This is a genomic window from Bailinhaonella thermotolerans, from assembly GCF_003594875.1.
Lineage (GTDB): Bacteria > Actinomycetota > Actinomycetes > Streptosporangiales > Streptosporangiaceae > Bailinhaonella > Bailinhaonella thermotolerans.
This window is the reverse complement of sequence record NZ_QZEY01000017.1, coordinates 110,733-166,701: the sequence shown is the minus strand read 5'-3', so window position 1 is coordinate 166,701 and position 55,969 is coordinate 110,733. Positions and strand designations below refer to the sequence as shown.

The 55,969-nt window shown below is 73.4% G+C and carries 50 protein-coding genes and 1 pseudogene (1 of these 51 running past the window's edge); 25 read left to right on the top strand and 26 right to left on the bottom strand.

All coding sequences use genetic code 11. From position 1 onward, the window contains the following. Window positions 1–5: 5 nt before the first annotated feature. Window positions 6–956: a hypothetical protein gene (locus D5H75_RS31785; RefSeq protein ID WP_119930264.1), complete on the top strand. Its 951-nt coding sequence runs from the start codon at window positions 6–8 to the stop codon at window positions 954–956. Window positions 957–1,132: 176 nt separating this feature from the next. Here D5H75_RS31785 and D5H75_RS31780 read toward each other — a convergent pair whose 3' ends face one another. The 5 genes from D5H75_RS31780 to D5H75_RS31760 are packed head-to-tail and all read right to left on the bottom strand — an operon-like array spanning window position 1,133 to window position 5,062. Continuing rightward, window positions 1,133–2,311 (bottom strand): protein-L-isoaspartate O-methyltransferase family protein, encoded by a 1,179-nt coding sequence (locus D5H75_RS31780; protein WP_119930263.1) that lies wholly within the window; start codon window positions 2,309–2,311, stop codon window positions 1,133–1,135. Next, window positions 2,308–2,760, bottom strand: a complete 453-nt coding sequence (locus D5H75_RS31775; RefSeq protein WP_202638707.1) for a lasso peptide biosynthesis B2 protein — start codon at window positions 2,758–2,760, stop codon at window positions 2,308–2,310. Before D5H75_RS31775 ends, D5H75_RS31780 begins: the two co-directional genes overlap by 4 nt. Next, the gene (locus tag D5H75_RS31770) at window positions 2,760–3,029 is read right to left on the bottom strand and encodes a PqqD family protein (protein WP_202638706.1); all 270 of its coding nucleotides are present in this window, start codon (window positions 3,027–3,029) and stop codon (window positions 2,760–2,762) included. The genes D5H75_RS31775 and D5H75_RS31770 overlap by 1 nt, the downstream gene beginning before the upstream one ends. After that, window positions 3,026–4,879: an asparagine synthase-related protein gene (locus D5H75_RS31765; RefSeq protein ID WP_202638705.1), complete on the bottom strand. Its 1,854-nt coding sequence runs from the start codon at window positions 4,877–4,879 to the stop codon at window positions 3,026–3,028. The genes D5H75_RS31770 and D5H75_RS31765 overlap by 4 nt, the downstream gene beginning before the upstream one ends. 21 nt (window positions 4,880–4,900) lie before the next feature. Then, on the bottom strand, window positions 4,901–5,062 hold the full coding sequence (locus D5H75_RS31760; protein ID WP_202638704.1) for a lasso RiPP family leader peptide-containing protein: 162 nt from the start codon (window positions 5,060–5,062) through the stop codon (window positions 4,901–4,903). A gap of 354 nt (window positions 5,063–5,416) precedes the next feature. Here D5H75_RS31760 and D5H75_RS31755 point away from each other — a divergent pair, with 354 nt between their 5' ends. After that, complete coding sequence (locus D5H75_RS31755; protein WP_119930259.1) at window positions 5,417–6,589, top strand: DNA polymerase III subunit beta family protein; 1,173 nt, start codon at window positions 5,417–5,419, stop codon at window positions 6,587–6,589. 137 nt (window positions 6,590–6,726) lie between these two features. Here the strand turns inward: D5H75_RS31755 and D5H75_RS31750 are convergent, their stop codons facing one another. Next, on the bottom strand, window positions 6,727–7,464 hold the full coding sequence (locus D5H75_RS31750; RefSeq protein WP_147425335.1) for a hypothetical protein: 738 nt from the start codon (window positions 7,462–7,464) through the stop codon (window positions 6,727–6,729). Between the two features lie 208 nt (window positions 7,465–7,672). Between D5H75_RS31750 and D5H75_RS31745 the strand changes: the two are divergent. Next, window positions 7,673–7,951 (top strand): annotated as a pseudogene (locus D5H75_RS31745) (transposase); the annotation flags it as partial. 218 nt (window positions 7,952–8,169) lie between these two features. Here D5H75_RS31745 and D5H75_RS31740 read toward each other — a convergent pair. Then, window positions 8,170–9,015: an NAD(P)H-binding protein gene (locus D5H75_RS31740; RefSeq protein ID WP_119930296.1), complete on the bottom strand. Its 846-nt coding sequence runs from the start codon at window positions 9,013–9,015 to the stop codon at window positions 8,170–8,172. A 201-nt stretch (window positions 9,016–9,216) separates the two neighbouring features. Here D5H75_RS31740 and D5H75_RS31735 point away from each other — a divergent pair, with 201 nt between their 5' ends. Beyond that, entirely contained in the window at window positions 9,217–9,471 is a 255-nt protein-coding gene (locus D5H75_RS31735) for a TetR/AcrR family transcriptional regulator (RefSeq protein ID WP_119930256.1), read from the top strand. A gap of 312 nt (window positions 9,472–9,783) precedes the next feature. Here the strand turns inward: D5H75_RS31735 and D5H75_RS31730 are convergent, their stop codons facing one another. Beyond that, complete coding sequence (locus D5H75_RS31730) at window positions 9,784–10,554, bottom strand: helix-turn-helix domain-containing protein (protein WP_119930255.1); 771 nt, start codon at window positions 10,552–10,554, stop codon at window positions 9,784–9,786. Between the two features lie 86 nt (window positions 10,555–10,640). Between D5H75_RS31730 and D5H75_RS31725 the strand changes: the two genes are divergently transcribed. Continuing rightward, window positions 10,641–11,498, top strand: coding sequence for an NAD(P)H-binding protein (locus D5H75_RS31725; RefSeq protein ID WP_119930254.1), 858 nt, complete (start codon window positions 10,641–10,643; stop codon window positions 11,496–11,498). A gap of 428 nt (window positions 11,499–11,926) precedes the next feature. On the opposite strand, the gene D5H75_RS31710 is transcribed toward D5H75_RS31725, so the two are convergent. After that, window positions 11,927–12,661 carry a TetR/AcrR family transcriptional regulator gene (locus D5H75_RS31710; RefSeq protein ID WP_119930253.1) on the bottom strand — a complete coding sequence of 245 codons (735 nt, stop codon included), beginning with the start codon at window positions 12,659–12,661 and terminating at the stop codon, window positions 11,927–11,929. Between the two features lie 76 nt (window positions 12,662–12,737). On the opposite strand from D5H75_RS31710, the gene D5H75_RS31705 reads away from it, so the two are divergent. Further along, a complete protein-coding gene (locus D5H75_RS31705) occupies window positions 12,738–13,958 on the top strand; it encodes an FAD-dependent monooxygenase (RefSeq protein WP_119930252.1) in 1,221 nt (406 codons plus the stop codon). 87 nt (window positions 13,959–14,045) lie between these two features. Here D5H75_RS31705 and D5H75_RS31700 read toward each other — a convergent pair whose 3' ends face one another. Continuing rightward, window positions 14,046–15,008, bottom strand: coding sequence for a GAF and ANTAR domain-containing protein (locus tag D5H75_RS31700; RefSeq protein ID WP_119930251.1), 963 nt, complete (start codon window positions 15,006–15,008; stop codon window positions 14,046–14,048). A 251-nt stretch (window positions 15,009–15,259) separates the two neighbouring features. Between D5H75_RS31700 and D5H75_RS31695 the strand changes: the two genes are divergently transcribed. Further along, entirely contained in the window at window positions 15,260–15,553 is a 294-nt protein-coding gene (locus D5H75_RS31695) for a coenzyme F420-0:L-glutamate ligase (protein ID WP_202638703.1), read from the top strand. A 57-nt stretch (window positions 15,554–15,610) separates the two neighbouring features. Here D5H75_RS31695 and D5H75_RS31690 read toward each other — a convergent pair whose 3' ends face one another. From D5H75_RS31690 to D5H75_RS31680, 3 genes are all read right to left on the bottom strand, one after another. Then, complete coding sequence (locus D5H75_RS31690) at window positions 15,611–16,486, bottom strand: alpha/beta fold hydrolase (protein ID WP_119930250.1); 876 nt, start codon at window positions 16,484–16,486, stop codon at window positions 15,611–15,613. 312 nt (window positions 16,487–16,798) lie between these two features. Next, window positions 16,799–17,119 carry a hypothetical protein gene (locus D5H75_RS31685; RefSeq protein WP_119930249.1) on the bottom strand — a complete coding sequence of 107 codons (321 nt, stop codon included), beginning with the start codon at window positions 17,117–17,119 and terminating at the stop codon, window positions 16,799–16,801. Window positions 17,120–17,352: 233 nt separating this feature from the next. After that, the gene (locus D5H75_RS31680; RefSeq protein ID WP_202638702.1) at window positions 17,353–20,712 is read right to left on the bottom strand and encodes an adenosylcobalamin-dependent ribonucleoside-diphosphate reductase; all 3,360 of its coding nucleotides are present in this window, start codon (window positions 20,710–20,712) and stop codon (window positions 17,353–17,355) included. A gap of 427 nt (window positions 20,713–21,139) precedes the next feature. On the opposite strand from D5H75_RS31680, the gene D5H75_RS31675 reads away from it, so the two are divergent. The 3 genes from D5H75_RS31675 to D5H75_RS31660 all read left to right on the top strand — a co-directional run bounded on the left by D5H75_RS31675 (window position 21,140) and on the right by D5H75_RS31660 (window position 25,197). Continuing rightward, window positions 21,140–21,709: a hypothetical protein gene (locus D5H75_RS31675; protein ID WP_119930248.1), complete on the top strand. Its 570-nt coding sequence runs from the start codon at window positions 21,140–21,142 to the stop codon at window positions 21,707–21,709. A gap of 341 nt (window positions 21,710–22,050) precedes the next feature. Beyond that, window positions 22,051–24,600: a DEAD/DEAH box helicase gene (locus D5H75_RS31665; protein ID WP_119930246.1), complete on the top strand. Its 2,550-nt coding sequence runs from the start codon at window positions 22,051–22,053 to the stop codon at window positions 24,598–24,600. 126 nt (window positions 24,601–24,726) lie between these two features. Beyond that, window positions 24,727–25,197: a hypothetical protein gene (locus tag D5H75_RS31660; protein WP_119930245.1), complete on the top strand. Its 471-nt coding sequence runs from the start codon at window positions 24,727–24,729 to the stop codon at window positions 25,195–25,197. 377 nt (window positions 25,198–25,574) lie between these two features. On the opposite strand, the gene D5H75_RS31650 is transcribed toward D5H75_RS31660, so the two are convergent. After that, entirely contained in the window at window positions 25,575–26,147 is a 573-nt protein-coding gene (locus tag D5H75_RS31650) for an NADPH-dependent F420 reductase (protein WP_119930244.1), read from the bottom strand. Window positions 26,148–26,277: 130 nt separating this feature from the next. On the opposite strand from D5H75_RS31650, the gene D5H75_RS31645 reads away from it, so the two are divergent. The 3 genes from D5H75_RS31645 (at window position 26,278) to D5H75_RS31635 (ending at window position 28,919) form a co-directional block, all read left to right on the top strand. Continuing rightward, window positions 26,278–26,769 (top strand): MarR family winged helix-turn-helix transcriptional regulator, encoded by a 492-nt coding sequence (locus tag D5H75_RS31645; protein ID WP_119930243.1) that lies wholly within the window; start codon window positions 26,278–26,280, stop codon window positions 26,767–26,769. A 360-nt stretch (window positions 26,770–27,129) separates the two neighbouring features. After that, the gene (locus D5H75_RS31640) at window positions 27,130–28,047 is read left to right on the top strand and encodes a hypothetical protein (RefSeq protein WP_119930242.1); all 918 of its coding nucleotides are present in this window, start codon (window positions 27,130–27,132) and stop codon (window positions 28,045–28,047) included. Window positions 28,048–28,307: 260 nt separating this feature from the next. Continuing rightward, window positions 28,308–28,919 (top strand): nuclease-related domain-containing protein, encoded by a 612-nt coding sequence (locus D5H75_RS31635; protein ID WP_242454643.1) that lies wholly within the window; start codon window positions 28,308–28,310, stop codon window positions 28,917–28,919. Window positions 28,920–29,071: 152 nt separating this feature from the next. On the opposite strand, the gene D5H75_RS31630 is transcribed toward D5H75_RS31635, so the two are convergent. Beyond that, window positions 29,072–30,220, bottom strand: coding sequence for a DUF2510 domain-containing protein (locus tag D5H75_RS31630; RefSeq protein ID WP_119930240.1), 1,149 nt, complete (start codon window positions 30,218–30,220; stop codon window positions 29,072–29,074). 106 nt (window positions 30,221–30,326) lie between these two features. After that, complete coding sequence (locus tag D5H75_RS31625; RefSeq protein WP_119930239.1) at window positions 30,327–30,770, bottom strand: hypothetical protein; 444 nt, start codon at window positions 30,768–30,770, stop codon at window positions 30,327–30,329. A 191-nt stretch (window positions 30,771–30,961) separates the two neighbouring features. On the opposite strand from D5H75_RS31625, the gene D5H75_RS31620 reads away from it, so the two are divergent. The 4 genes from D5H75_RS31620 (at window position 30,962) to D5H75_RS31610 (ending at window position 33,697) form a co-directional block, all read left to right on the top strand. Continuing rightward, the gene (locus D5H75_RS31620; protein WP_147425333.1) at window positions 30,962–31,870 is read left to right on the top strand and encodes a hypothetical protein; all 909 of its coding nucleotides are present in this window, start codon (window positions 30,962–30,964) and stop codon (window positions 31,868–31,870) included. A 208-nt stretch (window positions 31,871–32,078) separates the two neighbouring features. Beyond that, window positions 32,079–32,549, top strand: coding sequence for a hypothetical protein (locus D5H75_RS31615; RefSeq protein ID WP_119930237.1), 471 nt, complete (start codon window positions 32,079–32,081; stop codon window positions 32,547–32,549). Further along, window positions 32,546–32,686 (top strand): hypothetical protein, encoded by a 141-nt coding sequence (locus D5H75_RS42130; protein ID WP_202638701.1) that lies wholly within the window; start codon window positions 32,546–32,548, stop codon window positions 32,684–32,686. The genes D5H75_RS31615 and D5H75_RS42130 overlap by 4 nt, the downstream gene beginning before the upstream one ends. A 75-nt stretch (window positions 32,687–32,761) precedes the next feature. Next, entirely contained in the window at window positions 32,762–33,697 is a 936-nt protein-coding gene (locus tag D5H75_RS31610) for a hypothetical protein (RefSeq protein ID WP_119930236.1), read from the top strand. Window positions 33,698–33,829: 132 nt separating this feature from the next. Here D5H75_RS31610 and dnaB read toward each other — a convergent pair whose 3' ends face one another. The 3 genes from dnaB to D5H75_RS31595 all read right to left on the bottom strand — a co-directional run bounded on the left by dnaB (window position 33,830) and on the right by D5H75_RS31595 (window position 37,629). Next, on the bottom strand, window positions 33,830–35,224 hold the full coding sequence (gene dnaB / locus D5H75_RS31605; RefSeq protein WP_202638700.1) for a replicative DNA helicase: 1,395 nt from the start codon (window positions 35,222–35,224) through the stop codon (window positions 33,830–33,832). Window positions 35,225–35,498: 274 nt separating this feature from the next. Next, window positions 35,499–36,380 carry a sigma-70 family RNA polymerase sigma factor gene (locus D5H75_RS31600; protein ID WP_147425332.1) on the bottom strand — a complete coding sequence of 294 codons (882 nt, stop codon included), beginning with the start codon at window positions 36,378–36,380 and terminating at the stop codon, window positions 35,499–35,501. Between the two features lie 226 nt (window positions 36,381–36,606). After that, window positions 36,607–37,629, bottom strand: coding sequence for a sigma-70 family RNA polymerase sigma factor (locus D5H75_RS31595; RefSeq protein ID WP_119930233.1), 1,023 nt, complete (start codon window positions 37,627–37,629; stop codon window positions 36,607–36,609). A gap of 632 nt (window positions 37,630–38,261) precedes the next feature. Between D5H75_RS31595 and D5H75_RS31590 the strand changes: the two genes are divergently transcribed. After that, a complete protein-coding gene (locus D5H75_RS31590) occupies window positions 38,262–38,621 on the top strand; it encodes a hypothetical protein (protein ID WP_119930232.1) in 360 nt (119 codons plus the stop codon). Here D5H75_RS31590 and D5H75_RS31585 read toward each other — a convergent pair. Further along, window positions 38,618–41,026, bottom strand: a complete 2,409-nt coding sequence (locus tag D5H75_RS31585; protein ID WP_119930231.1) for a DEAD/DEAH box helicase — start codon at window positions 41,024–41,026, stop codon at window positions 38,618–38,620. The genes D5H75_RS31590 and D5H75_RS31585 overlap by 4 nt on opposite strands. A 102-nt stretch (window positions 41,027–41,128) precedes the next feature. Between D5H75_RS31585 and D5H75_RS31580 the strand changes: the two genes are divergently transcribed. Then, window positions 41,129–41,674 carry a hypothetical protein gene (locus tag D5H75_RS31580; RefSeq protein ID WP_119930230.1) on the top strand — a complete coding sequence of 182 codons (546 nt, stop codon included), beginning with the start codon at window positions 41,129–41,131 and terminating at the stop codon, window positions 41,672–41,674. 9 nt (window positions 41,675–41,683) lie between these two features. Here D5H75_RS31580 and D5H75_RS31575 read toward each other — a convergent pair whose 3' ends face one another. Both D5H75_RS31575 and D5H75_RS31570 read right to left on the bottom strand, forming a co-directional pair. Beyond that, complete coding sequence (locus D5H75_RS31575; RefSeq protein ID WP_119930229.1) at window positions 41,684–42,814, bottom strand: sigma-70 family RNA polymerase sigma factor; 1,131 nt, start codon at window positions 42,812–42,814, stop codon at window positions 41,684–41,686. Window positions 42,815–42,846: 32 nt separating this feature from the next. Next, the gene (locus D5H75_RS31570) at window positions 42,847–43,773 is read right to left on the bottom strand and encodes a DNA polymerase III subunit delta (protein WP_119930228.1); all 927 of its coding nucleotides are present in this window, start codon (window positions 43,771–43,773) and stop codon (window positions 42,847–42,849) included. 92 nt (window positions 43,774–43,865) lie between these two features. Between D5H75_RS31570 and D5H75_RS31565 the strand changes: the two genes are divergently transcribed. Further along, on the top strand, window positions 43,866–44,465 hold the full coding sequence (locus tag D5H75_RS31565; protein WP_119930227.1) for an SLOG family protein: 600 nt from the start codon (window positions 43,866–43,868) through the stop codon (window positions 44,463–44,465). A gap of 342 nt (window positions 44,466–44,807) precedes the next feature. On the opposite strand, the gene D5H75_RS31560 is transcribed toward D5H75_RS31565, so the two are convergent. Beyond that, a complete protein-coding gene (locus D5H75_RS31560) occupies window positions 44,808–45,374 on the bottom strand; it encodes an HIRAN domain-containing protein (RefSeq protein WP_202638699.1) in 567 nt (188 codons plus the stop codon). Window positions 45,375–45,618: 244 nt separating this feature from the next. On the opposite strand from D5H75_RS31560, the gene D5H75_RS31555 reads away from it, so the two are divergent. Further along, on the top strand, window positions 45,619–46,011 hold the full coding sequence (locus tag D5H75_RS31555; protein ID WP_119930225.1) for a RapZ C-terminal domain-containing protein: 393 nt from the start codon (window positions 45,619–45,621) through the stop codon (window positions 46,009–46,011). A 955-nt stretch (window positions 46,012–46,966) separates the two neighbouring features. On the opposite strand, the gene D5H75_RS31550 is transcribed toward D5H75_RS31555, so the two are convergent. Then, on the bottom strand, window positions 46,967–47,914 hold the full coding sequence (locus D5H75_RS31550) for a hypothetical protein (protein ID WP_119930224.1): 948 nt from the start codon (window positions 47,912–47,914) through the stop codon (window positions 46,967–46,969). Window positions 47,915–48,382: 468 nt separating this feature from the next. On the opposite strand from D5H75_RS31550, the gene D5H75_RS31545 reads away from it, so the two are divergent. Both D5H75_RS31545 and D5H75_RS31540 read left to right on the top strand, forming a co-directional pair. Beyond that, window positions 48,383–50,992, top strand: a complete 2,610-nt coding sequence (locus tag D5H75_RS31545) for a DNA polymerase (protein WP_202638698.1) — start codon at window positions 48,383–48,385, stop codon at window positions 50,990–50,992. Window positions 50,993–51,225: 233 nt separating this feature from the next. Next, window positions 51,226–52,476 carry a toprim domain-containing protein gene (locus tag D5H75_RS31540; protein WP_119930222.1) on the top strand — a complete coding sequence of 417 codons (1,251 nt, stop codon included), beginning with the start codon at window positions 51,226–51,228 and terminating at the stop codon, window positions 52,474–52,476. A gap of 91 nt (window positions 52,477–52,567) precedes the next feature. Here D5H75_RS31540 and D5H75_RS42125 read toward each other — a convergent pair whose 3' ends face one another. Next, window positions 52,568–52,933: a thioredoxin family protein gene (locus D5H75_RS42125; RefSeq protein WP_202638697.1), complete on the bottom strand. Its 366-nt coding sequence runs from the start codon at window positions 52,931–52,933 to the stop codon at window positions 52,568–52,570. Window positions 52,934–53,741: 808 nt separating this feature from the next. Here D5H75_RS42125 and D5H75_RS31530 point away from each other — a divergent pair. Next, window positions 53,742–55,025: a helix-turn-helix domain-containing protein gene (locus D5H75_RS31530; protein ID WP_119930220.1), complete on the top strand. Its 1,284-nt coding sequence runs from the start codon at window positions 53,742–53,744 to the stop codon at window positions 55,023–55,025. Between the two features lie 123 nt (window positions 55,026–55,148). Then, window positions 55,149–55,895 carry a DUF6879 family protein gene (locus tag D5H75_RS43660; RefSeq protein ID WP_242454640.1) on the top strand — a complete coding sequence of 249 codons (747 nt, stop codon included), beginning with the start codon at window positions 55,149–55,151 and terminating at the stop codon, window positions 55,893–55,895. Between the two features lie 13 nt (window positions 55,896–55,908). On the opposite strand, the gene D5H75_RS31520 is transcribed toward D5H75_RS43660, so the two are convergent. Continuing rightward, window positions 55,909–55,969, bottom strand: partial view of a helix-turn-helix domain-containing protein gene (locus tag D5H75_RS31520; RefSeq protein WP_119930219.1) — the 3' end only. 815 nt of this gene lie beyond the right edge of the window; the window shows 61 of its 876 coding nt (coding positions 816–876); the start codon falls outside the window, past its right edge; its stop codon occupies window positions 55,909–55,911.

Here is a 55,969-nt window from a genome sequence, read left to right as displayed (position 1 = left end):
GTCGCGTGCTTACCAAGTTCTGGGAGACCTTCGCCGGGAAGCTGGCCGAGCAGTGGACCGCCCGCCTCTTCTCGCCCGCCCTCGCCTTCTGGGCCGGCGGCTTCCTGGCGTGGATCTACAGCAAGCCGAGCACGTGGGCGCAGACCATCACCGAGTTCGGCGCCGTGGTGACGAGGCTGCCCGCCGCGACACAGATCGCGGCACTGCTCGGGGCACTGCTCGTCCTGGCCGGCTCGACGATCATCGTGGAGCGGCTCACCCCCACCCTGCTGCGGCTTCTGCAGGGCTACTGGCCGGACTTCCTGCGGTGGCGGCTGGCCTCGCGCCATCGACGCCGCCACTACGCCCTGGAGATCAAGTATCAGGGGCTGGCGGAGCGCAGGTTCGCCCAGTCCGGCTCAGACGACGGGCCGGGGCTGGGCGCCGACGACGAAGAGATCGAAAAGCTCGGCGAGGAGCTGCGCAAGCTGCCGCTCCCGCACCGGCTCATGCCCACCCGCCTGGGCAACACCCTGCGCATGGTCGAGGACCGCCCCAGGCTGATGTTCGGCCTGGCGAGCGACGTGTGCTGGCCCTACCTGTGGCTCCTGATCGACACCGATACCCGCGCCCAGATCACCGAGGCGCGCGACAAGATCGACAGGGCCGCGCAATCGTGGCTGTGGGGCTTCCTCTTCCTCGCCTGGACACCGTGGGCCTGGTGGGCCGCGCCGGTCGCCCTGCTGGTCATGAGCAGCTCGTACTGGCTGAGCGCGATCAGCGCCGCCGAGACCTACGGCACCCTCATGGAAGCGGCGTTCGCTCTCAACCGGTTCAAGCTCTACGGCGCTCTCGGCTTCCGCGTCCCCGAAGATCCGGTGCACGCGGAGTTCCGCACCGGCAAGGCCCTGAGCATGTACCTCGGCCAGGGCTACGCCACCGAGGAGCTGCGCCGCCTATGGATCTTCGGCGAGTGAGACCGGTCCAGGGCCCGACATGTGAGAGAGGCCCGGCACGCGCAGGCCGCTCCGAACGGCGGCCCACCCTTCACGCGCGAGGCGGGGGTGTCGCACATGGGGAGGGTGCGGCCGGGAAGGCCGCACCCTCGGGGTTGCGATCGGGCGGGCTGCTCGGGTGAGCGGCCGCGCCGGTGTCAGGCGCTCGCCGGGTGGGCGTCCCCGCGGGGGGACTCTCCGGAGAGCGTGTGCCACTCGGTGGGGAGCAGGACCGGCTGGCCGGGCGCGCCGTCGAGGGTGAAGGCGCAGGCCCAGTCGCCGATGGCGGGACGGCCGGCCCTGTCCCACTCGCCGACCAGCGCGCGGAGCCGATCGAGCGGCGACCCCGCGCCGGTGTGGCGGGCGGTGCCGTCGAGGTGGATCCAGGCGGTGCCGGCGCCCGGCTCGTGCAGGGCGCACATGCCTGCGGCCGGGTCCAGCCCCTCGGTCCACGCGCGCGTGGTGCGCGGGTCGCGGGCCGCCAGGTGGAACCACAGGGCCTGGTAGTCCTCCCACTCCAGGGCCGGTCCCGTCCCGGGGACGGAGTCCAGCGCCCGGGCGGGCACCGGCGCGTCGGGCAGCCGGGTGCGGCCCTCGGGCCAGTGGTAGAGCGGCCCGGAGGCGGTCATGAAATCGGCGTGCGAGACGGCTCGCCCGCCGACCCGCCCGCCGGTGTGCGGCGTGGCGGCCGGGACGGCGACCAGCGGATGCAGGCCGCCGTGCGCGAGCGGGACCAGCGCGAACCCTCCGGGGGCGAGCTGGTCGAGCCAGTGCGGGGAGATCCCGGTGACTCCGCAGGTCACGACGATTCGATCATAGGGGCCGCCGTCGCGGTGGCCGTAGTAGCCGTCGGCGTGCAGCGCGGTGGCCTCGGTGATGCCGACACGCCGCAGCGCCCGGGCGGCCTCGTCGGCCACCGCGCGGCTGACGTCGACGGTGACGACCGGCGCGCCGGTGATCGTGGCGATCAGGGCGGCGTTGTAGCCGGTCCCGGCGCCGATCTCGAGCACCCGCTGCCCCGGCTCCAGCCGCAGCGCCTCCAGCATCTTGGCGACCAGCGCGGGCTGGGAGGCCGAGCTGAAGCCGCCGGCCTCGTCGCCGGGGACGTGGGTCATGATCGATCGGTCGGAGTAGATCAGGTCGAGCAGCTCGCCCGGCGGGTTGTCGCCCACCGGGATGCGCTCGCCACGGTCGTTGACGGCGGGGATGAACAGGTGCCGCGGTACGGCCGAGAAGGCGCGCGCGACCGCGTCGGTTCGGACCGCGCCCTTGTCGCGCAGGTCAGCGGTGTATGCCGTGAGCCGGTCGGCGATGGATTCGGTGAGGTGCATGGTCATGCCCCGTTCGTGTTCGAGGTGGACTCGGCGGCGACGCTGAACGCCGGAGTATAGGTCGCGATGTTGCGCGCGTCTTCGCCCACGGGCCGGCCTCCGGCCTCCACCCAGGCGTGCGACTGCATCGGCGGGTAGCGCATCCCGGTCCGCCACGTCGGCCAGGTGCCGCCGGCTCGGCAGTACAGGGCGACGGCGACGGATCGGATCAGGCACTGGGTGTCGCCGCCGCAGCGCGGGCTGATCGTGATGATCACCTTCCAGGCCCGCTCGGCCTCCGGCAGGCCCGCCGGGCGGGCGCCGGCGGCGTAGCCGCGCAGCGCCCGCTCCAGCGAGTCGGGTCGGGATCGGGTGCGGGCCAGGACCAGCCGGGCCGCGCCGAGCGCGGCCAGACCGCGGACGCGCTCGGCGACGGTGAGCCGGATCGGTGGCGGGAGCGCCATGATCGAGCTCATCAGCCGTCCTCTCGCACGATCAGGTGCTGGGCCTCCAGCCGGGTCACCAGTTCGGTGACGTCCGCCGTGGCGCGGGGCAGCCCGATCGCGTGACGCTCGTCCAGATCCCGCGCCAGTTCCGCGACGGTCGTCCCGGCCGCCAGCCGGTTCACCAGCGGGGCGGCCGTGGGGTTGGGCGCGTAGAACGTGCCGGTGCGCTTGGAGAGCAGCACCTGGTGCTCGGCGTTGCCGACGTGCAGGACATCGGAGTGGAGCCGGATGGTGGTCACGTGGTTCCCTTCGGGGTCTGGGCGGCGAGCTGACGGAGCCAGATCTCGCACGCCAGGGTTTCGTTGAGGAACGACGGGGGTGTCCGGGCCGCCTCGGCGGCGCCGATCAAGCGGCGGACACACGCGTCGTCGATCAGTCCCAGGCCGGCCAGCGCCGACCCGTCGAACATCTCCAGCAGGGCCTTTCGGTTGGCGAGCAGGCCGTGCATGATGTCGTGGTTGTAGTGGCCCTTGGTCCGCCGTTCGGGCAGAACCGGGCCCACGATGGGGCCGAGCGCCGCGTGCAGCAGCGGCTTGACCTGCCAGGGGTCGGTCCGCTGCGCGGGGTGGACGGCCAGGCAGGCGGCGACCACGTCCCGGTCATAGAACGGGAAGTGGGCCTGGACGCCGAGCGTTTCCAGCGCGTCCCGGTACAGGGCCGATCGGCGCGCCACCGCGTGCAGGCGCACCAGTTCGTGGTGCCGGGCGGGGGTGGGCGCGAGCGGCTCGGCGCCGGTCGCGGCCTTCCGCAGCTGATCGCGCAGGATCGCGACCGTCTGCCCGGTGGCCCAGACCGGCAAGCGGATGCGGGCCTCCCACGCGGCCACCTCACTGATCCGGTCGCGCTCGGCGTGGATCAGATCCTCGCCGGCGGCCTGGGCGAGCCAGTCCCGGTAGGACGGGGCGTCGGCCAGGGCCGCCAGCAGCCGCCAGGGCGAGACCCCGGACAGGGCGGCGTGGCCGCGGATGCGGCGCCAGGCGTCGCGTGGACGACGCCGCAGCTCCTCGCGCAGGTACGCCACGGGCGCCCCGAGGACCTCGTCGCCGCCCTGACCGTTGAGGTGGACGCCTACGCCCTCGGCGGTGAGCACCTGGGTCAGATGCCGGATCCGGGCCGCGGACGCGGCCGACGGCACAGGCTCGTCCAGGACCGGCAGCGTCAGGCCGGGCAGGCCGGCGTACATCGCCGGATGCTCGGCCGGGTCCAGGACCTGGTGCCGCACTCCGGTGAGGCGATCGGCCACCTCGCGGGCCCACGGCAGGTCGTCGTTGCCCGCGGTCCGCGAGGCGACGGTGACCAGCAGCGTGTCCCGGTCTTCGGCATGCCGCGCTCGGGCGGCGAGTGCGCTCAGGGCGGCCGAGTCCAGGCCCCCGGACAGCTGGCAGCTGGCCGCGGACAACCCGCCGACCCGGGTGGAGACGGCGTCGGCGAGGGCCTGCCCCAGCAGCGGCGCGCCCTCCTCAAGACTCAGGACGGCCTCGGGCGGCTCCCAGTAGCGGGTGCACTCGGCCGTCCGTCCGTCCAGTGTGAGAGTGAGGCGGTGCCCTGGCGGGATGGGCGTGACTCCGTGGTACGGGCCGATGCGCGCGGCCACGGGATAGGGCAGCTCAGGGCTGCCCAGCCGGGCCGCGAGCCACTGCTCGTCCACGCCTGCCCCGGTCACCGACGCCAGGACGCCGGCCCGGTCACTGAGCCACACCCGGCCGTCATGGCGGGCCTGGAACAGGCGCCGCAATCCGGCCGGATCGGTATAGGCCCGCGTGAAGCGCGGGCCGCGGGTCAGCAACAGGTAGTCGCCGGGCAGCCGCGCCAGCGTCTCCAGATCGTCACGGGCGACCGCCTGCTCGACCCGGCGCCGCAGCGCCGCGTCGTCCAGCGGGCAGAACCCGATCAGCACGACCTGGACCGGCCCGGCCTCGATGAGCCGCCATTGCTGCGGCCCGGGGTCGCCGGCCAGCCAGAGCCGGCCGGCGACGTCGCGTACGGTGCGGGCCACCCGCCGCCCCAGGGCGGCGTCCTGGCCGTCGGCCAGGACGCACATCCAGGACAACCCGTGAACAGGGCCGTCGGGGCGGCGGGCGGCAGTCATGTCAGACTGCGTCATCGGGGGTCAGTTGCTGTAGTACTGCCCCGCGTCGGAGTCGTCGGAGCTGCCCACGGAGTAGCTGCCCATCGTGTCGGTCGCGAAGTCGCCGACCTTCTCCACGGCGGGCGGGACGTACCTGTCGACCTCGGAGGCGGGAACCTGCTGGGCCGGGCGGACGTTCTCCATGTTTCTCCTCACATCGTTTACGTCGGCGAATCGCCGCGGGAGTCCTTCACTCCCACGCGCCACCATGAGGGATAGAACGCAAGTTCCAATACCTTTTTGAGGGTGTCCGCAAAGGGCCCAAGCCGGCGCCCCTCACCGGAACCGGCCGGGCGGCCTGCTGGAGGCCCGTCCGTAGCCGGACAGGCCCGGATCGCCTGTGGCGGGTCACCGCCCACCCCTCGCCCGAGCCGCCCGGGCGGCCCGTGCCGGCGCTGCCGCCGGCGGCGCTCACGGGTCGCGCGCCGGGGTGGTTCCGCGGTGCGGCGGGGCGGTCATGGTGCGCGGGGACCGCAAGCCAGAAGGAGGAGGTCACCTGTGCGCATCACCTTCACCCGCCAGGAGTTCCTGGCGGCGCTGCGATGGACGGGACGGGCGCCGGCCGGCGGGCGCGGCCCGATGGCGGGCCAGGTCCTGATCGCCGCTCCCCAGAGCGGGCCCCGGGCAGAGGTGGCGTTCACCGCCCACGCCGATGACGCCACGTGGTGGCGCCATACGGCCGCCGCCCGGGTGTTCCGGCCCGGGGGCGTGACGGTCGAGGCGGACCTGCTGCGGGAGATCGCCGCGGCCCTGCCCGCCGCGCCGCTCACGCTCACCGTCCACGCCGCGACCGTGGTGCTGACGGCCGGAGCGGTCCGGTACGCACTGCCCGCGCTGCCGTCGCGCGAGCCGTACACGCCGGGCGCGGACGCGCCGGGAGCGTGCGTGGTCACGGTGGGCACGGCAGCGTTCGCCGGGGCGGTCTCGCGGGTCGCGCCCGCGGCGGCCACCGGGGAGAGAGACGGTGACCTGGCCGTGCTCGGCGGGGTGCACCTGGCGGCGCGGGACGACGAGCTGAGACTGCAGGCGACCAACCGCTACCGGCTGGCCATCGAGACCATCGCGTGCGAGGCGGCCGGAGACAGCGGCTTGGACGCGGTCGCGCCGGCCCGCTGGATGGCGGCCCTCGCCGCCGGGCTGCCCGGCGAACTCGCCCGGATCCATACCGACGGGCGCATGCTCACCGTGACCTCATCGCACCGCGCCTGCGCCGCGCGCCTGCTGGCCGGCGGCTATCTGCAGGTCGGCCAGTACGTCCCGGAGCAGGCCACGACGCGCGCCGAGACCGACCGGCGGGAGCTGCTCGCCATGCTGGAGCGCGCCGCCTTCGTGCACGACCCGCACAACAACCCCGTCGTGCTCGACATCGGCCGGGACCGGATCGGCATGACCGCCGCCGACGGCGGGACCGGCAGGCTCGAGGACGGCGTCCCGGCCGGCGTGCGCGGGCGCAAGCTCGTCGTCGGTGTCAACGCCGCGCTCCTCAAACAGGCGGTGCTCGCCACCCCCGGGCAGACGGTCACGCTGCACTTCGAGGGAGCCAGGAATCCCCTGAAGGTCACCGGCTCCGGCCCCGAGCGCGTGCTCCACGTGCTGGCCCCGCGGCAGCCCGCCCCCCACCAGGCGGCCACGCAGGAGACGGGAGAAACGGAGGAACCCGCCGCCGCCTGAGCCTGACGTACGGCGGGCGCGGCGCGTTCCCGCCGCCAACGACCGATGCCCCCGCACGATGGCGTGCGGGGGTTCGGCCTGGGAGCCGATACCGGTCGCGGGCCAGGAGCGGATCCGGAAGACCTCGATGGCCGTTGTCAGGCGGCCAGGGCCAGGGTGTGACACCCGGTGATCATTCCGGTGCCGTCCTGGATCAGGCCGTCGGGGTAGACCAGGTCCGGGCGGCCGGAGGCCTCGGCCACGAACCGGTTCACGATGTACCACACGCCGGGGCGCCGCTCCGGCAGGTTCTCGGCCTCGCCGAAGTCCACCTCGTACACCGGCATCGTCCAGCCTCCGGGCACCGGCAGCGCGCTGATCACGCGCCGCCGCTCGCGGCAGCGCGGGGGCGTGCCCCCGGGCGGCAGCACGTGCCGGGCGCCATCGGGGGAGTGGACGACCACGTCGTGCGGGGTGAGGTTGACCAGCTGGTCCAGGTGGATCTCCACCTCCCCGGCCGGGATCGGAGCCGGCCGCCGGACCCGCTCGCCGGGACGGGCCAGCGCCCGCGCCGCGGTGGCGTGCCCTGACTCGTCGCGGACGAGCCGGTCTCGGTACACCAGGTCGCGGCGCGGCGAGGCCTCGGCGACGAAGCGGGACACCAGGGTGAGACCGCCCGCCTGGGGCCGGGGCAGGCCGAGCGCCGGGCCGAGCTCGACCGCGTCGACGCCCGCGCGGGCGCCGCCGGGGAAGACGAGCCGCCCGATCGGGACGCGCTCCTCGCGCGTGAACCCGGCCGGCACGTCCTGCGGGATGTGCACGGTGCCCTCGGAGAACGCGAGGGCTTGCGGTTGACCTGTGGCGTTGCGCAGCGGACTGCGGCGGAATGCGGCCACGTCACCTCCTTGTCGATTGCGTCCGTTCACCGCAGACCATCCGAAGACCCCCCACCCCCGCCCCCAGGTGCCTGCGGTGCCTCAATGCGGCAGCGCCCCCTGAGTCGCAGCTTGTAGTCGGCCAGGACGGCGGCGTGAGGGGCGAAGAGCGGCACACGGCCCGCGACCGGCTCGTGCTTCCGGAAGCCGATCCAGGGCGATTACATGATCGCTAGGCATGGCCATCGACAACCGCACGCCACCCGCAGGGACAATCGTCCACTCCGACCAGGGGGTCCAGTTCGGATCCTGGGCCTTCACCCAGCGGGCCAAGGACTCCGGCCTTCTGCCCTCGATGGGCAGCGTCGGCGACCGCTTCGACAACGCCATGATGGAGTCGTTCTGGTCCCGGATGCAGGTCGAACTCCTCGACCGCCGACGCTGGAACACCCGCATCGAGCTCGCGGACGCGATCTTCGAGTACCTGGAGATCTGGCGCAACCGGCAATGACGGCACAGCAGCCTGGCATGCTCACCTCGATGCAGTTCGAGGGCACACCCACCGTGGCATGACAATCCAGGAACGCGACTCCGCCAGACTCGGGGCGCACCAGGGCCTTCAAGAAACCCGGACCGGTTCAGTCATCCGCGGACGCGATGACCGTTTCGCGCCTGCACTGGTGCCGGGTACGGGCGCGGAAACGGCGGAACGTCACCCCGGGTGGGTTATCTGAAGGCGGCGATGTTGCGGATCGCCCATTCGGCGAACGTGCGGGGCGCGCGGCCGAGGACCTGTTCGACGTCGGGACTGATCCGCTGCTCGGCGGGGGTGGGGTTGCCGATGATGTCGAGGGTGGTCTCGACCACGGGCTCGGGCATGAACTGCAGCATCTGCGCGCGGGCCTCGTCGCGGGTCTGCTCGATGAACCGGATCGGCTCGCCGATCGCGTCGCCGATCACCTCTGCTCGTTGCCGGGGCGTGCTGAGGGCGGGCCCGGTCAACTCGTAGACCTGCCCGGTGTGACCGTCCTCGCGCAGGGCTGCTGCGGCAACCTCGCCGATGTCGGCCGGGTCGATCCACGGCAGCCCGGTATCGCCGAAGGGTGCGGCGGCCGTGCGCTCCGTGCGGATCGTTTCGGCCCACGCGAAGGCGTTGGAGGCGAAGCCGCCGGGCCGCAGGATCGTCCAGTCCATGCCCGACTGCCGGATGGCGTCCTCGATGGACCGTCCTATTTGCCCATGGGAGGACGACTGCGGCCGGGTTGCGACTCCCTGAGAGGACAGCAGGACGACCCGTCGAACGCCACCGGCTTTCGCGACGTCGAGGATGCCCTGGGGGCTCAGCAGGTGCTCGCCGGCACCGCCGTCTTGGAGGAACACCGCGTCAGCGCCGTCGAAAACGGGCCGAAGGCTCTCGGGGGCAGCCAGGTCCACCTGGCGGTACTGGACTCCCTCCGGCACCGCCACGCCCGAGACTCCTCGGGACACCGCCGTCACCTGCTCGTCGGCCGCCGCGAGTGCCTGCACGAGCGGTCGGCCAACGTTGCCGGTGGCTCCCGTTACTACGATCATGACCTTTCCCATCGGTTGTCGTCAGTCATGCCGGGAGCTTTCTCCTAACTGAGTTAGTGGACTAACTGAAGCGCAACCATAGCCAGCCGAACCCGTTGCTGTCCATGGTTAGTTAGGTGACTGACTTGAAGATGAGCGATCGGGCCCCGGCCGCCACAAAGCGGGGCGAACGGGGAGCGGCTGATCGCCGCCGCAGTGCGGATGCTGCATGAGCAGGGCGTGGAGAAGACAACGCTCGCCGATATCGCACGGGCGGTCGACATCCCCGTGGGCAACGTCTACCACTTCAAGGCCAAGGACGACCTCGTCGAGGCGGCCATCGGCACGCACGCGCAGAGCCTGCAGGCAATGTCGCCCCAGCGACAACCATCACCCTGGATGGGAAAGTCCCTGCTCGGGAGTGTGCTGCCCATGACCAACCCGCGACCGTCTCACCCGGCCTCCCCCGATCCTTGATGAGCCTGCCCACGATGCGCGGCAGTACGGCCGGGCGTTGCCGCCGGCCCGCGCCGCGACCGCGTCCGCACGCCACCGCGTCCGCACGCCGAGCCCAGGAATGGAGGCAACCGGCCGTCGTCGGTGCCCACCAAGCCCGGGCGGGCACGTCTCCGGATCATCGATCACCTGCACTCAGGAGGGGCCCACACCACCCCCTGGCTTCGAGCTTAGATAGAAGGCGAGCCGGTGCCGGTCGGAGTGACAGCCAGAGGCCGGACGCACTCGCCGGTGGCCCGGCCCGGCTTCCGGCGGTGATCATCGGCGGCGGTGTCAGCAGGGCCGCAGAGCCGGCGTGCGCCCCTCGAGGAAGGCTCCCGGGGTGACGCCCATCAGCGTACGGAACTCGGCCGTCATGTGCGACTGGTCGTAGTAACCGGTGGCCGCGGCCAGGTCGGCCCAGCGAGGGCCCTGGTCATGAGCGAGGAGCAGCGCCTGTCGGACACGTTCGATGCGTTCGAAGTGTTTGGGCGACAGGCCGATGGCGTCGGCGAAGACGGTGCGCAGGTGGCGCTCGCTGACGGCCAGATGGCGGGCGACGGCGGGCACGGGCGCGCGGCGCCTGCCCGGACGGCCGCTCAGCGCCTGGACGGCGGCCTGGACCAGCTCGCCCTTCGCTCCGTCCGTTGACGTTCTGGTCGGCAGCACGGTCTCAAGGTGCTTGAGCACCAGCGCGTCGTCACCGTCGGCGCGCCGCAGGGTGGCCGTCAGCCGGTCGGCGGGAGCACCCCACAGGTCCCCGAGTCGGACCACGCGGTCGACGACCTCACTCACCGAGACGCCGAGCAACGGCCGGGCGGCGCCGGGACGCAGCCGCAACCGCAGGCAGAACGGGATGTCCTTGCCGGCATGGTACGAGGCGCGTGTGCGCGGCCCGACCACGAGCAGGTCGCCGGCCCCGGCGGAGGTCGTACGGAAGACCAAGGACGTGTCGGTGTCGGGGACGTGCACGAGCGGCTCCCCCTCACTCGCCCGCAGCACGCTCACCGCCTTGACCAGCGGGCGCAAACCGTCCGGCACGGTCATCGGGACCTCGATGCTCATGACCACACGGTAGCCGGGCGCTGAGGTGCCCGCGTGTGCCGAAAGTTCCTATAGGGGCTGATGGGCGGGGTGGCAGGGTGAGGCACATGATTGTTGTGACAGGCGCCACGGGCACGGTCGGCAGTGAAGTGACCCGGTTGCTGGCGGGCCGGGGCGAGCCCGTTCGGGTGATGACGCGGGAACCGTCGAAGGTCGCGGCGTTGCCGGCGGTGGAAGTCGTTCGGGGGGATTTCGACGATCCGGGGTCGCTGGCCGGGGTGGCGCGGGGGGCCGAGGCCGTGTTCCTGCTCAGTGCTCCGGGCCCGTGGGTTCCCCGGCATGACGAGGCGATGATCGCGGCGGCGCGGGCCGCGGGCGTGCGCAAGGTGGTGAAGGTGTCGGCCATCGGCACGGGAGAGGAGCACGAGGGCGCCAAGGTCGGGGGCTGGCATCTGGCCGGAGAGCAGGAGTTGCGCTCCAGCGGGCTGGAATGGACGATCTTGCGGCCGTCCAGCTTCGCTTCCAACGTCTTGAGGTGGGTCCCCCAGGTCCGGGCGGGGCAGCCGGTGCCGAACACCACGGGCCAGGGCAGGCAAGGGGTCATCGATCCGCGTGACGTGGCCGAGGTGGCGGTCACGGCGCTGACGTCCGATGAGCATGTACGGACCGTGCTCACGCTGACTGGGCCCGAACTGCTCAGCGTGCCGGACATGGCCAAGGCGCTGGGTGAGACGCTCGGGCGGGTTGTCGAGACGGTGGACGTGCCGCTGGAGGTCTATCGCACGCAGATGATCGCCGCTGGGGTGGATCCCGAGTTCGCCGACGTCGCGGTCAACGGCTCCCGGATGGTCGCGCAGGACGGCAACGCCCGGCTCACTCCTGATGTCGAGCGGGTGCTGGGGCGTGCTCCCCGGACATTCCTTACCTGGGCGACCGATCACAGCGCTGCTTTCACCCTCGGCTGAGGGCGGCGCTCGGGGAGCGGGAGCCGGGCGGCGCCGGCGTCCCAGTAGACAGTCTCCAGCATGAAGTCCTCGCGTGCCCGGCCGCGGCGGCGGGTCTTAGGACACCAGTCGGCCAAGCGGGGCCGGGGCTCTTCGCCGACGGCGTCGAGCCCCGCCTCCGAACTCGCCCGCCCGCGCCACCGGCCACCCCGACCACCAGCGATGACCACAAGCGTCATCGCGCTGACCGGCGCGAGCCTGCTGCTGCTGCTGATGGCCAAGTCCCGGGCACAAGAAGACCGAAGAACCTGCGCCGCTATTTTCACCCCTCGGCAGAGGCGATCGCTGAGGTTACGGGTCTGCTCGCGCCGGGCGACCGGGTCCGCTGACGGGGGCTTGTCCCCCTGACGTCGCCCTTTGATGCCCCTGCCGTTGTCGTCCACCGCGCATTAGGGGCGGGCGTGGGTGAGGGCGGCTATGCCGTCCAGGACCCGGTCGAGGCCGAAGACGAACTCGGCATCGCCGCCGTCCCACTCGTCGTCGACGGCACCGGCGGCCATGGCGGCGGAGACCGCGGGAAAACGGACCGGGTCGATCACGCGGGCGAGTGTCGTGGCGTAACGCGCGGCCTGGTCAGGGCCGGCCGCACCCACAGCGATCGACAGGCTGGCCCATTGCCGGACGTAGCCGGACAGCAGCATGACGACCGATAGTTTCTGGGATTCGGCCAGGCCTGTACTGCCCAAACAGGTGAGGCCACGTTCCAGCCAGGCGATCTGGTTCGGCAGGAGCGGAGGCCCGCTGACGGGGATCTGCAGCACCCACGGGTGCTTCCTGAGCGCGTGCAGGATGGCCCAGGCCCACTCGGTCAGCCCACCGCGCCAGTCCTTGTCCGCAGGTGCCTCGGGCGGCTGCCCGTAGGCGGCGTCCTGCATGAGGTCCAGCAGGTCGTCCTTGGCCGCGACATAGCGGTAGAGAGCCATGGTCGACACGCCGACCTCCTTGGCCACGCGTGCCATGGACACCGCTGCCAGCCCCTCGGCGCGGGCGACGTCCAGGCCTGCCTGGACGATCTGCGGCAGGCTCAGCCCCGGTCTGGGTCCCTTGCCCGGACGATCCCGCAGCCCCCAGGCCACCGCGATGCTAGCGGGGATGTTGGGTTCCTCGATGTTGACCACCTCCATAGATCTGTGTATATCATACGCAGATACGCATATGTCATACGCAGTAGCGTGTATGTCATACACAGATGGAGGATTCATGAAGGTGCTCATCTCCGGCGCGAGCGTCGCCGGTCCCGCCCTGGCGTACTGGCTGCACCGCCAAGGGTTTGAAGTGACCGTGGTGGAGCGGGCCGCCGCGCCGCGCCCCGGCGGCTACAAGGTGGATCTGCGCGGGGGGGCGGTGGACGTGGCGCGGCGCATGGGGATCCTCGACGAAGTGCGGCGACGGTCGACTGACATCCGGGGCGGGACGTGGTTGAACGGGGCGGGCAAGACCATCGCGACCCTCGGTCCCGACATGATCGGGTTCCGCGATCCCGGTGATCTGGAGATCATGCGCGGGGATCTGGCGGAGATCCTTTATGCCCTCACCCGGAACGAGGCCGAGTACGTCTTCGGCGACGTGATCACCTCGATCACCGATGTGGGCGGCGGGGCGCGCGTGACGTTCCAGAACGCGGCGTCGCGTACTTTCGACCTGGTGGTGGGAGCTGACGGCCTGCACTCGGGCACCCGCGCGCTGGCCTTCGGCCCCGAGCCGCAGTTCACCCAGAGCCTCGGCCTGGGCGTGGCGGTCTTCGGCGTCCCCAACCACCTGGATCTCGACCGCTGGGAGATGGTCCTGTCGGCTGCCGGGCACGTGGTGAACGTCTACAGCGTGCGGGCGGCGGCCGAGGCCAAGGCTCAGTTCTTCTTCCCCGCGCCGAGCCAGCCCATCCACCGGCATGATGTGGCGGCGCAGCAGCGGGTCGTTGCGGAGGCGTTCGCCGGGCACGGGTGGGAGGTGCCGCGGTTGCTGGCCGCGATGCCGACGGCGAGCGACTTCTACTACGACACCCTGGCGCAGGTACGCATGGACTCCTGGTCACGTGGGCGCACAGTGCTGCTGGGCGACGCCGCGTACTGCCCCTCGCCCGCGTCTGGGCAGGGCACCGGCATGGCCCTCGTCGGCGCCTACGTACTCGCCGGAGAGCTGGCCGCCAGCCAGGGTGACCACCGGGTCGCGTTCGCACAGTACGAGCAGGAGATGCGCAAGTTCGTGGAGCTGAACCAGCGGCTGGGCCGCACTGCCGCCAAGGGCATGGTGCCCGCGTCCCGTACCCGCGCGCGCATGCAGGGCCTCATGATGCGGATGGCGCCGCACATGCCGGGCAAGGCGCGGATGATGGAGGCCATGATGAAGCCGATCCGGGAAGCGGCCAACGGCATCCAGTTGCGCGACTATCCGACTGCGGCACGGCGGACGGCGCGGCCGTAGAAGGGCACATGCCGTTCGGCGCAACTTCACCTTGAAGGCCCTCCGCTCCCGAACATGTCCCCAGCCGCCAGGTAGCGGAGTGAGGGATCACGATTGCGGTTCGTGATCGTTTCGGAGCGGGGTCCTGTACTGGTGGGGTCGCGTATTTAACTGTCGCGGGTTCTCGATGCAGGCCGAGGCAGCAGTAACTGACCGCTCCAGCGGCGAACCGGCTTCATGCGCCGCTGAAGTAGTCAGAATCCGTGGATGCGGATCTGGCGTGGGGACGGTCGGAGGGGCCGTGTTGTTCCTCGCACGCCGGTCGGCGGGCCTCGGGTCCTCGCGAACTCGTGTCGCGGACTTCGCCACCACCGCACCGGCCAGGCCGGTCAGCTTCGGATTGTGATCGCGAGCATAGGCGCGCAGCGCGGTGAAGGCCTGCTCCATCGACCAGCCGTGCCACTGCGCCAGCACACCCTTGGCCTGCTCGATCACGACCCGGCTGTTGAGCGCCGTCTGCAACTGCTCGACCAGCGTCTGCGCCTGACTGACCGCGCGCTCCTGCAGCAGCCCGATCGTGGCCACCTCCGCCAGCGCCTGCCCGAGAGCGACCTTCTCCGGAGTGAGCGGGCCGGGCACGGCACGGAACAGATTCAACGCCCTGATCACATCGGCGCGCAGCCGCATCGGCAACGCGCTCACCGCGGCGAACCCGCACTCACGCGCCTGCTCGGCGAACTGCGGCCACCGCCGCCCCTCGGGCCCGGCAAGGTCCGCACAATGCACCACATGCCCACTGTTGAACGACTCCAGGCACGGCCCCTGCTCGTTCTGCAACTGGAACAACTCAAGTAGCCGCGACTGCTCACTGGAGGCCGCCATCAACCGCAGATTCCCCCGCTGGTCGGTCACCAGCAACCCGGCGGCGTCCACGCCAAGCAGCTCCACCGACCGCTCGCACAACATCTGCAGGAAAGCGATCACATCGAAATCGGTCACCAATGTGTCCGCCAGCGCGACGAACGTCCTGGCCAGCACCTGATCCGGCCCAGGAACCGAAACCTCGCCCATAGCGACACAGTAAGCCCCCCGCCCTACCACCCTGGAGAAGCAAACCCACAGCGCCAACCCGCGAACTCGGCGACGATCCGCGCGAGCCTCGAGTCGTCGGCACTCCCCTGCGCGGAACGCCGCCCCTCCGTCCATGAGCCCAGGCACGGGACGTGATCACCGCGGTCGAGACGAAGAGGTCGTGGGTTCAGATCCCGCCACCCCGACCCAGGTCAGAGGCCCTTTCCGATCATCGGAAGGGGCCTCTTTCATTGCCTGAGCGACAATGCCGCACGGCGGGCGCCGTCGTGATCGCCGACTCCGACGGACGCGCCGACCGGCGCGGCGCAACCGTCATCTCCATCGGCGCCGCCGGGATCGCCCCTCCGCGCGTCACCGAACATCAGGGCAAACTCCAGGAGGAGACCTTCGCCGACATGATCGCGGCCGCAGCCGGGATCATCCCGGGACAGCGCGGCCGGGGCGCGCCCGTCGCCGTCCTGCGGGGAATCTCCTACACTCCCTCGGACGGCGGAGTGAGCAGCATGCTCCACCACGCACCATGACCCCGCCGATTTCGGCTCTGGTCAACGCTCCTGCCGCCGTTCGGTCGTTCCGAGGGGTCAACTGATCAGGTTTCTGATCGCCGCGGCGACGGCGGCAGGTTGGGTCTCCGGCAGAAAGTGTCCACCCGGCAGCATCAGGGTGCGGACATCCGGCGCCCAGTCGTGCCAGACTGCCGAGGGGTCAAACGGCGGCACCATGTCGCCGGGGTCCTGCCAGATCGCCAGGGTAGGGGCCTTGATGCGCCGGCCGGCCTGCCGGTCCTCGCTGTCGTGGGCCGCATCGGCGAAGGCGCTGGCCCGGTAGTCCTGGCAAATGGCGTGGATCGTTTCCGGATCGCGCGTCGCGGCCAGGTATGCCTCACGGACCTCGTCGTCGAACGTGCCGGCCTCGGCCCAGGCGTCGAGGAAGTGGCCGAAGAACGTGTCGGGGTCGGCGCCGATCATCCGTTCGGGCAGGTCGTTGAGCTGCGCGAGGAAATACAGGTGGAAGCCGAAGACGCCACCCACGCCCGCCAGCGACTCCCACATGTCAACGGTGGGGATGACGTCGATCACGCCGAGGTGATCGATGGCGTCGGGGTGATCCAACGCGGCGCGGAAGGCGACCAGCGCTCCACGGTCATGGCCGACCAGGCTGAAACGTTCGTGACCGAGCTGTCGCATCAGCGCGACCATGGCTGCCGCGGTCACACGCTTGGCGTATTGCTCGTGGCCACCCTCTGGCTTGGCGCTGGCCCCGTAGCCGGGCAGGTCGGGGCATATGACGCGGAAGCGATCTGCCAGCGCCGGGGCGACATGCCGCCAGGTCAGATGGGTTTGTGGGAAGCCGTGAAGCAACAGCAGTGGCGGTCCCTCTCCACCGGAAGCCACATGGAGATCAAGACCGTCCACCCGGACAGTGTGTTCATCGAAGCCTGAGATCGTTGAGGGCATCGGCCCAGGCTGTCATGAGCAGCCGACAATTTTCCCCTCACCGCCAGCCGTCAGCCCTAGCCCTGCGGGAAACGATCATCTGCGTGCCGGGAAGCGATCTTCAAAGCCCTGCGTTCTTCAAGCTCAACCGCACTCGTGAACACCCCATCACCGGCGCGCCGGGGGATAGGCGTTCACCTGACGGCCGACCACGGAGTAGGAATCACCGCCTGCAGTGGATCTTCTTCGCGCTTGGCGTCGCCGTATCCATCCGGTCGGCGCGATGATCGATCTGCTCGTTCCGTAAACCTGCCCCAGATCGCGAGGCGGCGGTCACTTCCCGCACGCGTACTTCCATGTGGCCTCGCCGTATCGCTTGGCCGCGTCCTCGGGCTTGATGCCGAGCTTCTCCATGTTCTTGCTGGACTCCGCGCTCAGCAGGGCCAGCTGGGCCATGGCGGTGATGCCCTCGGGGCTGGGCGAGGCGCACAGGTTCTTCGCCTTCTCGAACATGTCCTCGTAGCCGTTCGTCGCGATGAAGCCCGCGGCTTTCACCTCCTCGATCCACTTGGCCTGGGCGTCATCGGCCGAGCAGCCGGTCAGCGGGATCGCCAGGGCCAGCGCGGCGGCCAGGCCGAGGAGGGGACGGCGCATGAGGGGGATCCCTTTCTGGAGGGGGATGGGTCGCGTGACTTCGAGCGTGAGGATTCGTGCGGGGAGACCGTCAAGAGCATCGCGGAGGCGGCCGGGGTCGTTACGAGGAGGACGGGGTGAGGCCGTGACGACCGGTGCCCCGGGGCTCCGCAGGCCCGGGGCCCGGGGGGCCCGGGGGCGAGGCGCCCGCCTCGCGTGGGCGAGGCGGGCGCGGGGCGGGGGATCGGGCGGGGTCAGCTGCAGCCGGTCGTGGTGCCGCAGCTCGTGCAGACCGCGCAGGTGCCGGTGCGCTGGGTGAGCCCGCCGCAGGCCGCGCACACCCCGTCGGCCTTGGCCCCGCTTCGGGCGGCGGGCGCCTGAGGGCCGCGCGGAGCCTGAGGGCCGCGCGGAGCCTGTCCGGGGTGCGAGGGCGAGGCGGCCGCCGGGGCGGCGGCGGGCGCGGGGGTGGCGGGCGCCGGGCGCGCGGTGGCGGGGCCGGCCGGGGGCGTGGCGATCTGGACCAGCTCGTCCATGCCCAGGTAGTGGTGGCCCAGGATGCGGCAGACCGCGTCGATGACGCTGGAGGCCATCTTCAGGTTGTCGTGACCGCCGACCATGCCGCGCGGCTCGAAGGTCTGCCCGACCAGGGAGTCCACCAGCTTGGCCAGCGGAACGCCGTGCTGCAGCCCCTGGCTGACGGCGATGGAGAAGGCCGACAGCAGGCCGCGCAGGACGGACCCTTCGCGTCCCAGCTCGATGAAGATCTCGCCGGGCGTGCCGTCGGGGTACTCCCCGGCGTGCAGGTAGATCTCCTGCCCGCCGACCTCGAACCGCCAGGTGGGGCCGTAGCGCAGGTTCGGCAGGCGGAACCGGGGCGGGTTCTGGCCCCGGTAGAACTCGGTGGGGCTGACACCGGCCGGGATCGGTTCGGCCGTCGCCGCCGCCCGGGGGGCGGGCTCGGCCACTTCCTGCCCGGAGTCGGGTTCCTTGCCGGTCTCCGGCTCCGGGTCCCGCGCGGACGCGCCGCCACCGGACAGCGGCTGGGACAGCTTGGACCCGTCGCGGTACAGCGCCACGCACTTGCTGCCCACCTGGTAGGCGAGCTCGTGCACGGCGATGAAGTCCTCCACGGTCGCGACGGCCGGCAGGTTGACGGTCTTGCTCACCGAGCCGCTGATCAGGCCGGCGACCGCGCCGAGCGCCTTGACGTGGCCGGACCAGTGGATGGAGCGGGTGCCGTCGCCGCACACGGTGGCGGTGTCGAAGACGGCCAGGTGCTCGGGCCTGAGGCCGGGCGCGCCCTCGACGGTCTGGTGCCCGCACACGATCGCGTCGCCGGCCCGGATGTCCTCCTCGCTGAAGCCCAGCCGGGTCAGCAGGTCGAAGCCGGGCCGTTCGTATTCGCCTGCGGGGATGCCCAGCAGGGTCATCGCGCGCTCGCCGAGCACCTGGGGCGAGACGGCGTCGCGCAGGCGGAAGGCGGTCGCCAGGGCGTCGTCCACCCGGTCCAGGTCGTCCTGGGACAGGCCGGCCCGGATGAGGGCGTCCCGGTCGATCGGCGCCTGCGGCACCAGCTGCCCGGCGCCCAGGGCGTACCGGATGATGGCGGCCGCCTCGCGCTCGCCGTACCCCAGTGCGCGCAGGGCGGGCTCCACCGCCTGGTTCACGATCTTGATGGTGCCGCCGCCGGCCAGCTTCTTGAACTTCACCAGGGCGAAGTCCGGCTCGATCCCGGTGGTGTCGGCGTCCATCACGAACGAGATGGTGCCGGTGGGGGCGATGACGCTGGCCTGTATGTTGCGCAGGCCGTGCCGCCGCGCGCCCTCGACCGCCGCGTCGGCGGCGCCGGTCACGGCCGCCGACAGGTCCGCGAACGGCGTGGCGGACAGGGCGCCGTGGTCCAGCGGCACGGGCTCGACCGGCAGCCGCTCGTACGCGCCGAGCTGCTCGCGCTCGGGCAGCGTGCCGTACGCCACGCGGCGGTGGTTGCGCAGCACCCGCAGCGCGCTGTCACGGTTGCGGGCGAACGCCTCGCACGGGCCGACGGCGGCGGCCATCTCGGCCGAGGCGGCGTATCCCCACAGGGTGATCATGCCGGCCATGGCGGCCATGACCGCGCGGGCCCGGCCGGAGTCGTACGGCAGGCCGGCGCGCATCAGCAGCGCGCCGACGTTGGCGAAGCCGAGGCCCAGCGGGCGGTGCTCGTAGGAGTTGCGCGCCAGTTCCGCCGACGGGTAGTGCGCCATGGCCACCGAGATCTCCAGGACGATCGTCCACAGCCGGATCGCGTGCCGGAACGCCTCGGCGTCGAAGCGGCGCTCCTGCCCGTCGTAGAACGGCACCAGGTTCAGGGAGGCCAGGTTGCAGGCGGTGTCGTCGAGGTACATGAACTCCGAGCACGGGTTCGACCCGCGGATGGGGCCGTCGGCCGCGGCCGTGTGCCAGGAGTTGATGACGTCGTCGAACTGGAGCCCGGGGTCGGCCACCCGCCAGGACGCCTCGGCGATCTTCCGCCACAGCTCCCGCGCCTTGACGGTCCGCACGACCTGGCCGTCCACGCGGCGCCGCAGCGGCCAGTCGGCGTCGTCCCGTACGGCCCGCATGAACTCCCCGGTCACCCGGACCGAGTGGTTGGCGTTCTGGAAGGCCACGGTCGCGTAGGCGGGGCCGTCGTAGGCGGCGTCGTAGCCGGCCGCCACCAGCGCGGCGGCCTTGTCCTCCTCGGTGACCTTGCAGGAGACGAACTCCTCGATGTCGGGGTGGTCGGCGTCCAGGATGACCATCTTGGCCGCGCGGCGCGTGGTCCCGCCGGACTTGATCGCGCCCGCGGCGGTGTCGAGCACCTTCAGGAAGCTCATGACCCCCGAGCTGGTGCCTCCGCCGGACAGCGGCTCGCCCGCCGCCCGGATGGCCGAGAAGTTCGCCCCCGACCCCGCCCCGGCCTTGAACAGGCGCGCCTCGCGCGTGGCCAGGTCCATGATCCCGCCGTCCCCGACCAGGTCGTCGGCGACCGCGTTGATGTAGCAGGCCGAGGCCGCCGAGCGGAAGTGCTTGAACGGCGACTGCTTGACCTGCCCGTCGGAGGGGTCGAGGTACCAGTTGCCCTCCGGCTCCCCGGTCAGGCCGTACACCTCGTGCAGGCCGGTGTTGAAGTGCTGCGGCGAGTTGGGGGAGGCCATCTGCGCCAGCAGCATGTAGACGCACTCGGCGTAGAAGGCCTCGGCGTCGCGGGCGGTGGCGAAGTAGCGGCCGCGCTCGCCCCACACGCGCCAGGCGGTGGCCAGGCGGTGCGCCCACTGGCGGGCGGAGGTCTCCCCGCCCGGCACGGGGCCGTTCTCGTCACCGAGGGGCTCGCCGTCGGGGCCGGTCTGCGGCACCCCGGCCTTGCGCAGGTACTTGGAGGCCAGGACGTCGGTGGCGAGCTGACTCCACCCCGAGGGCACCTCGACGGCGGGGGCGTGGAAGACCACCTTCCCGTCGGGCTGGACGATCTTCGCCTCCCGCGTGACCCACTCGAACAGGTCGAACGGGTCCTGGGCCTCGGCGGTGAAGTGGCGCGCGATCCGCAGCCCCCGCCGGCGGTTCCCGGGCGGCGGCGCGGTGTGAGCAGGCATGAATGGACCTCCGGAGGTGATGGGTTGTGATGGGCCGTGATGGGCCGTGCGGCCCGTCCGCGTCGCACCGTCCGCGCCCGACCCCGCCCGGCCAGCGCCATCCCGTCGCGTCCCCTGGCCCCGGGCAGCGGCGCGGCCCCGCCCCGGTGCCCTGGCCCGATGCGCCCGGCGGGCCGGCCGGCCGGCCGGTCCGCTCCGAGCCGGGCGCCGCGCATGTGCTGCCGCGTACGGCCGCGCGGCGACGGTGGCGGGAAAGCGACCAAGGAGAGGAGGCAGGGCGGCACGGATCCGCCCGCCTGACATGCCATCAACCACGCGCACCCGCACGTCCCCCGCCCGCACGTCCGCCGCGCGCACGCGAACGCCGGGTTCGGCCCCCGGGAGCACTGAGCAGAGCCCTGGCCCGCGGCGGTGGCCGCGCGTCCTGGTGCGAGAGGCCGGCCGGGTCGCCCTGCTGGGCCTGGCCGTCACCGCCGCCGCGCTGGCCATCTTCCACGCCCAGGGCGGCTGGGTGGTCTACGGCGCCGACGACCTGGCGGTCCTGCTCGCCGGAGGCATGGCCACCGCCGTGCTCGTGCGCCTGACGGTCCGCGCGCACGGCTGGCTGGCCCGCCGCCTGGGCAAGGTCACCGCCGCCGCGCTGCTGACCGCCGTGACCGCGCTCGCCGCGATGGGGCTGGTCTTCATCCCCGCCACCTGCCCCGGCGCGTACTCGGGCCGGTGCAGTGTGGACGAGGCCTCCACCTGGGGAGTGGTCACCGGCCTGGTCAGCGCGCTCAACTTCGTCACCGTCTGGCTGGTGCTGGTGATCCTGCGCTGGGTCCGCGGCGTGGCCGCCGACGGCTACGCCCAGACCGGGATCCTGGCCGGCGCCGCCCGCAGGCGCCTGGCCGCCCGCGTCCGCCGCGCCGTCCGGGCCGTACGGCGGGCCAGGCGCCCCCGCCGCGCCGGGGGCACCCGCCCGGGCACGGAGGGACCCAAGGAGCGCGACCGCTGAACCCGGCGGGCAGCGCCGGCCGGATACCCCGATCGGCGCGGCCTGGACCGCGTGAACGACGCGACCCGAATCCCAGGCCCGAGAGCCTGGGATTCGCCATGCGATCCGACACTCGCCGTTCAGCCGTTCAGCCGTTCAGCCGTTCAGCCGTTCAGCCGTTCGGCTGTTCGGCCGTTCAGCCGTTCGCCTGGCGAGGTGCGGCGGACTTCTTCCGCTGTCGCATCCGGCCGGCCGTGAGCGCGCTGCCCGCCCGGGCCGGGCTGTGCGCCCGCCCGATGGTGCGACAGCGGGGCCGATCGCGGCACGGTCAGGCGCGTCCCCACTGATCACTGGAGGTGCGCATGGCCGAACAGCTCAGCCTGGATTTCACGGACTCGGCCGGTGAGCGGGCCAAGCGGGCCCGGCGCCAGGCCGGGCAACTGCCGATGTTCGCCACCTGGTCCGCCGACCTGGACGTGCACCTGCGCTCACCGGCCGAGGCGGTGGCCGCGATCTCCGGCCCGGAGCCGGAGCGGGCCCACCGGTGGCTGGCGGCCCTGGTGCCCAACGCGCGCGCGGAGAAGGCCCGCCGGGCGGTGTTCCCCGCCGCCGCGCTGGACCGGCTGGCGTGGGTACGGCCACCGGCCCGCGTCACCCTGGACGCCAACGCCGCCGCGGTCGCCTACGCCCTGCACGCCGCCCGCCTCGGCCTGCGGCCCATCACGGTCGTGCGCGAGGGGGCACGGCTGCGCGCCCACACCCCGCGCGGCTGGCCGGCGCCGCTGCGCCAGGCCGACATCGCCTGGCCCGCCCTGGCCGCGCTGGCCACGCTCGGCGCCCCGCTGGCCGTGCACCCGGGCGCCCGCGCCCTGCTCAACCGGCGCCTGGCCCAGGCGGGCGCCGCGATCGCCACCGCCTCGGCCGCCGGCACCTCCGTCGCCCTGCGCACCACCCGCCCCGACCTGCTGGAAGCCCTCGGCCTGCCCGCCCTGCGCCACGCCGGCGAGCCGGGCGACGGGCACTACCGGATGCCGCTGCTGCTGGCCGGGGCCCTGCTCGACCAGGGCGTCGTCCACGTGCCCGGCCAGGTGCGCGACGCCATCGAGCGCGCCGCCGCCCCCGCCCCGCCGCTGAACCTGGGCGAGGACTTCCCCTGGCGCCTGTGGGACTTTCAGGAGCGGGACGCCCGCCGCGCCAAACGCATCCTGCACACCCTCGGCGGCGTGCTGCTGGCCGGCGACATGGGCTCGGGCAAGACCACCGTCGCCCTGGCCCTGTGCCAGGACCTGGACCTGTGGCCGTTGCTCGTGGTCTGCCCGGTCAGCGCCTTCAGCACCTGGGCCCGCCAGCTCGGCCAGATGGGCCGCTCCCACCTGCTGGCCACCGGCAGCCCCAAGGCCGCCTGGCAGGCGGTGGCCGAGGCCGAGCACGACGCCTACGTCGTCTCCTACGACCGGCTGCACGCCCTGGCCGAGATCCTGCGATCCAAGCACCCGGTCGCCATCGTCGCCGATGAGATCCAGCGCGTCCGCAACCCCGGCTCCCGCCGGTCCCGGGCACTGCGCGCGATGGCGTCCACGGTCCCCTACCGGCTGGGCCTGTCCGGCACTCCGCTGGTCAACGTCGTGGGCGACCTGCTGGCCCAGGGCGCGTTCCTGGTGCCGGGCGAGTGGCCGCCGCGCGCCACGACCCGCCACCTGCAGGACCTGTACCCCGGCGACCCGCAGGAGGCCGTCGCCGAGCACCTGGGCGCGATGATGGTCCGCCGCCGCATGGACCAGGTCGGCAGGCCGATGCCCGCGCGCCACGACCGCCGCGTGCACGTGCAGCTCACCGCCGAGCAGCGCCGCGCCCTGGCCGAGCTGCGCGAAGAGGCCGAACAGGCCAAGGCCGGCGGCGCCTTCGACGGCCCGGACGGCAAGTTCAACGCCCTGGTACGGCTCACCCGCATGCGCAAGATCGTCGCCAATCCGGCCTCGGCCGGTGTCGGCGGCCCCAACCCCAAGATCGCCGCGGGGCTGCGCCTGATCACCGGATTCCGCGCCCAGGGCCGGCGCGGCGTGGTGTTCTGCGCCGACCGCGCCACCTACCGCGAACTCGGCGACCTGCTGGACCGCGAGAACATCCCCTGGGGCGGCATCTGGGGATCCACCCCACCGCTGGAGCGCATCGAGGTGGAGCGGCGCCTGCACGCCCACGAGATCGACGTCGTCATCGGCACCTACGCCGCCGCGGCCGAGTCCTGGTCCGCCAGCCCCACCGCCACCTACTTCATCGGCCTGTCCTACGTCTACGCCCCCGCCACGCTGGAGCAGGCCGAGGCGCGCGTCTACCGCCTCAACAGCGACCTGGACGGCCCCGACATCGAGATCGTCTACGTCCACGCCAGCGCCCCGGGCGGGAGCATCGACGACCGCGTCGTGGAGATCCTGGAGGCCAAGAAGGACCTGTTCGCCAAGGTCGTCGACCGGCGCGCGCGCCAGGACGCCACCCGCGTCCACCTGAGCCTGTCCGACCTGGTGTACGTGCTCACCGGCGACCGGGACGCCAGGCTCGCCGCCGCCGAGGCCGACCACCGCCAGGCCGGGGAACGCGAACGCGCCGCGCGCGAGCACGCCCGGCGCACCCTGCACGCCCGTACGGCCCGCAACCGGCAGGACCCCTCCCTAGTGGCGGATGACGGCGCGACCGCCCTGACCCGCGAGCAGTGGGAAGACCTGGACCTGGAGGTCATGCTCGAGGAAGCGGACATGGAGGACACCGGAACAGAGGACACCGGAACAGAGGACACCGGAGCGGAGGACACCGGAACAGAGGACTCCGGAGCGGAGGACACCGGGACAGCGGACGCCCGCGGGGCGGAGCACGGCGGCGCGCGGGAGGACACCGGAGCGGAGGAGGCCGCGGCCTGAACCACCGCCCGGGGTCCTGCTGGCAGGGCAAGGCGGCTGAGGCGCGGCCCTTCGGCTGCCTGCGCCCGCCGGTCACGCCCGGACGCTGGCAGGGGACTCGCCACCACCTGACCGCAACGGAGACCCATGACCGGAACCGACTGGAACGACACCCTGGACCGGCTCGCCTCCGGCGCCGCCGACCTGGACTGCCTGCGCCGCCGCGTCGGCCGGCTCATCGAGGCGGCGCGCGCCGAGGCGTCCTCCCGCCCGGACACGCCCGGCACCGGCTGCCTGGAGGTGAGCGTGCTGCTGAGCGCCCACCGCCCCGGCCCCGCGACCACCCTGAAGGTGTACGTCGACCGCGTCGAGCTACCCCGCGCGGGCCGCCCCCTGGTCATCCCGCGCGAGGTGATCACCGGACGGGTGAGCGTCCGCGACTGGGTGACCCGGCTGATCGAGCAGCGGCGGGAGGAGGACCGGCGCCCGGCGGCGGCCGCCGGCATCCGCCGCGCCGCGGCCCGCGCGGACGAGCCCCGCACCGCCCTGGCCGCCGTCCCTCGCCAGGTCCGGGACAAGTTCGCCGAGGCCGGCGACTGGCTCAGCACCTCCCCCTGACCCGACCACCATCACCCGCACGGCCCGGCCAGGCACGCGCAAGCCGTTCCATGACCTGGCCGGGACCGCCCGCCCCGCCCGGCGGGTGTCGCGGCCCGCCGCCCCGCCGCGACGGTCGGGCGGCGGGCCGGACCCGCTCTCCGGACGGCCCCCGCCCCCAGGCCCTCAGCCTGTTGTGACCTGGGGAAACGCCTTCCTCAGGTGGGGACAGGTGGGGGACGCCGGCGTCGGTGTGCCCCCGAAGCGAGCCGAGGAGCTGAGGGGGCCTCCAGCAAGGACACCCTCCTCATGTCCAGGCGTCAGGGCATGTCTCCTCGGCCGTCTGGAGCCATCTGAAGGCTTCGTCTGGAGGAATCTCGCCGTCCACGTCGGGATCGTCATCCCCGTGCCAGGGTGAAGCCGATGCCTGCTCCCATGCCCTGCCCGTACGCGAGCTGGATCAGCAGTTCCACGGCCGGCTCCAGGTAGCGGGCGTTGGCCAGCGGGCCGGCGTCCACGGCGTCGAAGCCGAGCTGCGTGCCGAGCTCCAGCACGGTCTTCTTGGCGGCCTCATCGTCGGAGGCCACCGGCAGGAACAGGCCGGGGGTGTCCAGGGTGGCGGCGAAGACGGTGTTGAAGGCCTTGACCACCCGGGCGCCGGGCAGTGCGGCGGCGACCTGCTCACCCGCCGAGGTGGTGTGCCCGATGGTCAGCGACATGAAGTCGGCCGCCAGCGGGTTGGTGACATCGATCACGACCCTGTCCCGCAGGGCGCTCTTGATCTGCGGGTCGAGCCGGGCGATGGCGGGGAACGGCACGGCCAGCACGGTGACGTCGGCCTCGGCGACCTGCGCCGCGACCTGGTCCGCAGCGGTGGAAGAGTCCGCCGTGGCGACCGTGTGCCCGACCGTGGCAAGACGACGCTCCAACGCGGAGCCGACGTTGCCCTTGCCGATGATGCTGATCTTCATGAGAGGCCCTTTCCGAGGGGTGAGGCGCGTCGATGACACGACCCGAAATGCGTCGAATTCGACGCATCGATGCAACGGGGTTGATCGTACGGTTGCGTCGAATTCGACGCAACTCGGGTAGGCTCTCCCCATGAGCGGACCGCGGTGGTTGACCGAGACGCAGATGCGCGCCTGGACCGGCTTCCTGGAAGCCTCCGGCCTGATCCAGCGCCACGTGGAGCGGCAGCTTCGACAGGATGCCGGGCTCACCATGATCCAGTACGAGATCCTGCACTGGGCCAACGAGTGCGCCCCCCAGCACCGGTGCATCACCGAACTCGCCGACCTGATGATCACCTCGCGCAGCGGCCTGAGCTACCAGGTGGCCCAGCTGGAGAAGGCCGGCCTGCTCCGCCGCGAAACCGACGCCAGCGACGAACGCAGGGCCATGGTCGTCATCACCGACGACGGCCGGCGGCTCCTGGAGAAGACCGCGCCCGGACATGTGGAGGCGGTCCGCGACGGCCTGATCGACCTCCTGACCGACGAGCAGATCGCCCAGCTCGCCGACATCATGGACGACGTGCGCACCCGGCTGCGTCCCCGCGTACGGCCTGCCGCCCCCCGCAAAAGGGCCACCTGATCGGCACGCCGACCCGCGGCTCCCTCGCACAGATCCGATCCAGGGCCACTCGTCCCACCCAGGGCCGCTGTTCCCGGCCCCTGCCGGCCGGGCCCGCATGCCGATCCGGGCGCCGCGCATGAGCGACGGGTCGCCGCCACTGACTTCACGTGGCGCAAACCACTGACGTTCTCGGGCTCTGGCCCACTCTCGCTGATGAGTGACTCAGGGTGAGAACGAAGGAAGTCGGCCATGATGTCGCTCCAGGACCGTGACACCGCCCGGGTGAGCGGAGACGTCCACCCCGGGCAGGTACGGTCAGCTGTACAGCCGGGAAGTACGGCCATCGCCACGCACGCGGCTGTACTTCTGTGCACGTCCGTGGACGCGGGGCCGGGCCCCGGTCACGCATTCGGCTCTGGATCGGACCGCGTCGTCATCGACGAGGCGGACTTCGGCACCGTCGTCCAGCAGGCCGTGGACACGCTGCGCCGCGAGGACTGCCCCCAGGCCCGCCGCGGGACCGTGGTGCCGTGGGCGAGGCGCCGGACGCTCTCCGGCATGAGGACATTCGGAGAACCGGCCAGTCTGGCCAGACAGCAGCGGGACAGACGCGCCGGGCACCGCCAGATGCTCCGGGCGCACCTGACGGCGTACGCCGCGGCGGCACTGCTCGTGTCCGGCGTAACCCTGCTGGTGAGCAAGAGCCCGTTCTGGGCCGCCACCGTCGCCGCCGCCTTCATGACCGCCTGCGTCGTCTGCCTGCCGCCGGAGGAGATCAGCGGCTATCGGAGATGGAGGCGGGCGGCCCGCGCGGTGAAGGCCGAGGAGAGGCTGCGACCGGCGCTGGCAGCGGGCGGGTTCCCCGTCGTGTGCCACGGCGCGGAGCTGGCGTACTACACCGGCGACTGCGACATCGCGCTGGCCACACGCTCCCTCGGGGCGGCGGCCGTCGAGATCGCGCCCGCGCGCAGGCGAGTGCGCCCGCGCGCCGGAGCGCGGCGCGGCAGGGTGCTGCGCCCCGGCGGCGACCCCGCCGAACACGCCGCGTTCCAGGCCGGCCTGCTGTCCAAGGCCCTGACCAGGGAACTGGGGCGGCCCGCCCGGGCCGCCGCCGTGGTGTGCGTTCCCCGCATGCGCCACGCCGCGTTCACCACCGAGGGCGGTGTGCACGTGTGCTCGGACCGGCAGCTGCCCGAGCTGCTGAACACCCTGCCCGCCCAGTTCACCGACGCCGCCGAGGCCGAACGCGCCTTCGGCCGCATCTGGGCCCGCCACACGGCCAGGTTCCGCCGCTGACCACGCACGACCACGCACGACCGCGTACGACCGCGTACGAGCCCTGCCACCGCCCCCGATGACCGGCGCGTCACCGGGGGCGGCCGCCACGCGTGGAGCGGCGCTGGATGTCGCCGCACCGCGCCGCCGGACGGTCACCCGGCATGAAGGAACACGGCAAACCGGCCCAATGGGCCAACGAGCAGAAATGGAAGCGGCGGGGCGGCAGCGCCGGCCATGCGGCCCAAACGGTGGGCGCCGCCATCGGCGCCGCCGTGGCCATGCTGGCAGGCCTGGCGGCGCAGCCCCCGGCCCGCTGGCTGGCCGTGGCGGCGGCGCTCGCGCTGGTCGCCGTGGCGGCCGTCACGGGGAGCCGGGCCGCTTCCCTGTGGACGCGCGCCTCCCAGGCCGCCGTCGGCGTGCGGTCCGAACAGCAGGTGCGCCAGGTCCTGCGCCGCGCCCAGCCGCCGGTGGTGTGCTACGGGCTCGTGCTGGGCCGCGGGTCCGGCGACTGCGACGTGGCGCTGGCCACGCGCGGCCTGGGCGCGGTGGTCATCGAGGTCAAGACCGGGTACGGCCAGGTCCGGGCGCGGAACGAGACGCTGTGGGCCGGGCGCAAGGCCCTGCCGCGCGACCCGGTCGGCCAGGCCAGGTCCCAGGCCCGCCTGCTGTCGCAGGCGCTGACCGCCGAGCTCGGGCGGCCGGTCGAGGCGACGGCCGTGGTGTGCTTGCCGGGAATGACCAACGCCCCGTTCGTCACCCGCGGCGTCTACGTCTGCTCCGCCGCGGACCTGCCCGGCGTCCTGCACCGCGTTCCGGGCCAGTTCGCCACGGTGCGGGAGGCGGAGCGCGCCTTTGACCGCCTGTGGGCACGCCAGTCCTCGCGGACCTGACCGGACGTGCGCCCCTGCGCCTGCCCGCGGTACGCGAGGCGGGGCCGGCGTCCGGGGCGACGGCTCGCACGCCGAGACCATCCGGATCGGCCCTCCGCCCACGCGAGGGAGTACGAAGGAGCACAGGGGAGCGCACGTGAAGCGCTCCCCTGTCAGCTGCGCCCGCAGGCCTCGGCCAGCGGCGCCGCCGCCCCGGAGGAGGGTGCGCCGTGGTCTCCGCGCAGGAGCGGCAGAGCGTTCTGCGCGGCCTGGCGTACCTCGGTGGCCGCGGCGGGGTCGCGGGCGGCGCGTTCCACCAGGGGGATGAGGGCCTGGCGGTACCCCTCGCGCTGCTGAGGGTCGGCGGCCGAGGCGTACCCGTCCAGCGCGGTTCCCAGCGCGGCGCAACCCGGCGGGGTCCGCTGCTCGACGGGCGCGGCCGGCCAGACGGCGGAGGCGCCGACGAACACGACGGCGGCCAGGCTCACGAGCGACGTCTTGACCGGGGGCCGGTCCAGCGCGGCCCGGGCCCGTACCAGGATGGGGGTGGAGATGTCGGGCGCGTCCCGGAGCGGGATGATCTCGCCCGTCTCGGCCGCCCCCTCGCCGGGATCGTGCCCGGCGGCCCGGTCCGGTTCGGGGATGGCGCGGCTCCAGGGGGAGCGCTCCGGCGGAGGCTCGGCCGGAGGCCAGTCGTGCGCGGCCGGGGCGGGTTCGGCCGCCGCCTGGGGTGGCGGGGGCTCGGCGTCCGGGAGGCTGGTCCACCGCCCGCCCGCCGCCGCGCCGGCGGACGTGGCGCCGCCGGTGGGCACGATGGAGCTTGGCACGGTGGTGCCTGGCACGGTGGCGCTTGGCACGGTCGCGCTTGGGGCGGTGGCGGAGGGGGTGGCGCCGGTGGACCTGGACGCCGTGGTCTCGGCGTCGGCGGCGCGCGGCTCGGGCGTCTTCCACCCACTCGCCGGGGCGGCAGCCGCCGGGGGCGTGCGGCCGGTGTCCTTGCCCTTGGCCTGCGCGGCCTGCCCGGCCTGCGCGGCCGGAGCGGCAGCGCCCCAGGTCCCCATGGCCGCCGCCGAACCGCCCGCCGCAGGTGGCGGCGCGGGAGACGGACGGGTGTCCGTCCTCGCGGCGGGTGGTGGCGCCGGGGGCGCGGGCGGCGCCGCCCCGAACCCGGCCAGCGCGGCCGCGGCCACGTCGGGAGGATCCTGGCGGGCCGGATCGTAGACGTGTTCGGTGAACCGGAGGCCGTCGAAGAAGCGCAGCAGTTGCTCCTCGGTGTCGGCCGTGTAGGGATCGGGCAACCAGCCCGGCTTGGTTGTGGCCATGACGCCAGTGTCGGTACGGCCCGCCCGACCGGCCTTGCGCGCGGCATGCGGTGGGGCGTGAACGACGACAGGGGCCCGCTCGTGGCGGGCCCCGGGATGTGGTGTGTCAGTACGTCAGATGCGGCAGCAGGTGGAGGGCGTCCCTCACCTGCCCCAGGTCGTTGAGCATGTCGCCCACCACGTCGGCGTCGGCATGCGTTCCCAGCGGGACGCGCCGGCCGTCGCGGTCCACGACGTACAGCAGGACCCGGCCGGACCCCTGCTCCTGGCGCATCCGCAGCTCCCAGCCGGGAGTCCGCGCGAGACCGCCCTCCCAGGAGCGCCACTCGACGTGGTCGGGGTAGCAGGTTCCGAACAGCCCCCCGACGTGGTTCTCGAAGGCCCGCTCGTCGCAGAAGACCGGGCGCCAGTAGACGCGCCCGCCGATGACGAACTCGCGCAGGTGACACCGCGCCGCGGCGGCGGCGGCCCGGCGCGGCCACATCAGCGCCTCGGCGGCATCCGACGCCTTCCGCATGTCCTCGACCGCGCCGCGGATCGCCCAGTTCATGAATCGCCTCTTCCTTTGTGCCCGTGTCCTCGGGGTCGGCGGGGGACCGTGCCCGCGTGATCACCTCGCCCAAGCGCCGCCCCGGCCGGGGGCGCGGCTCGCGGTCCTGGGGCGGGCGGCGCCTGCTTGCGCCGGGGCGGACGCGGTCACGGTGGCGGTCGATGAGCGGACATCAACCGAAGGAGCGCGTGGTGTCATCGACGCAACAGCCGACCATCCAGCGGCTTCTCGCCGAGCACGGCGTCAGCGAGCTGCACTACTGCCAGGCCCGCGGCGAGCTCTCCGCCGAGGAGGCGCTGTACGCCGTCCGGGCCGGGGTCAACCCGCTGGACTACATGATCGTGCGCCGGTTCGTGCCCCGCCAGGAGGCCGAGGAAGCGGTCGCCGCCGGAATCGATCTGCGCGAGTACGCGCAGGCGCGCCGGCGCCTGCCGCGCGAGGAGGTCGAGGAGGTCCTGGCGCGGGAGATTCCCCTGAACGCCTACGCCCGGCTGCGTTCGATCGCCGGCCGGGAGCAGACCGCCGAGGTGCTGGCGGCCGGCATCGCGCCGCACGAGTACACGCGGGACCGGCACCGGGCCGGCCACGAGGCGATCCTGGCCGCGGCGGCCGCCGGGCGGCGCGCGGTCGAGTGGGAGGAGGCGGGCCTCCTCCGCTCGGCCACCTACTGCACCCGCGCCGAGCTGGAGGACGCGCTGGCCCGCGGCATCGCCGAGCAGCAGTACGTTCCCGCCCGGGACATCGCCGAGCACGCCCAGATCGTCGCCGCCTGCGAGCGGGACATCTGGCCCGACGACTACGTCCGTCTCCGGCGGTCGATGTCGCACGCGGAGCTGATGGCAGCACTCGACAAGGGCGCCACGCCGGCGCTCTTCCGCATCGCCCTGCCGCGGATCACCCTGGGCGAGCTGATGGATCTGCTGGACCTGACCGACGACGCCGACGTCATCGCCGCCTGGGCCACGGCACGGGCCCGGGCCTCGCGCGACGAGGTGCTCGAGGCCTTCGGCGCCGGCCTGGACCTGCACAAGTACGCCGAGCTGGTGGTCATCTGGAAGATCCCGCACGAGAGGGTCATGGAGCTGGCCTCCCGCCCCTGACGAGCACCCCCTTCCACGGACGCGACGTGCGAGGGGGTGCGGCCTTCCCGCTGGGGCGAGCGGGCCAGGGGGTTCGACCCGGGGCTCGCCGGTCGCAGACGTTGCCCCCGCGCCGGGCACGGCGACGATCCAGGGCGCCGGCCCCGGTCCGGGGCCAGCGCCCTGTCCGTGCACCACCCCTGCCCGCCCACTCCCCGAAGGGGGACCCGTGACGTTCACGCCGGCTCTCGCGCACGCCGCGGCCGCGGCGCTGACCGTGGCCGGCCTGCTGGCCCAGCCCGCGCCCCCGCGGCCGGGCCCGGTCACGGCCGGGACCACCGCGGCATCGTCCTTCGCCGCCTTCCCCGCCCTCTCGCCCGCGACGGCGGCCCCCGCGGCCGCGCCCGGCACCCACCGGCGGGCCGTGTGCCCGGCCCGGGCGGCGGGCGCCGGCCCGGCCGCGCTGTGCGGCGGCGGCGCGGCCGTCACCCGGCTGCGGCCCGCGGCCGCCGCCCGGCCACCGCGACCCTCCCTTCCCGGGCGGGGCGTCCATGAGACGCGCGGCAGGAGGATCGGCCCCACCGATCCCCTGCGGTTCGTGCTCGCGGGCCTGGCCGGCCTCGGTGTCGTGGTGGTGGCCATGGCCGGTGTGGAGCTCCTCGGGTTCGCCAAGCGCCGCAAGAAGCGGAAGCGGCGGTGACCGGCCGTCCTGGGCGGCACCGCCGGTCGCGGCGGCGCCGTGTCAATCTGGAGATGGTCGTCTTCACGCTGTGCCTGGCGGTGCTCTGCGCACTGACCGTCATGCTGCTCATGCGCCTCCTCCACCTGAACCCATGACCGGAGCATCCGGCGGCGCGGCGCCTGCGACGCGCGGGTCTGGCGGGCGAGCGGGCCCGGCGGACGGTACGGGCCATGAGTGTCACCGACGAAGAGCTCCTGGCCCTCGCCGCCGTCGACGGCCTCCTGCCGGAGACGGACGGCCTGCCCGACGGCGTGGTCCTGGTCAGCTGCGCGCAGCCGTACCTGGCCCTGCTGGTGGCCCGGCGCCTGGCGCAGGCGCTGGTCCCCGCCCGGATGCGCGCCCACGACCTGCACCAGGCCGTGCCGGAGACGGGCAGGTGGACCGTCGCCGACGTCGAGGAACGGATCGCCCGGCCCGCCGGGCTGCGGCCGGCCGGGGAACGGCAGGTGATCCTGGTCGCTGACGCCGACCAGATGAGCGCCGGCACCGCCGACCGGCTCCTCAAACCATTGGAAGAGCCCGGGCACGGCACCGTGTTCGTGCTGGCGTGCCGTGACGCCGATGGCCTCGCGGACACGATCCGCTCCCGGGCGATGCGGCACCTGCGCGTGCCGGAACTGGACCCGGAGCGGCTCGCCGCTGTGCTCGGCGGCCGGGGCGTGCCCGCCGGCCCGGCCGCGGCGGCGTTCCTGGCCCGCACCCCCTTCGTCCCGCACGTGCTCGGCCTGCCCGCCGACCAGGCGCGGCCGCTGTGTGACCGGCTGGCGGAGCTGGCCGCCCCCGCCGCCGGCCCGTCGTTCACCGCCGCCGAGGCGGTGGCCGCCGCCGCGTCCGCGGCGGCCGCGGCCCTGACCGGGAAGGGGGAGCGGCACCCGGACACCAAGGCCGCGCTGCGTGAGCTGGTGGCCGCGCACCTGTCGGCCGTCGAAGCCGCGCAGGTGCGCCGGCTGGTCCAGGCCGCGACGGCGGACGACCTGGACGCCGCCGAGCGCGCCCTGCGGCAGGCCGCCCGGGCCCGGCTCGCCCTGCACCGCCACGCCCCCATCGCGCCCGCCCTGGCCACCCTGTACACCTCACTGCCGGCGCCGTCCGGGGCCACGCCCTGACCGGCAGGTCCCCGCCCGCTCGCGCGGGGACCGCGCCATCCCGCCCCGGCGAGCCTCGCCGGGGCGGCTCGGCGCGCGTGGGCGGGATCGGGCGGCGCTGACATCGATGACGGATCCGGCACCGGCGCGCGCTCACCACGCGTCCGCCGCGCCTGCTCCCTGGCGTACGGCCTGGGGCGCCGCCGGCTCGGTGAACGCCTGGCCGGCGTCGTCCCAGCGGGAGGCCGGGCCGTACCAGCGCAGGGGGATCGTGACCGGGGCGGGGCCGTTGCGCTGCTTGGCGATGATCAGCTCGCCCTGTTCCGGGTCGCTGTCGGGGTGGTAGACCGCGTCGCGGTACACGAACATGATCAGGCTCGCGTCCTGCTCCAGCGACCCCGACTCGCGCAGGTCGGACGGGACGGGCCGCTTGTTCACCCGCGCCTCCAGGGACCGGTTCAACTGCGACAGCAGCACGATCGGGATGCCCAGCTCGGCGGCCAGCCGCTTGGCGCCGCGGGAGATCTCGCCGATCTCGTTGGTGCGGCTCTCCTCCCGGCCCCGGCGCTCGCCGCTCATCAGCTGGGCGTAGTCGATCACCGCGGCGGCCAGCGGCTCCTTGCGGGACAGCCGCCGCAGCACCGACCCCAGCTGGGAGACGGTGGCGGGCGGGTTGTCGCTGATCTTCACCTGGGCGGCGGCGACCGCCTCGGCGGCCCGCGTCAGCGCGCCCTGCATGTCCTGCGGGACGATGCCCTGCCGCAGGCGGTGCAGGTCGTAGCCCATGTGCATGGCCAGGGCGCGCATGGTCAGCTCCTGGTGCGTCATCTCGTGGCTGAAGAACGGGACGGTCTTGCCGGAGTCGGCGGCCATGTTCAGCGCCAGTTGCAGGGCCAGGCTGGTCTTGCCCATGGCGGGCCGGCCCGCCAGGATCACGAGCTGCCCGGGCTGCAGGCCGGCGGTCAGCCGGTCCAGCTCGGCGAAACCGGTGGAGTGGCCGATCAGCCGCTGGGTCCGCGACCGCCGGATCAGCTCCAGGGTCTGCTTGACCGATTCGGGCATGTCCACCAGGTCGGCGGCCGGCCCCTTGGCCGCCAGGGCGAAGACCGTCTTCTCGGCCTCGAGCAGCGCGTCGCCGCCGGAGCATTCGGGGGCCATGGCGGTGGTGGCGATCTGCCGCGCCGCGGCGATCACCCGGCGGGCCAGGGCGCGATCGGCGACGATGTCGGCGTGCGCGGCCACGTTGCGCACGTGGGCGCCCTTGGCGAGCAGGGCCTCCAGCGCCTCACGGCCGCCGGCCCGCGTCAGCGCCCGCGCCTTCTTCAGCTGGGCCGTCACCGTGATCGGGTCGCACGGCAGGCCCGCCTCGGCGCACGCCCGCACCGCGGCGAAGATCGTGCCGTACCCGGCCACGGAGAAGTCCTCGGGCCCGATCTTGCCGGCCACGTCGTCCAGGCACTGCGGGTCGGTGAGGACGGCGGCCAGGACGCTCTCTTCGGCGTCGACGTCGACCGGTTCGAACGAGGGTGCTGTGCTGGTGCGCGCCACGGGACCTCCATCGATGGGAACGCGCTCGGCCGCGGACGGCGAGCGTCACCAAGGAGCGTCCGCGGCGCCCGGCAGGCGCAGGGGGCGCGGCGGCGACGCCCGGCCCCCGGCGAGGCGGCCCGGCGTCGTCCGGAGAGGGGGCCCAGCGTCCGGAGAGGGGCCCGGCGGCCGGAGAGGGGAGGCGTGGCGGCAGAAAGGCGACCGCGCCCGCCGCCAGGACGTGATGCCCGGCGGCGGGCGCGGCGAATCCGGGCGGGCGCGGGGCCGGGACCGGTCAGGTGCGCAGGAGCTTGCGCAGGGTGCGCTCGGCGATGCCGGTGACCTCGCTGAGCGCGGCCACGTCCACCTCGCGCCCGGCGCGGGCGGCCAGGGCCCGGCTGAGGTTCGCCACCGCCGAGGCGCGGGCGGCGGTGACGACGCCCCGGCCGACGCCGAGCTGCTGGGCGGCCATCACGTTGGGCAGCGGGGCGGACCCGGCCAGCCCGTCGCAGTAGGCCAGGACCAGCAGCTGGTCCAGCGGGAGCTCGGCCGCGGCCACGTCGAGCACACCCGCGGGCCAGGGGTCCTCCGGGACGGCGGGCTCGCCGGGCGGATCCAGCAGATCCGCCAGCGTCGCCTCACCCTCCTGGCCCACCGGCGCGTCCAGGCTCGCCGGCGCGGGCCGCCGGGCCTGGGCGACCGCGTCGGCCGACAGTCCCGTCGCCTGAGCCACCTCCCGGTCGGTGGGGGAGCGGCCGAGGCGCACGGCCAGTTCCTCGATCGTGCGCAGGATCCCCGGCCGCTCGGTCCAGTCGTGGTACTTGATGCCGTTGTCGGCCGCGACCTGCCGGTTCACCGCCCCCATGAGCGGCTTGCGGGCGACCGTGGCCAAGCTCGCCCCCTGGTCCGGATCCCAGGCCAGGAAGCACTCCCACAGCTTCAGCATGGCGGTGGCGTGCAGGTCCTCGGTGTCGCCCGGCCGGGCGAACCGGCGGATCGCCTCCCCCGCCAGCCCCTTGTTCGTCCGCATGATCTCCTCGGCGATGGCGGACATCCGCGACCGCAGCGCGCGGGCGCGCCGCTCGCCGGGCCCCGTGCCGAGCTCGGCCTGCAGGGCGAGGTACTCGCGCCGCAGACGGTGGTTCGCCTCACGAACGTCATTGCTTTCCTCGCTCATCCCCCCGACCGTCACCGCCCCGACCCCCACGCAAATCGCCGCTCCGCGGGAGGCGGACGACGCCCGCGCGGCCAGCACGTCACCCCTTCGGGTGCATCGGGGACGTCGCCGGAGGTGACCGGGATGGGTACGGCCCCGGCGATGGCGCGGGGCTCGCCAGAACCGTGCGCGCGGCCACCACCGGGCGGACCCTGATGAAACGCTGGGAGGGGCCGGTGGCGGGGGGTCAGGCCGCGGGCCGGTCGCGCGACTCCTCCGCCGCGGCGGGCCGCGGCGTCTCCTCCGACACCAGAAGACCCAAGATCACCGGGTGGTTCAGCTTGGCCAGCGCCTTGGCCTGGATCTGGCGGACGCCCTCGCGGGACAGGCCGAGCATCTCCCCGATCACGCGCAGGGGCTGGGCGGGCTCACCGTCCAGGGAGAACCGGCGGGCCAGCACGAACAGCTCCCGGGGCTCCAGATGCGGCAGGCCGCGCACGGTCACCGCGCGCATGTCGAACGCGCGCAGCACCTGGTCCTCCACACCGGGACCGGCGTCGGCGATGCGGTCGGCCAGCGACATGTCGCCCTCGGCCGCGGCCAGCGGGGCCGACAGGCTGTCCAGCCGGGGAGCCTCCAGCACGCGCCGCACCTGCCCGACGGGCACCTCGGCGCGGGCGGCGATGTCGTCGTAGTCCAGCGGCACACCGTCCCCGTGATCCCGGAGGAAGTCCGCCGCGGCCCGCAGGATCTTCGGCCGCTTCTCGAAGTCCGTCATGTTCACGTTCGGGTGCTCGGCGTCGCGTACGGCCTTGAGCACCTCGCGCTGGATCGGCTTGAACGCCCACTGGCCGAACGGCCCCTTGGAGGGATCGTAGGTGTCGATGGCCCTCAGCAGCCCCACCCGGCCGGCCGACTCGTAGTCGTCGGCGTTGGCGGTGGACTTGGAGGTGAACCGGGCCACATACGACTTCACCAGCCCGTAGTTGCTCACCATGATCTCGTAGGTCAGGTCCTCGAACTCGCGGCCCAGGCGGGCCAGCTCGACCTCCTCCTCATAGTCCAGGTCTCCGGCGTCGGCCCGGGCCCGCAGCTGCGCCAGGCGGCGGGACAGCCGCTTGCGCCGGCCGAACAGCTCCACGTTCTGGCCGCGGTAGTCCTTCATCTGCGGGTCGACCGTGTCGACGCCGCGGTCGTCACCGGAAGCAAGCCCCTCGCCCGCCAGCACACCCCCGTCGGCGAACCGGCCCTCGTTGACGAACTCCTGCACCTGCTGCCCCTCAATCCCTCATGTCCGCCTCGAACATCCCCGATGACCATGTCGGTGCGGACCGGCCGAAACAAGCGCCCAGCCGGGCCCTGCGGCCCGTGCCGTGGCTCGCGCGTGGGCATCACGCGGATCTGGCAGCCGAACGTCCCGGGCGGCGGGCGGGGCCGCAACCTCTGGGACGGCGGCACGGACACGGTCGTCGGGTGATGCCGTGCGGCATCTGCGCAACAGGGTCGACGCGGAGCGGACCCCCGGCTGACCTCGGATTTTCCGGGGCCGGCGGACGGGAATCGGCAGTGCCGTTCCCGCCGGTGGCGAGGATCGTGCGATCCCCACCCCCACCGTGCCGGCCCCGGGCCTCCACGCAGCCCCCGCGGTGCCCGGGCGGCGGATTGCGGTGGATCGGCCGCGGCAGGATGTTGTCTCGATGTTGTCATGCCGGAGGCCGCGCGGAGTCAAGGCCGGGTCCCGGCGGCCCTCCGGTGTCACGGGCCGGGCCGGTCACCCAGCGCCCGAGGACCCCGGCGGCGGCGTGGGTCTTGGCGTGCTGGCGAAGAAGATCGATGATGCCGATGGGGCCGGGCATCGGCGCGGCGCCGCCGATGCGGGCAGGCACCCATGGAGGAGGACGCGTGGCCGGGGCGCGAGTACTGGTGATCGGCCTCGATCCGGCCAAGATCCAAGGCTGGGATCCAGAGCCGGTCCACCGGGCGATAGCACGCGGCAGGGACCGTTTCACCGAGCTCTCGATCACGGCCGACTGGTGCCTGGTGGCGCTCGACGAGGACCCCGAGAAGGCGATCATTCAGGCGCTGATCAGCGCCGACTACGCCTGTGTGGTGATCGGGGGCGGCATCCGGACGCACGAGCCGTTGCTCGAACTCTTCGAGAAGGTGGTCAACCTCGTCCGGCGGCACGCGCCAGGGGCGGCCATCGCCTTCAACAGCAGCCCCGAGGACTGCGCCGACGCCGCGCTGCGATGGCTGCGCTAACCGGCGCGAGGCCCGCCGCCGCGGCGGCGGTCACGGGGCGGGCCCTCCCGTAACGCCTCGGGGGGAGCCGGCGGGGCCGAGGAGATCACGCCGAGCTGATCTGGCTCACCCGCCTGATCTGTCTCGCGCGCCCGGCCCGTCTCGTCGCCGCGCGGGGGCGCGGCGGTCTCGTCCCGCGCCCAGTCGTGCAGGGCCTGTTCGACCAGGGACCGGTTGCGGCGGCCGGTGATGGCGGCGGTGCGGCGCCGCTCGGCGAACAGCGCGCCGGAGACGGCCGCCTTCCGCTCGATCAGCCGCATGATCCCCTCCTCCAGGGTGCCGGCGATGGTCAGGTTGACCACCAGGTAGCTGGAGTGGGCGCCGTCGGCGCGGTGGATGCGGTTGGACCGCTGCTCGAGCCGGCCGGGCGTCCAGGGCAGGTCGAAGTTCACCAGGGTCGAGCAGCACCGCCCCAGGTTCAGCCCTTCGGCCCCGGCGTCGGTCGCCACGAACACCGTGGGCCCGGTGCGCTCGGCGCCGGTGCCCGCGATCGGCTCCCCGGGGGTGGTGAAGGCGGCCACCGCCTGGTCGCGGGCGTCGGCGGAGGTGTCGCCGGTGTACAGGACGTGGCGGATGCCGTCGGCGCCCAGCCGTTCCCCGATCAGCGCGGCCATCTGCCGGGAGAAGGTGAACACCACCATGCGCTCCCCGGCGGCCTGCATCTTGGCGGCCATGACGCGCAGCTCGTCCAGCTTGGGCCCGTCGGCGTCGGGGATCAGCCCGCTGTCGCGCAGCGCCTGAGCGGAGGCCGCCTGCGAGCCCAGCACCAGCCGGGGCGAGGAGCACAGCAGCCGCAGCATCGCCGTCGCCGTCATCTCGGCGCCCTGGGCCAGGTCTTCGGCGTCCTCCGGCAGACGCCCGCCGGTGACGGCGGCCACGATCTCATCGCGCGCCGCCTGGTGGGCGCGGCGCAGCGCCGCGGCGAACCGCGGCCCGGGGTCCAGCCGCAGGTGGTGGAACCGCAGCGGCGGCAGGTGCGCGACCACCTCGGCCTTGGTCCGCCGCAGGAAGTGCGGCGCCGAACGGGCCCGCAGCTCCGGCAGGTTGCGCTCGCCCTCGTAGCCGGCCTGCCTGCCGCCGATCATCCGCGGGTAGCGGTAGCGGTTGAGGAAGTCGGCCGGGCCGCCCAGGCAGCCCGGGACGGCCAACGTGCCCAGGACCGCGTACCACTCGGCGGGATTGTTCTCGGCCGGTGTCCCGGTCAGCACGAGCTGGCGGGCGCAGCGCCGGATCAGCCGGCGGAGCGCCTGGGTGCGCTGGGCCCGGGGATTGGTGAACCGGTGGGCCTCGTCGACGACCAGGAGCACGCCCCGCACCAGCGGCGCGATCTGCTCCAGGTCGCGGTGCAGCACGTCGTGGTGCACGATCAGCCAGCGCCGGTCGGCCGCCTCGGCGTAGGCCTTGGCGCGCTTGCCCGGACCTCCGGCGACCACCACGATCTCCTCGGGGTCGCATCCGGTGAACTTGACGATCTCCTGCCGCCACTGCGAGCGGATGCCCCCGGGCGGGCTGACCACGACCCGCTCGACGACGCCGCGGTGGAGCAGCTCGTGGCCCAGGCCGATCGCCGCCGGCGTCTTGCCGACGCCGGGTTCGTCGAACACCGCCAGCCCGGACCGCTCCAGGCCCACCGCCACCGCCCGCTTCTGGTAGTCGCGCAGCTCCAGCGCCATGCCGTACGGCTGCACGCCCGGCCCGACGCGGGCCAGCTCGCCGCGGTACACCTCGCGCGAGAACGCGTCGGCGAAGTCCACCTCCAGCCCCTTGTCCCGCCAGGCGGCCACCACGTCGCGGGCCGGGAAGTGCGCGTCGAAGTGCTTTTGCGCGCGCGGGTCGCCGATGCAGGCGAAACCGCCGGTGCGGATGTCGAAGGCGATCGTGACCTCGGCCGGGCGCAGGATCTGGTCGGGGTCCTCGACGATCCCGCGCTGGACCAGCTCGGCCAGCGCCGCCGCCGCGCCGGGCGGGAACGTCAGCGTGCCCGTGCCCGCGCGCGCCGCGCCCGGCACCGCGCGCAGCCGCGCGGTCAGCGCCTCATCACGCCAGGCCAGCAGCAGCGCGAACGGCCGGGCCCGGGTGTGCGGCCGCAGCAGCGCGTCGGCGCACTCGGGCGGATCCTCCCCGGGCGCCAGCAGCTCGTCGGCGGACACGTCGGTCAGGCCCTCGTAGTGCCAGCGCCGCAGCTGCTCCACCGACTGGGCGCACACCAGGCAGGTCCAGGAGCGGCCCGCGCCGGCGTCGAACCTCGCGTACGGCAGCCGCTGGGCACGCTCGACCAGGTCGGGCCGGTAGGCGAACACCAGCCGGAACAGCTGGCCTTCGCGGCTCAGCCCGACGGGGCGGGTGGCGGTCACGGGCCGCGGCACGGCAATCCTCCTGCGCTGCGAGGGGTCCTCACGCCGGTGACCGTGCCGTCCCGGCCCGCCGCCGCAGGCAGGGCGCCGCGGGTGCGGGCCGAGGCTGGGGGAGTGAAAGTCGATGCCCCCGCCGCGTTCATCACCAGCTACGGCGCGCCGCCCCTGCCCGTTCAGCGGGGGGCCGCGCTGCTGCGGGCCCTGGCCTGCCGCCACGGCAGCCCGCTGGCCCCGGCGCCGCCGCACCACCTGGCCGCCGCGATCATCGCCGCCGACCTGTGGGGGCGGCTGACGCCCGGCCCCTGGTCGGCGCGGGCCCGCCGCAGCCCGGCCGAGCACGCCGCGCTGTCGGCGATCCTGGCCCGCGCCGCCGGGCACGGCGCCCCGGACCTGTACGGCGAACGCCGGCTCCTGCGGATCGCCCACCAGCGGATCAGCGCGCGAGCCCCGCACGGGCGGGCCGGGCGGCTGCGCGAGGACCACTGGGCGAGCCTGGGGGAGATCATCGGCGTGATCGGCGCCGCGCTGCCGCGAGAGCAGCTCCGCCGGGCGCTGCGGCTGGCGGCGCTGGACCTGCTGGCGGCCGACGAACTGCGCTTCGACGTCGCCGCCGAGGCCGTGCTCGACTTCGCCGACCCGATCCACCAGGACACCGGGTGAGCCGGCGGCTCACCCGCGCTGGGCCCATGCCGCAAGGTGGGTCTGGCGGCGCAGGCTCGCCAGGCCGCTGGCGGCGTGCGCGCGCAGCTGCCGGGCCGGCAGGCCGGTGACCTGGCGGGCCTCGGCGAGCGACAGCCCGTCCAGGTGCAGCAGCCGCACCGCCGTGCTCTGCTCCTGCGGCAGGCGCGCCAGCGCGGCCCGCACCAGGTCCGCGCACATGCGCCGTTCGGCGCCCGCCTCGGCCGACTCCTCGTCGACCAGCGCGGCCGGTTCGAGGCCGCGCCGGTCCTCGGCGGCGCCGTTCAGCAACTCGTCCAGGGAGGTCTGCGGGGCCAGCCGGGGCCGCAGCGGCAGGTAGCGGGCCTGCTCGCCCATGCGCGCGGCCACCTCGCCGGAGGTCGGCAGCCGCTGCAGCTCGGCCAGCAGCGCCTCCTCCACCTGCGCCACCTTCCGCACGAAGGTGGTCAGCCGTTTGGGGATGGGGGACTGGGCGCGGATCCCGTCCCGGATCGTCCCGGAGATGCGGTAGGCGGCGTAGGTGGAGAACTCGTACCGGCTCGGGTCGTACTTGCGCAGGGCCAGCATCAGCCCGTGCCAGCCGTCGGCGAGCAGGTCGTCGGCGTCCAGCCCGTACGCCTTGGCGAGCCGGTTGCTGAACGTCAGGACGAGGCCGACGTGGCGGCACGACTCGAACCGCAGGACCGCGTGCAGCAGCCGGTCCAGGACGTCCTCGGTCGCCCGCCCGGCCGCCCGGTCACGGACGGCGGCGGCCGGCAGCGACCACGAGCCCTCCCGGGCCGCGTCGTAGACCTCCCAGAGGCTCCCCGCGGCGCCGTCCCCGTCCGCGCCGTTCCGAAGCTGGGACACAGGCGCCCCGAACGCGGCGATCACCGCGGAGCAGACCCGGTCGCGGTGGGTGCCGGAATCGACCGACAGCAGGGCCGCGCAGATGACCTCGGCCGCCTGCTCGGCCGGCACGCCCCAGGTCCGGCGCAGCCGGTCCAGCACGGCCAGGGCGGCCGCGAGCTCCGCGCCCGGCGTGGGACGGTCGGCGGGCGCGGAGTCGATCACCGGGGTGTTCGCGGGGGCGGCCGGCGGGACCGATGCCCGCGGCGCGGTGTTGCGCGGCTCGTCACTCATGGGCCCGGACCGTCCCGCCGCACCCCGATTCGTCAACGGGAGGACATCGCCTCCCGCGCGCCCGGCGCGGGCGCCGCGCCGGCCGTGCGCGCGCTGTCGGCGAGCCAGGCGACCAGCCCGGCCACGCGCAGGGGCGCGGCCCAGGCCGGCAGCTCTCCCCGGCACTGCGCGTGCAGGTCCAGCACCCGCCGCGTCGCCTCGGCCACCAGCTCGGGCGGCAGCCGCCGGGAGGCCCCGGCCAGCGCCTGGGCGGCCCGCCCCGGCCCGCCCCCGCCGGGGCCGGGCGTCTCCTGGCACAGGCCGATCTTCATCAGGCGGGCGGCCAGCGCCGCCAGCACGGCGGCCGGCTCGCATCCGGCCGCCAGCTCCACCGCCTGGCCCGCCCGGCCCTGCTCGATCGCGTCGGTGATCTTCCACAGCGGCACGGCCGCCGTCCCGGGGATCAGGGCGGCGACCTGGGCGTCGGAGGGGGAGGTCAGCCCGACCAGGGCCAGCATCGCGCACGCGTCCCTGACGCGGGCGGCCCCCACGGGGTCGGGCGCCAGGTCCGCCAGCGCGGCGACCGCGCCGCCGCTCAGCCGTACGCCGTGCTCGCGGGCCGTCCGCCGGACCCAGGCCGCAGCGTCCTTGCGCGCCGGCAGCGCGCAGTCCACCGTGTCGGCCTCGCCCAGCTCCCGCCGTACGGCGGCGGGCAGCCGCTTGTCGGCCACCAGGGCCACGACGTCGTCCTGATGCAGCCGGGCCAGCTCACGCGCGGCGGCGGGCGTGATGCGCTCGCCGGACGCCGCGATCACCAGGCGCCGCTCGCCGAACAGGGGGCGGGAGGCCAGGGCCCGCAGCAGCGCCGCGCCGCCGTCCGCGGCGGACACGCGCACGGGGGCGGCCAGGCCGGCCTTCAGGCGGGCCAGCGCCCGGTCGCGGGCGGATGTGTCGGTTCCGATCAGGAGATACAGCGCCATGCCCGGGACCGTCAGGCGGCGCGGGCAGGCCGCCGTGAGGCGGGGGAGCGCGACTGGCGGCGGCGCGGGCCCACCGCCGCACCGTCATCGGCATGGAGCCGACATCAGCAGATCCCGCCGGGCCGCCCGGACCGCGGGCGCCCGCCGCGGGACGCCTCGCGGAACCGCGCGTCCTGGTCTGCGGCAGCCGCTGGTGGCCGTGGCCGGATGCGGTGGCCGCGGCACTGGACGGGCTGGCCCGCCGCTACGGGGACGGGCTCGTCGTCATCGAGGGCGCGGCCCGCGGCGCCGACGACGCCGCCCACCGCTGGTGCCTGCGGCACGGCCTGGGCGACGACCGGCACCGCTGCCATCCGGTGAACTGGGCGGCGGAGAAGCGCGCCCGCCCGCGGGGCTGGAAGGCCGCCGGGCCCGAACGCAACACCCGCATGCTGGGCGAGGACCCCCACCTGATCCTGGCCTTCCACGACCGCCTCGACCCCGCCGCCGGCGGCACCTCCGACATGTGCCTGCGCGGCCTGCTGTCCGGCGTCCCGGTCTGGCACATCCCCGGCGCCGACCCCCGCCAGGGCCGATGGCTGGCCCTGGACATGTTCCCCACCTCCCGGATCCGCCGCGTCCGCGCCCACCTGACCGCGCTGCGCCGTACGGCCCAGCAGGACCCGCCGCCGGGCACGGCGCCGACGGCATGAGCCGGGGCCCCGCCGGTTGGCGTGGCGCGCCCGCTCCGACAGTCGGCAGGGTCCCGAATCCAGGCAGCCACGAGAGAGACCCGCCATGGCCCTGCTCGCCACCGTCACCGCCGGCGACCCTCCCCGCGCGTACGCCAACCTGCTGTTCACGATCGTCACCCGGGGCGGTCACCGGCTGCCTGAGGGCTGCACCCGCTGGGGCATCCGCGCGGTCAGCCGTGACCCCCGGACCGGGGCCCGCACCTCCAGGTTCGGGTTCGCCTATCCCGGACCGGGCGACTGGGTGGCATCCTGGTTCCGCCGGTGCTGTCGTCGCCGGACGCGTTGCCGCCCGGGGCGGTGTCATCGGGGGAGCGGGGAGGAGACGGCGGCATCCGGCCGCTGCGGTCGCGGCTGATCGGCCGAGACGCGGACGGAGGATTCGGGGTAGGCGGCGGTGGTGCCGTCCGGCCTGCGGACGTGCACGAGCCCGCCCTGGCGGGAGTCCAGCACCCCCAGCGGGCGGCCGCCCCGCGTGGTGACCGCCGGAGGGTCGTGCGGCGGCGCGGGCGGGGCGGTGTCGGCGAACAGCGGAGAGCGGGGCTCGGGAGTCTCCTCCGGCTGGCCGGGCAGGACGGTCACCCGCAGGCCCCAGGTCTCGCCGGGCAGGACCTCGCTCACGCGGCACCGCCAGGCGGCCTCGGCGCGGGCGCGCAGCCGCCGGTTCAGGACGCGCGGGACGTACCCGACCAGGCTCCCGTCCGGCAGGACGAACATCACCGCGTTCGGATCGTAGGCGTTGCCGTCGTCGCGCACCGCGTACAGCTCCTGGCCCGGGGACAGGCCGCGGACGATGTGCTGGGTGCGGGAGACGCCGGCGACCGGCAGGGTCGACGGGAGCGGGCAGGGCGCGGGCTGGCTGGATCGCATGCCCCCTACGGTGCCGGTCCTTCGCGCAGGGGCAGCGCACGCCACCGACCGGCCCCCGGGCCGCGGCATCATCCTGGTCCCGGGGCGGCGGGCCGCCAGGTTCGAGCGCAGAACCCCGGTCAAGCCGAGCAGTCTTCTGTACCGGACTCAGGGATCCCGGCCGAGGAGAGGCCGGACCGCACGAGCCCGCGGAGCCTCACCCGCCGGCTCAGGAACTGTTCCTCCCAGGGAAGGACCCTCCGCCATGACCCACCCCGCCGTCGAGGTGATCTCCTTCGGCTACGGCCACGCGGACCCGCCCACCGCGGACGTCCTCATCGACGCCCGGCGGCTGTTCCGCAACCCCCACGCCGACCCCCGGATGCGGGAGCTGACCGGGCTGGACGACGCCGTGCGCCGGCACGTCTTGGCCACCCCGGGCATCGGCGCGGTCGTCGCCGCCACGGTGACGCTCGGCGCCGAACTGGTGACCGACCTGCCCCCCGGCGCCAGGCCCGTGCGCATCGCGACCGGCTGCGCCGGCGGCCGCCACCGCTCGGTCGCCCTGGCCGAGGCGATCTCCGCCGGCCTCCGCGATCGCGGCGTCGCGGCCACACTGTCCCACCGCGACATCACCAAGCCCATCATCCAGCCCTGACCACCGCCCACATCCCCACCCTCCGAGACCTGTCACGGGACCACAGATCCTCGTGGTCCCGTGACAGGGCATGGTACGAGGGACCATCCCCGCGTGCGCGGGGAGCAGCGGTCGATGGCGTCCCGCATGCTGCTGCCGTGGGGACCATCCCCGCGTGCGCGGGGAGCAGTACACGTACTCGATTCCAAGGCGGGCCCTGGAGGGGCCATCCCCGCGTGCGCGGGGAGCAGACTCGGCGACCTGCGGGTTTGTCAGCGGCCGATGGTGTTCTTGAGCACCTTTGATGATTTGGGCATTGAGGTAATTACCTCGCGCTCTGGACGATAACTGGCGTGGGCTGGTTGTTCCCCGCCGCGCGGGCTTGCGGGGTATCTCATTGTGCAGCATCCTCTGGGCTGACCCGTTGGCCGGTGCGATGAACCACCTCCAACACCTCTCCTCCCCGTCCAGCGGGGCCACCCACATCCTCCGCCAATTGATCATTTGGCGGGTAGACCACCAGGTCACGGAGGGTCCTCCCCCACACACGTGGGGATGATCCCCACGAGGGCTATCTCCGGTACGCGGGTATGGAGTGCTCCCCACGCACGTGGGGATGTCCTCCGCCATCGAGAGTGCATATCCCTTGGGCAGTCTGCTTCCCACACGAGTGGGATGAGTGACTTTGTCATACGTCGGCCTGGGCGGGCGCGATATCGCGGTCGTTGTGCCTTACCGCGACATCATCAAGCTCGTCATCCAGCGCTGACCACCGGCCACATCCACCACCCCCGGCCCGCCGGGGCATGTCACGGGAGACCATGGAACAGCGGGGTCCCGTTTCCGGGCTGCTGCACGGCCCGTGCCCTTGGGCGCCTCGCCCGCTATACGCGGGCGTGGCGAAGCACCCCTCCTCGCGCGGGCGGGGGAGGGGTGCGCGATCCGTGGGGCGCCGGGATCGGGACGGCGGTGCGGCTCAGGCCGCGGGTTCCGTGGCCGTCTCTGCCGGGGCGGGGGGTTCGGTCGTTTCCGCGGGCTGGTTCGATGCGGGCTGGTTCGGCGCGGGTCGGTCGGCGCGCGCGGCGGCGTGCTCGGCCACCTTGGCCGCCAGGATCTTCTCCAGGGCCGCCCGGTTCTCCTCCGGGGACAGGTGCGGGTCGTAGGCGACCGCCTGGACCCACAGGCCGGTCAGGCGGCCGGCGAGTTCGGTGTTCAGGCCGCCCTTGCCGACCACGACGCTCATCATGTGGGGCTCGGCGGACACGACGGCGTAGCGGCCGGAGATCAGCACGTCCATGACGGTGCCCGGGGCCAGGGCGTTGCGCAGGTACTTCTCCGGCGACGACGCCCAGGGGACGAACTCGACCTTCTCCCCGAAGAGCAGCTCGACGAGCTTGTCCTTGCGCGTGGCCCGCAGTCCCAGGCACGCCTCGATCGCGTCCACGCCCTCGACGGACGGGGCGACGGCGATCTTGGTCCGTCCGGTGACCCCGGCCCGGCGGGCGATGCCCTTGACGGTCACGCGGGGCGGGTCGAACTCCTCCGGCCCGGTCTGCGTCGGCAGCAGCTCGGGCACCAGGCCCTCCAGGATCCGCTGCACGAGCAGTTCCGATGACGCCGACAGGACCGGCAGGCCGGCGGCGCGCTTGCCGGCGGCGGGGCTGCCCGGTTCGATGACCAGGAGCTGCATCCGCGCCCCCGGGCGGACCCGCGGCACGCCCGGCATGATCTCGTCGTCGGGAACCTCGTCCAGCGGCAGGACCGCCTTGACGCCGGAGCCCTCCCGGGCCCGGCCGCCCTTGTCGTTGTGGACCAGCTCGCACAGGGCGAAGCCCTGACCGCGGACGACGTCGACGATCCGCGCGGTCACCACCTGCCGGGCGAGTGAGTCGTCGAGGCCGGCGCCCGTCATCGTGTCGATCATTTTCGTTGCTCCTCATTCTGCCAGGCAAGCGAATCCGAGAGTGCTCGGACCTTCCTGTCTCAGGCTCGGACCGTCGCTGCGCCCGCCACCGGGAGAACGCGGCGCCACCGCGCGCACCCGCCCTTGAACCCGCCCCGCCCGCCCGCCGCCGTCCCCGGCCCCCTGGCGTCCCCGGCCCCTGGCGTCCCCGCCCGCCGACGTCGCCGGGCGCCACGAGGCCGGGGCGTGACGCCGTACGAACGTGCCGGGGATGAATCCGCGCACGCCGCCGTCCCCGGGCCTCACCTGCGGGGCGGACGAGGGCACGCGTTGCCGCGGCGGGCCCGGCGGTCACGGTCACGGCCGTGCCGACGGCAGGCATAAGCAACGCCCGCCAAGAAAAGAGTCCCCATGCGAATCGAGACATGGCCGGCGGGCCGACCCGGCCGATGGACGCCGGCCGATCACGGCCGGCGCGATCCGCACCGCGTGCCCGTCACCGTGATCACCACCACCGGGCAGGCGCTGGACCTCATCGACCGGCTCGGCACGACCGTGGCGGCGATGGACACCGAGACCGTCTACGACGGGGAGCGCGCCGACCCGATGACCGCCCGGCTGCGTGTCATCTCCATCGCGACCGAAGCGCCCGGCGGCGACGACGCGGCCTACGTGCTGGACGTGCGCGACATGGACACCCGCGCCCTGGGACAGGCGTTCCGCCGCCGCGCCGCCGACCTCGGCCGGCGCAAGCTGCGCTTCCTGGGGTTCAACGCCGACTTCGACGACCTCGTCACCACCCTCAACCTGACGCCGTGGGACGTCGCCTCCGGCCAGGCCTTCCCCTCGCTGTTCCACTGGATGGACCTGTCGCTCGCGCTGGCCGTACAGGGGCTGGGCGCCGCCGGCCACCGCCGGTACGTCTCGCTGGCCACCGCCGTCCGGCGCAAGCTGGGCATCGACATCGAGGGCAAGGGCACCGTCCAGCTGTCCTACGACGCCGAGACCGACCTGACCGACGAGCAGATCGCCTACGCGGCCGCGGACGCCGTGGCCACGTTGTGGCTCGGGGACGCGCTCGCCGGCGAGCTGGACCGGCAGGGCCTGGCCGGCGTGGCGTCGCTGGAGAGCCAGGCGCGGCCGTTCCTGCAGAGCATGCGTGTGCACGGCATCGCCTTCTCGGAGCGGACCTGGCGCAAAGAGCTGGCCGGCTACCGGCGCCGCGCCGAGGAGCTGCGGCACCAGATGGCCGCTCTCACCGGCGGCGGGCAGATGTCGCTGTTCAGCGACCACACCGCCCTGAGCTGGAAACCCGAATCGCCCAACGACGTGCGCAAGGTCCTCAACACCCGCTGCGCCAAGCTGGTGAAGGCCTACCTGGCCCAGCGCCACCCCTCCAGCGGCGGCCGGGGGCGGCTGCTGACCGACTCCGACAGCCTCACCAAGGAGGAGCTGGAGCTGATGGCGCGCCTGGGCGAGGAGCTCGGGCTCGACGTACGGCTCCCGCGCGCCCTCATCGAGTACGGCAAGGTCGCCAAGCTGCTGTCGACCTACGGCGACAAGATGATGGCCGAACTCGGCGAGGACGGCCGCTTCCACAGCCGCTACACCCAGTGCCTGGCCGACACCGGCCGCACCTCCTCCCGCGGCCCCAACGCGCAGAACTTCGCCCCGGCCATGAAGCGCCACTTCCGGCCCCGGCCCCGCAGCGGCCCCGACGGCGCCCCCGTCGAGCGGGTGCTGCTGTACGGCGACTACTCCCAGGCCGAGCTGCGGGTCAGCGCCCAGCTCACCGGGGAACGGGTACGGCGCCAGGCCTTCGAGGACGGGGTCGACCAGCACGCCGCCATCGCGGCGGAGATGTTCCACGTGGACATGGACGCGCTCAAGAACGGCGACGAGGAGGCCCGCGCGGCCTACAGCTCCTTCCGCGGCCGGGCCAAGCCGCTGAACTTCGGCCTCGGCTACGGCATGAAGGCCCAGCTCATGGCCGACAACCTCACCTTGGGCGGCACTCCCACGACGAAGGAGGAGGCCCAGGAGCTCATCGACAAGTTCTTCGCCGCGGTGCCGCAGGAGGCCGCGTGGCTGCGCGGCCGGGACGGCTACGTGCAGGGCCTGGCCGCCGCCATCCGGGCCGGCCGCGAGGAGCGGCCCCTGGACCTGCGGGCGAGCTGGCGGCTGCACCACCTGTGGCAGTCCATCGGCGAGGCGCGCAAGGCCCTGAAGAACGCCGGCCGCAAACCCTCCGACGAGGCGGTCATCGCCCACCTGACCGGCGAGCTCGGCGCCGCGGTCGGCCTGGCGGGCACGCCGGCGACGGAGGCGGACCGGGCCGGGGCCGGGGAACGGCAGCGGGCGCTGGCCGCGGACCTGCGCCGGGCCTTGAGACTGGACGCGCCCGTCCTGCTGTGCGCCGACGGCGAACCGTGGGAGTTCGAGTCCCGCACCATCGCCGGGCGGCGCCGCCTGTTCCAGGTCCCCACCGGGAGCTGGCTCACCGCCCTGGCGCTCGAACTGGCCAGCCCGACCCGCCCCCGCGGGCAGGAACTGGTCGACGACTGGGCGGCCGCCAACGGCGTGGAACTGTCCCGGCGCGAGCCGAACGGCCGCCGGCGCAACCTGCGCCGCGCCGAACTGGAGAAGCGGTTCGAAAAGCCCGAGCGGCGCGACGCGTTCGTGCGCTGGATGCTCAACGCGCTGCGCGAGCAGCCCCGCCCCGGCCGCATGAGCGTGCCCGAGCGGCTGATGCGCGCCGCGGCCGCGTCCTGCGTGGACCGGATGGCCAACGCCTACCGCAACGCCCCCATCCAGGGCAGCGTGGCCGACGGCGTCCTGCTGGCGTTCGCCAAGCTCACCGAGCTGCTGGAGGAGTACCCCACCGCGTTCCCGGTGATCTCCATCCACGACTCGATCGCGCTGGAATGCGACGCGGCCGACGCCGCCGAGCTGCTGCCCCGCATGCGGCAGGTGATGGAGGCGTGCCTGCGGCACTACTGCCCCGACGTGCCCATCGTGGCCGACGTGGCGATCCTGACGTCGCTGGACGACAAGCACGACGACGTCACCGGCCGCTACCGGCCGGCCCTGGCCGCCTGAGCCCCGGCATCGGCCGCACCCGTCCCCCCGGGTGCGGCCGATCGGCGCGCTTCCGGCAGCTCCGCCTGCCCGACACCCCTGGCCGCGCCGGGCGCACCCCTCGCGCTCCCGGGCGCTCCGGCCGCTCCGGCCGCTCCGGGCGCTCCGGCCGTACGGCGGGCACGCGTTGACCGATCGGTGCGCGCACGGACGGTGCGCAGGGTCCGGTCATCTGTGGCGAAGGGAGTTGATCGTTGCCCGCCACCGACCTTCACAAATCAGGCAGCACACGCCGCCGGGACACCCCCGAGCAGGCCCACCACTTCACGCAGGAGGAGCTGAGCCAGGCCCGCGGCAAGATCGCCGAAGCGTTCGCAGAGGCGGGCCTGTCGGCCGGAGGCGCGCTCACCTGCCCGGTGCACGGCAAGGTCCACCGGGGCAAGACGCTCAAGGTGGACCCGGCCGCCGGCACCTGGCGGTGCTACTCCTCCGGTGAAGGGGGAAACGCGGTCGACCTGCTCATGCGCGGCTGCGGCCTCACCTTCGTCGAGGCCGTCAACGTCCTGCTGGGCCGCCCGGCCGGGCCGCGCACCCGGGCACGTCCCGCCACGCCGGTCCCGGACCTGCCCCCGGTCCAGAACTTCACCTGCGCGATCGACCCCGAGGTGTACGACGCGGTCCGCCGGGCCTGCGGCCAGACCGGCATCCAGGCCGCCGTCCGCTACTACGGCGCCTGGCACATCGCCCCGCACGCCGTACGCGAGGCGGGGGCGACGGTCGCCGTCAACGCCGCCGCGCTGCAGCAGCTACTGGTGAGCCGGTTCGGCATGGCCCGCCTCAAGCGGTGCGGCCTGGTGGTGGAGACCGGCAGCGGGCGCGACCTGTGGCTGCTGAGCGGCAAGTACCCCGTCATCGAGCCGCACCTGACCCCCGCGGGCCGGACCGCCGGCATGCAGTTCCGCCCCGCCGGCGCCCAGCTTCAGCGGGTCCGCGCGCACGAGCGCGCCAGCAAACAGGCCCGGCAGGCCCGCGAACGCGGCGAACGGCCACCGGCCGACATCCCCCGCTACCAGCCGAAGTTCCTGTCACTGGCCGGGATCAACCCCGCCGAGTCCCTGATCGGCTGCGGCCTGCCCCGCATCAGCCGCCTGCCGCCCGACTCCACCGTGATCGTCGTGGAGGGATTCAAGGACGTCCTGGCCGCCCGCACCATGGGCAAGGAGGCCTTCGGCCTGCCCGGCACCAACGCCGTCATCAGCGACCGCGTGGCCGACGTGCTGCGCCCCCACCGCCTCCTGGTCGCCCTGGACGGTGACGAAGCCGGCCAGGACGCGATCGACCAGGTCGTGGCCACCCTGCGCGAGCACGGCGTCCGCGCCGAGCCCGCCCCCTCGGCGGCCCCGATGGACGCCACCGACGTCCTGGTCGGCCGCCACGCCCGCCTCGGCTGCCGCTGCCCGGCCTGCCAGGAGTGGCTGTCCTCCTACGAACCCGGCGCGGCCTGACGGCCCCCGGTGTGCCGCCTGACCGTACGAACCCTCGCCCGATCCGGGCGAGGGTTCCCGGGCTACCCCACCCCGTCGGCACGCCGGTGCGTCAGGGGCACCGCGCCGCACCTTCGGGTCGGCGATCGCGGCAGGCGGCAGGCCCCGCTCCCGCAGCCCGGGACAGCGCGGCCAGATCCGCGGCCCCCATGGCCCCCACCCGCCTGCGCCGCTCCCGGCCGTCCACCAGGAGGATCGCGGTGGGCACGGTCACCACCCGCAGCCGCTCGGCGAGGTCCGCGTGCCGATCCACATCCACCAGGCAGACCGGAACCGCACCAGGGGAGGCCGCCGCCTCCTCCGCCGCCGCGCGCAGCAGAGAGCCGACCGGGCACCAGGCAGCGGAAAAGACCAGCAGCACACGTGAAGCGGAAGCCCACGGCGCGCCGTCGCCATCGACAAGAACAACAGAGCTCATACCACCACCGTCCGGCCACCAGAGCCCACCGCCAACCCTCCAACCCGAGCGCCCCGCCGGATCCGCCCCCAACGGCCACCCCGCAATCAGGTTGCCGATGATGCCGATGGGGACGCAGAGCATGACACCGGCGACGAAGGAGAGGAGCCGGACCGTCCTTCGGCGCGAAGGCTGGCCTCGGTTTCGCCGACGGGGGCGCGGCGGACGTTCTCGGCCTGCTCCTCGGTGAGCTCGAGGAGCCGCTGCTGCTCGTCGGCCTGAACCCCGCGATCGCGAGAACGGGACCCGGAAACTGGAAAGCCGCAACCCGGGAGGGTCGGCGGCTTTTCGCTGATTGGTGGAGGTGGTGTGTCCACGTGGACACACAAACGATCTAGTTGGAGAGGGGCTTAGGTCATTGTGGGGAACAGCCGGGAATTTCCCCGCCGGGGGATCGACATGCATGCGTCTCACTCGGCGTTCGGCGAAGCGCGTCGTCGTCCGAGATACCGGTGCGGGGGAACAGGTCGCGTGACGCCTCCCCCGAGTTCGGGACAGGCAGGGGCGCCGCTCTCACGCGGGGTTCACCGCTTCTCGCCATGTCCAAACACCAAGATCGTCTCCCATTTTCTCTCGGCTCCGGAGGGGATCTAGGAGACGATTTGAGTGGCCCCGTTCGCGGGAACAGCGCGGCGGGTGGACCTGCGGTCGTGGCTCCCGGCTGGGCTTCGACACGTTTCTTGCGGCATGCTCCCTCACCTGCGGTCTGGTAGCGCTACGTTCTCGTAGGGGAGTGGAACTCTCAGGACCTCCGGCGCTGGAGGGAGTCATGGCTGCCCGCAGTGTCAACCTCGGTGCAGTGATCAAAGCCGCGCGACTGGCGCGGGGGTGGACGCAAGTTGACCTCGCGGACGCGTTGCACCGCTCGCCTTCCACGGTGTCTCGATGGGAAAGCGGCAAGCAGCGCCTCACCGACATCGATGAGTTGCGGGTCGTCGCCGATGTCCTGCGAATACCGTACGAAGACCTCGGACTGGCCGTTACGTTGTCCGGCGACTCGACAGCGAAGGATGATGATCCAGTGCGGCGACGGCAGCTTCTACGGAATTTGGCGATGACAGCCGCCGCCACAGCGGCTCCCGGCGGACTGGCCGGCGCGGGGGTTCAACCCAACGCGTCAGGTGATCTGCTGGTGGCGAACCTTCGCGATGCGCTCTTGGCCTCGCCATCGCACATCCCGGCTCCCCGATCGGATGTTGCGGCGGCTCTAGCTCTCGCCAAGCGGGCGTTTCAGGCGTGTCGCTACGAGCGGCTCGCTGTCGAGTTGCCTCGCCTCATCACGCGCGGAACGAGCCTGTCGGCGTCCGGTGAGTCTGCCGACTGCGCCCTGCTTGCGGAGATCTACACGCTGGCGACCCGGATGCTGGTCAAGCTGGACCGGACGGAGCTGGGGCTGGTCGCTGCGGATCGGGCCCGCAATGTTGCGGCAGGAGCAGCCGACCCCATCTTGCCGGCGGAAGCCGCCCGTAATCTGTCGGTGCTGACCCGGAAGGCTGGATGGCACGACAGGGCCGCCGAGATCGCGTTGTCGGCCGCCGTCGACCCACGCTTGCGCGGTGAGGGTCCCCGGCTGAAGGCGCAGCGCGGGTTGCTGATCATGTCTGCGGCGTACACAGCGGCCAAGGGACAGAATCGTAGCGGGATGCGGGAACTGACCGGAGAGGCGATGTCAATCGCCATCACGCTCGGGGACACGGGCGTTGACCTCAGCCACGGCACCGGCTTCGGCACCTGGATGGTGGACTCTCACCTGGTCTCCGCTCACAACGCTTGCGGTGATCCCGCCGCCGCACTTGCCGTGGCGCGCCGCATCGACCTGCGAGCACTCCCGACTGTGGAACGTCGGAGCCGCTTCCTCGGCGATGTAGCCACCGCTCACGCGATGCGCGGGAACCGAACCGAATGTCTTGAAGCACTCCTCAAGGCAGAGCACATCGCACCAGAGGAGACCCATGCACGCCCGGCCATCCGAGCCCTGGTGGGTGGCTTGCTGACTTCGGGGCGGGTCACGCCCGAGTTACGGGGTCTCGCCGCTCGGTGCGGGGTCACTTGACGGCGTCCTGGTCAAGGGGATGTGCAGAGCCTGCAAGTCGATATCTACACCAATTGACCAAGGGCTTTTGACGAGTGAGGGTCAATCTCGGCAACGTTCTTCCTCACCCTGCAGGAGGCCCCAATGGTCGCTCACGTACGTTTCGTCGGAGGCGACGAGGGTTCCGAGGACGATCACTGCCCCGCGGTGTTCGTCGACCCGACTACCGGTGACTTCCTGTTCCAGGGGCGGATCATCACCGACCCCGCCGTGCTCGCCTTGGTACGGCAGCACGGTGCGATCGCTGCTGACGAGGCGGTGGTGTGGCTCCCTGCCCGGATGCGGCAGGTTATCGAGGACGCGCTCAGGGGATTCGACGACGCCCGCCAGGGGCACGGCGAACCGACCGTCAGGAGCTTGCTGGCGAGGGCGACCCGCTCAGCGGTCCACCTAGAGATGCGAGACTTCTATGCCCCGTGCCCCGGTTTCGAGGACTGGATGGCCGGGGGCGATGGGCGTACGGACCGAAGCGGGTGGGTCGCCGCAGTAGAGGGCGCCGTCAGCCGGGGGGTACGGGTCCGCCGTGCTCGTGTCGTGTCCGAGCCGGTGTCGGACTACACCAGGTGGCTGTACATGGTCACCGACGTCAACCTGAAAGCCGGGGAAGAGGTGCGGTGGCTACCACGGCGGCAGGCTTTCGACCTCTTGCTGCCCGGCGCTGATTTCTGGATGTTCGATCAGCGTGTGGTGCTCTGGAACTTCAATAGTGGAAACGGCGAACACGTGGAGGGGTACGAGTACTCTTCAGACCCCCGGGTTGCCGCACAGGTTGTTGCCGCCTTCGAGCAGGTATGGGAGCGTGCAACGCCGCACGAGAAGTTCGAGGTGTAGCCCGTTCTCGGGCTCACCCGAGCGCTCCCAGCGCTCTTTCCATCAGGTATCTCGCCTGACGGCCGTGCACGGCG

What these genes read in the sequence shown, in the direction of transcription:
- D5H75_RS31780 (WP_119930263.1), bottom strand. Translation starts at nt 2,311, where the DNA reads ATGACCATGCACCTCACCGAATCCATCGCCGACCGGCTCACGGCATAC.
- D5H75_RS31775 (WP_202638707.1), bottom strand. Translation starts at nt 2,760, where the DNA reads ATGAGCTCGATCATGGCGCTCCCGCCACCGATCCGGCTCACCGTCGCC.
- D5H75_RS31765 (WP_202638705.1), bottom strand. Translation starts at nt 4,879, where the DNA reads ATGACTGCCGCCCGCCGCCCCGACGGCCCTGTTCACGGGTTGTCCTGG.
- D5H75_RS31760 (WP_202638704.1), bottom strand. Translation starts at nt 5,062, where the DNA reads ATGGAGAACGTCCGCCCGGCCCAGCAGGTTCCCGCCTCCGAGGTCGAC.
- D5H75_RS31740 (WP_119930296.1), bottom strand. Translation starts at nt 9,015, where the DNA reads ATGATCGTAGTAACGGGAGCCACCGGCAACGTTGGCCGACCGCTCGTG.
- D5H75_RS31735 (WP_119930256.1), top strand. Translation starts at nt 9,217, where the DNA reads ATGCTGCATGAGCAGGGCGTGGAGAAGACAACGCTCGCCGATATCGCA.
- D5H75_RS31730 (WP_119930255.1), bottom strand. Translation starts at nt 10,554, where the DNA reads ATGAGCATCGAGGTCCCGATGACCGTGCCGGACGGTTTGCGCCCGCTG.
- D5H75_RS31725 (WP_119930254.1), top strand. Translation starts at nt 10,641, where the DNA reads ATGATTGTTGTGACAGGCGCCACGGGCACGGTCGGCAGTGAAGTGACC.
- D5H75_RS31710 (WP_119930253.1), bottom strand. Translation starts at nt 12,661, where the DNA reads ATGGAGGTGGTCAACATCGAGGAACCCAACATCCCCGCTAGCATCGCG.
- D5H75_RS31705 (WP_119930252.1), top strand. Translation starts at nt 12,738, where the DNA reads ATGAAGGTGCTCATCTCCGGCGCGAGCGTCGCCGGTCCCGCCCTGGCG.
- D5H75_RS31700 (WP_119930251.1), bottom strand. Translation starts at nt 15,008, where the DNA reads ATGGGCGAGGTTTCGGTTCCTGGGCCGGATCAGGTGCTGGCCAGGACG.
- D5H75_RS31690 (WP_119930250.1), bottom strand. Translation starts at nt 16,486, where the DNA reads ATGCCCTCAACGATCTCAGGCTTCGATGAACACACTGTCCGGGTGGAC.
- D5H75_RS31685 (WP_119930249.1), bottom strand. Translation starts at nt 17,119, where the DNA reads ATGCGCCGTCCCCTCCTCGGCCTGGCCGCCGCGCTGGCCCTGGCGATC.
- D5H75_RS31680 (WP_202638702.1), bottom strand. Translation starts at nt 20,712, where the DNA reads ATGCCTGCTCACACCGCGCCGCCGCCCGGGAACCGCCGGCGGGGGCTG.
- D5H75_RS31665 (WP_119930246.1), top strand. Translation starts at nt 22,051, where the DNA reads ATGGCCGAACAGCTCAGCCTGGATTTCACGGACTCGGCCGGTGAGCGG.
- D5H75_RS31660 (WP_119930245.1), top strand. Translation starts at nt 24,727, where the DNA reads ATGACCGGAACCGACTGGAACGACACCCTGGACCGGCTCGCCTCCGGC.
- D5H75_RS31650 (WP_119930244.1), bottom strand. Translation starts at nt 26,147, where the DNA reads ATGAAGATCAGCATCATCGGCAAGGGCAACGTCGGCTCCGCGTTGGAG.
- D5H75_RS31645 (WP_119930243.1), top strand. Translation starts at nt 26,278, where the DNA reads ATGAGCGGACCGCGGTGGTTGACCGAGACGCAGATGCGCGCCTGGACC.
- D5H75_RS31635 (WP_242454643.1), top strand. Translation starts at nt 28,308, where the DNA reads ATGCTGGCAGGCCTGGCGGCGCAGCCCCCGGCCCGCTGGCTGGCCGTG.
- D5H75_RS31630 (WP_119930240.1), bottom strand. Translation starts at nt 30,220, where the DNA reads ATGGCCACAACCAAGCCGGGCTGGTTGCCCGATCCCTACACGGCCGAC.
- D5H75_RS31625 (WP_119930239.1), bottom strand. Translation starts at nt 30,770, where the DNA reads ATGAACTGGGCGATCCGCGGCGCGGTCGAGGACATGCGGAAGGCGTCG.
- D5H75_RS31610 (WP_119930236.1), top strand. Translation starts at nt 32,762, where the DNA reads ATGAGTGTCACCGACGAAGAGCTCCTGGCCCTCGCCGCCGTCGACGGC.
- D5H75_RS31600 (WP_147425332.1), bottom strand. Translation starts at nt 36,380, where the DNA reads ATGAGCGAGGAAAGCAATGACGTTCGTGAGGCGAACCACCGTCTGCGG.
- D5H75_RS31575 (WP_119930229.1), bottom strand. Translation starts at nt 42,814, where the DNA reads ATGAGTGACGAGCCGCGCAACACCGCGCCGCGGGCATCGGTCCCGCCG.
- D5H75_RS31570 (WP_119930228.1), bottom strand. Translation starts at nt 43,773, where the DNA reads ATGGCGCTGTATCTCCTGATCGGAACCGACACATCCGCCCGCGACCGG.
- D5H75_RS31565 (WP_119930227.1), top strand. Translation starts at nt 43,866, where the DNA reads ATGGAGCCGACATCAGCAGATCCCGCCGGGCCGCCCGGACCGCGGGCG.
- D5H75_RS31560 (WP_202638699.1), bottom strand. Translation starts at nt 45,374, where the DNA reads ATGCGATCCAGCCAGCCCGCGCCCTGCCCGCTCCCGTCGACCCTGCCG.
- D5H75_RS31555 (WP_119930225.1), top strand. Translation starts at nt 45,619, where the DNA reads ATGACCCACCCCGCCGTCGAGGTGATCTCCTTCGGCTACGGCCACGCG.
- D5H75_RS31550 (WP_119930224.1), bottom strand. Translation starts at nt 47,914, where the DNA reads ATGATCGACACGATGACGGGCGCCGGCCTCGACGACTCACTCGCCCGG.
- D5H75_RS42125 (WP_202638697.1), bottom strand. Translation starts at nt 52,933, where the DNA reads ATGAGCTCTGTTGTTCTTGTCGATGGCGACGGCGCGCCGTGGGCTTCC.
- D5H75_RS31530 (WP_119930220.1), top strand. Translation starts at nt 53,742, where the DNA reads ATGGCTGCCCGCAGTGTCAACCTCGGTGCAGTGATCAAAGCCGCGCGA.
- D5H75_RS43660 (WP_242454640.1), top strand. Translation starts at nt 55,149, where the DNA reads ATGGTCGCTCACGTACGTTTCGTCGGAGGCGACGAGGGTTCCGAGGAC.